At 72.3% G+C, this 53,171-nt stretch carries 60 protein-coding genes (2 of these 60 running past the window's edge); 29 read left to right on the top strand and 31 right to left on the bottom strand.

Annotated elements, in window-relative coordinates; all coding sequences use genetic code 11:
- The 3 genes from AB0N27_RS08190 to AB0N27_RS08200 all read left to right on the top strand — a co-directional run.
- Positions 1-400, top strand: the 3' portion of a protein-coding gene (locus AB0N27_RS08190) for a hypothetical protein (RefSeq protein WP_364364984.1). It extends 188 nt beyond the left edge of the window; only the last 400 of its 588 coding nucleotides appear in the window; the start codon falls outside the window, past its left edge; the stop codon is at positions 398-400.
- Between the two features lie 192 nt (positions 401-592).
- Positions 593-1,198, top strand: coding sequence for a response regulator transcription factor (locus tag AB0N27_RS08195; RefSeq protein ID WP_364364987.1), 606 nt, complete (start codon positions 593-595; stop codon positions 1,196-1,198).
- Positions 1,199-1,320: 122 nt separating this feature from the next.
- Positions 1,321-1,905 (top strand): response regulator transcription factor, encoded by a 585-nt coding sequence (locus AB0N27_RS08200; protein ID WP_364364989.1) that lies wholly within the window; start codon positions 1,321-1,323, stop codon positions 1,903-1,905.
- Positions 1,906-1,926: 21 nt separating this feature from the next.
- Here AB0N27_RS08200 and AB0N27_RS08205 read toward each other — a convergent pair whose 3' ends face one another.
- The 5 genes from AB0N27_RS08205 to AB0N27_RS08225 all read right to left on the bottom strand — a co-directional run bounded on the left by AB0N27_RS08205 (position 1,927) and on the right by AB0N27_RS08225 (position 9,128).
- Positions 1,927-3,678 carry an ABC transporter ATP-binding protein gene (locus tag AB0N27_RS08205; RefSeq protein ID WP_364364992.1) on the bottom strand — a complete coding sequence of 584 codons (1,752 nt, stop codon included), beginning with the start codon at positions 3,676-3,678 and terminating at the stop codon, positions 1,927-1,929.
- Positions 3,675-5,402 (bottom strand): ABC transporter ATP-binding protein, encoded by a 1,728-nt coding sequence (locus tag AB0N27_RS08210; protein WP_364364994.1) that lies wholly within the window; start codon positions 5,400-5,402, stop codon positions 3,675-3,677. The genes AB0N27_RS08205 and AB0N27_RS08210 overlap by 4 nt, the downstream gene beginning before the upstream one ends.
- Positions 5,403-5,475: 73 nt before the next feature.
- Positions 5,476-5,595 (bottom strand): SapB/AmfS family lanthipeptide, encoded by a 120-nt coding sequence (locus AB0N27_RS08215; RefSeq protein ID WP_013734295.1) that lies wholly within the window; start codon positions 5,593-5,595, stop codon positions 5,476-5,478.
- Positions 5,596-5,600: 5 nt separating this feature from the next.
- Positions 5,601-8,198, bottom strand: a complete 2,598-nt coding sequence (gene lanKC / locus AB0N27_RS08220; protein WP_364364998.1) for a class III lanthionine synthetase LanKC — start codon at positions 8,196-8,198, stop codon at positions 5,601-5,603.
- A gap of 150 nt (positions 8,199-8,348) precedes the next feature.
- Entirely contained in the window at positions 8,349-9,128 is a 780-nt protein-coding gene (locus AB0N27_RS08225) for an alpha/beta hydrolase (RefSeq protein ID WP_364365001.1), read from the bottom strand.
- A 124-nt stretch (positions 9,129-9,252) separates the two neighbouring features.
- On the opposite strand from AB0N27_RS08225, the gene AB0N27_RS08230 reads away from it, so the two are divergent.
- On the top strand, positions 9,253-9,702 hold the full coding sequence (locus AB0N27_RS08230; RefSeq protein ID WP_364365004.1) for a hypothetical protein: 450 nt from the start codon (positions 9,253-9,255) through the stop codon (positions 9,700-9,702).
- 48 nt (positions 9,703-9,750) lie between these two features.
- On the opposite strand, the gene AB0N27_RS08235 is transcribed toward AB0N27_RS08230, so the two are convergent.
- Entirely contained in the window at positions 9,751-11,382 is a 1,632-nt protein-coding gene (locus tag AB0N27_RS08235; RefSeq protein WP_364365007.1) for a beta-N-acetylhexosaminidase, read from the bottom strand.
- Positions 11,383-11,558: 176 nt separating this feature from the next.
- Here AB0N27_RS08235 and zwf point away from each other — a divergent pair, with 176 nt between their 5' ends.
- From zwf to AB0N27_RS08250, 3 genes are all read left to right on the top strand, one after another.
- The gene (gene zwf / locus AB0N27_RS08240) at positions 11,559-12,932 is read left to right on the top strand and encodes a glucose-6-phosphate dehydrogenase (protein ID WP_364365010.1); all 1,374 of its coding nucleotides are present in this window, start codon (positions 11,559-11,561) and stop codon (positions 12,930-12,932) included.
- A gap of 61 nt (positions 12,933-12,993) precedes the next feature.
- Positions 12,994-13,824: a hypothetical protein gene (locus AB0N27_RS08245; protein ID WP_364365013.1), complete on the top strand. Its 831-nt coding sequence runs from the start codon at positions 12,994-12,996 to the stop codon at positions 13,822-13,824.
- Between the two features lie 58 nt (positions 13,825-13,882).
- A complete protein-coding gene (locus AB0N27_RS08250; RefSeq protein ID WP_364365016.1) occupies positions 13,883-14,500 on the top strand; it encodes a hypothetical protein in 618 nt (205 codons plus the stop codon).
- 78 nt (positions 14,501-14,578) lie between these two features.
- Here AB0N27_RS08250 and AB0N27_RS08255 read toward each other — a convergent pair whose 3' ends face one another.
- Both AB0N27_RS08255 and AB0N27_RS08260 read right to left on the bottom strand, forming a co-directional pair.
- Positions 14,579-14,770, bottom strand: a complete 192-nt coding sequence (locus AB0N27_RS08255) for a DUF397 domain-containing protein (RefSeq protein WP_364366139.1) — start codon at positions 14,768-14,770, stop codon at positions 14,579-14,581.
- Positions 14,767-15,534, bottom strand: coding sequence for a DUF5753 domain-containing protein (locus tag AB0N27_RS08260; RefSeq protein ID WP_364365018.1), 768 nt, complete (start codon positions 15,532-15,534; stop codon positions 14,767-14,769). Before AB0N27_RS08260 ends, AB0N27_RS08255 begins: the two co-directional genes overlap by 4 nt.
- A 210-nt stretch (positions 15,535-15,744) precedes the next feature.
- On the opposite strand from AB0N27_RS08260, the gene AB0N27_RS08265 reads away from it, so the two are divergent.
- The 4 genes from AB0N27_RS08265 (at position 15,745) to AB0N27_RS08280 (ending at position 17,917) form a co-directional block, all read left to right on the top strand.
- Positions 15,745-16,038, top strand: coding sequence for a hypothetical protein (locus tag AB0N27_RS08265; protein ID WP_364365021.1), 294 nt, complete (start codon positions 15,745-15,747; stop codon positions 16,036-16,038).
- Entirely contained in the window at positions 16,035-16,271 is a 237-nt protein-coding gene (locus tag AB0N27_RS08270) for a flavin reductase (RefSeq protein WP_364365024.1), read from the top strand. Before AB0N27_RS08265 ends, AB0N27_RS08270 begins: the two co-directional genes overlap by 4 nt.
- Before the next feature lie 111 nt (positions 16,272-16,382).
- On the top strand, positions 16,383-17,795 hold the full coding sequence (locus AB0N27_RS08275) for an OFA family MFS transporter (protein ID WP_364365027.1): 1,413 nt from the start codon (positions 16,383-16,385) through the stop codon (positions 17,793-17,795).
- Positions 17,792-17,917: a hypothetical protein gene (locus AB0N27_RS08280; RefSeq protein ID WP_364365030.1), complete on the top strand. Its 126-nt coding sequence runs from the start codon at positions 17,792-17,794 to the stop codon at positions 17,915-17,917. The genes AB0N27_RS08275 and AB0N27_RS08280 overlap by 4 nt, the downstream gene beginning before the upstream one ends.
- 31 nt (positions 17,918-17,948) lie before the next feature.
- On the opposite strand, the gene AB0N27_RS08285 is transcribed toward AB0N27_RS08280, so the two are convergent.
- Entirely contained in the window at positions 17,949-18,677 is a 729-nt protein-coding gene (locus tag AB0N27_RS08285; protein WP_364365033.1) for an SDR family oxidoreductase, read from the bottom strand.
- A 78-nt stretch (positions 18,678-18,755) separates the two neighbouring features.
- Here AB0N27_RS08285 and AB0N27_RS08290 point away from each other — a divergent pair, with 78 nt between their 5' ends.
- From AB0N27_RS08290 to AB0N27_RS08300, 3 genes are all read left to right on the top strand, one after another.
- The gene (locus AB0N27_RS08290; protein WP_364365036.1) at positions 18,756-19,589 is read left to right on the top strand and encodes a patatin-like phospholipase family protein; all 834 of its coding nucleotides are present in this window, start codon (positions 18,756-18,758) and stop codon (positions 19,587-19,589) included.
- Positions 19,590-19,634: 45 nt separating this feature from the next.
- Positions 19,635-20,096 (top strand): peroxiredoxin, encoded by a 462-nt coding sequence (locus AB0N27_RS08295; protein WP_364365039.1) that lies wholly within the window; start codon positions 19,635-19,637, stop codon positions 20,094-20,096.
- A 73-nt stretch (positions 20,097-20,169) separates the two neighbouring features.
- Positions 20,170-20,853, top strand: a complete 684-nt coding sequence (locus AB0N27_RS08300; protein ID WP_364365042.1) for a hypothetical protein — start codon at positions 20,170-20,172, stop codon at positions 20,851-20,853.
- Positions 20,854-20,859: 6 nt separating this feature from the next.
- Here the strand turns inward: AB0N27_RS08300 and AB0N27_RS08305 are convergent, their stop codons facing one another.
- A complete protein-coding gene (locus tag AB0N27_RS08305; protein WP_364365045.1) occupies positions 20,860-21,312 on the bottom strand; it encodes a MarR family transcriptional regulator in 453 nt (150 codons plus the stop codon).
- A 96-nt stretch (positions 21,313-21,408) separates the two neighbouring features.
- Between AB0N27_RS08305 and AB0N27_RS08310 the strand changes: the two genes are divergently transcribed.
- Positions 21,409-21,837, top strand: coding sequence for a MarR family winged helix-turn-helix transcriptional regulator (locus AB0N27_RS08310; RefSeq protein WP_364365048.1), 429 nt, complete (start codon positions 21,409-21,411; stop codon positions 21,835-21,837).
- A 14-nt stretch (positions 21,838-21,851) separates the two neighbouring features.
- On the opposite strand, the gene AB0N27_RS08315 is transcribed toward AB0N27_RS08310, so the two are convergent.
- The 3 genes from AB0N27_RS08315 to AB0N27_RS08325 all read right to left on the bottom strand — a co-directional run bounded on the left by AB0N27_RS08315 (position 21,852) and on the right by AB0N27_RS08325 (position 25,538).
- A complete protein-coding gene (locus tag AB0N27_RS08315; protein ID WP_364365051.1) occupies positions 21,852-23,030 on the bottom strand; it encodes a GNAT family N-acetyltransferase in 1,179 nt (392 codons plus the stop codon).
- A 79-nt stretch (positions 23,031-23,109) separates the two neighbouring features.
- Entirely contained in the window at positions 23,110-24,108 is a 999-nt protein-coding gene (gene cydB, locus AB0N27_RS08320) for a cytochrome d ubiquinol oxidase subunit II (RefSeq protein ID WP_364365054.1), read from the bottom strand.
- 14 nt (positions 24,109-24,122) lie between these two features.
- Positions 24,123-25,538, bottom strand: a complete 1,416-nt coding sequence (locus AB0N27_RS08325) for a cytochrome ubiquinol oxidase subunit I (RefSeq protein WP_364365056.1) — start codon at positions 25,536-25,538, stop codon at positions 24,123-24,125.
- Between the two features lie 177 nt (positions 25,539-25,715).
- On the opposite strand from AB0N27_RS08325, the gene AB0N27_RS08330 reads away from it, so the two are divergent.
- The 5 genes from AB0N27_RS08330 (at position 25,716) to AB0N27_RS08350 (ending at position 30,213) form a co-directional block, all read left to right on the top strand.
- Complete coding sequence (locus AB0N27_RS08330; RefSeq protein ID WP_364365059.1) at positions 25,716-26,489, top strand: lysophospholipid acyltransferase family protein; 774 nt, start codon at positions 25,716-25,718, stop codon at positions 26,487-26,489.
- A gap of 67 nt (positions 26,490-26,556) precedes the next feature.
- A complete protein-coding gene (locus AB0N27_RS08335; RefSeq protein ID WP_364365062.1) occupies positions 26,557-27,141 on the top strand; it encodes a TetR/AcrR family transcriptional regulator in 585 nt (194 codons plus the stop codon).
- A gap of 122 nt (positions 27,142-27,263) precedes the next feature.
- On the top strand, positions 27,264-28,031 hold the full coding sequence (locus AB0N27_RS08340; protein WP_364365065.1) for a glycerophosphodiester phosphodiesterase: 768 nt from the start codon (positions 27,264-27,266) through the stop codon (positions 28,029-28,031).
- Between the two features lie 17 nt (positions 28,032-28,048).
- Positions 28,049-29,440, top strand: a complete 1,392-nt coding sequence (locus AB0N27_RS08345) for an MFS transporter (protein WP_364365068.1) — start codon at positions 28,049-28,051, stop codon at positions 29,438-29,440.
- Positions 29,441-29,604: 164 nt separating this feature from the next.
- Entirely contained in the window at positions 29,605-30,213 is a 609-nt protein-coding gene (locus AB0N27_RS08350; protein ID WP_364366142.1) for a thymidine kinase, read from the top strand.
- A 98-nt stretch (positions 30,214-30,311) separates the two neighbouring features.
- On the opposite strand, the gene AB0N27_RS08355 is transcribed toward AB0N27_RS08350, so the two are convergent.
- A complete protein-coding gene (locus AB0N27_RS08355) occupies positions 30,312-30,722 on the bottom strand; it encodes a hypothetical protein (protein WP_364365071.1) in 411 nt (136 codons plus the stop codon).
- Between the two features lie 174 nt (positions 30,723-30,896).
- On the opposite strand from AB0N27_RS08355, the gene AB0N27_RS08360 reads away from it, so the two are divergent.
- Complete coding sequence (locus tag AB0N27_RS08360; protein WP_364365074.1) at positions 30,897-32,600, top strand: acyl-CoA dehydrogenase family protein; 1,704 nt, start codon at positions 30,897-30,899, stop codon at positions 32,598-32,600.
- Positions 32,601-32,669: 69 nt separating this feature from the next.
- Complete coding sequence (locus AB0N27_RS08365) at positions 32,670-33,041, top strand: VOC family protein (RefSeq protein ID WP_364365077.1); 372 nt, start codon at positions 32,670-32,672, stop codon at positions 33,039-33,041.
- Between the two features lie 17 nt (positions 33,042-33,058).
- Here the strand turns inward: AB0N27_RS08365 and AB0N27_RS08370 are convergent, their stop codons facing one another.
- A complete protein-coding gene (locus tag AB0N27_RS08370; protein WP_364365080.1) occupies positions 33,059-33,904 on the bottom strand; it encodes an LLM class flavin-dependent oxidoreductase in 846 nt (281 codons plus the stop codon).
- Between the two features lie 29 nt (positions 33,905-33,933).
- Entirely contained in the window at positions 33,934-34,932 is a 999-nt protein-coding gene (locus tag AB0N27_RS08375) for a tyrosine-type recombinase/integrase (protein WP_364365083.1), read from the bottom strand.
- Between the two features lie 96 nt (positions 34,933-35,028).
- Between AB0N27_RS08375 and AB0N27_RS08380 the strand changes: the two genes are divergently transcribed.
- Positions 35,029-36,048 carry a WYL domain-containing protein gene (locus tag AB0N27_RS08380; protein WP_364365086.1) on the top strand — a complete coding sequence of 340 codons (1,020 nt, stop codon included), beginning with the start codon at positions 35,029-35,031 and terminating at the stop codon, positions 36,046-36,048.
- Positions 36,049-36,078: 30 nt separating this feature from the next.
- Here the strand turns inward: AB0N27_RS08380 and AB0N27_RS08385 are convergent, their stop codons facing one another.
- From AB0N27_RS08385 to AB0N27_RS08410, 6 genes are all read right to left on the bottom strand, one after another.
- Complete coding sequence (locus AB0N27_RS08385; RefSeq protein ID WP_364365089.1) at positions 36,079-36,504, bottom strand: Hsp20/alpha crystallin family protein; 426 nt, start codon at positions 36,502-36,504, stop codon at positions 36,079-36,081.
- 68 nt (positions 36,505-36,572) lie between these two features.
- Positions 36,573-36,992 (bottom strand): GNAT family N-acetyltransferase, encoded by a 420-nt coding sequence (locus AB0N27_RS08390; protein ID WP_364365092.1) that lies wholly within the window; start codon positions 36,990-36,992, stop codon positions 36,573-36,575.
- Between the two features lie 143 nt (positions 36,993-37,135).
- On the bottom strand, positions 37,136-37,546 hold the full coding sequence (locus tag AB0N27_RS08395; RefSeq protein ID WP_364365095.1) for a DUF6069 family protein: 411 nt from the start codon (positions 37,544-37,546) through the stop codon (positions 37,136-37,138).
- A gap of 78 nt (positions 37,547-37,624) precedes the next feature.
- The gene (locus AB0N27_RS08400; protein WP_364365098.1) at positions 37,625-38,101 is read right to left on the bottom strand and encodes a MarR family transcriptional regulator; all 477 of its coding nucleotides are present in this window, start codon (positions 38,099-38,101) and stop codon (positions 37,625-37,627) included.
- A gap of 52 nt (positions 38,102-38,153) precedes the next feature.
- Positions 38,154-38,669, bottom strand: coding sequence for a DUF2087 domain-containing protein (locus tag AB0N27_RS08405; RefSeq protein WP_364365101.1), 516 nt, complete (start codon positions 38,667-38,669; stop codon positions 38,154-38,156).
- A 55-nt stretch (positions 38,670-38,724) separates the two neighbouring features.
- Positions 38,725-39,240: a MarR family transcriptional regulator gene (locus tag AB0N27_RS08410; protein ID WP_364365104.1), complete on the bottom strand. Its 516-nt coding sequence runs from the start codon at positions 39,238-39,240 to the stop codon at positions 38,725-38,727.
- A gap of 68 nt (positions 39,241-39,308) precedes the next feature.
- Between AB0N27_RS08410 and AB0N27_RS08415 the strand changes: the two genes are divergently transcribed.
- Entirely contained in the window at positions 39,309-40,541 is a 1,233-nt protein-coding gene (locus AB0N27_RS08415; protein WP_364365107.1) for an MFS transporter, read from the top strand.
- Here the strand turns inward: AB0N27_RS08415 and AB0N27_RS08420 are convergent.
- The 5 genes from AB0N27_RS08420 to AB0N27_RS08440 all read right to left on the bottom strand — a co-directional run bounded on the left by AB0N27_RS08420 (position 40,538) and on the right by AB0N27_RS08440 (position 44,056).
- A complete protein-coding gene (locus AB0N27_RS08420; RefSeq protein ID WP_364365110.1) occupies positions 40,538-41,110 on the bottom strand; it encodes a GNAT family N-acetyltransferase in 573 nt (190 codons plus the stop codon). The two genes, AB0N27_RS08415 and AB0N27_RS08420, sit on opposite strands and share 4 nt — an antisense overlap.
- A 24-nt stretch (positions 41,111-41,134) precedes the next feature.
- Positions 41,135-41,641, bottom strand: coding sequence for a DUF664 domain-containing protein (locus AB0N27_RS08425; protein ID WP_364365113.1), 507 nt, complete (start codon positions 41,639-41,641; stop codon positions 41,135-41,137).
- On the bottom strand, positions 41,638-42,669 hold the full coding sequence (locus AB0N27_RS08430) for an aldo/keto reductase (protein ID WP_364365116.1): 1,032 nt from the start codon (positions 42,667-42,669) through the stop codon (positions 41,638-41,640). Before AB0N27_RS08430 ends, AB0N27_RS08425 begins: the two co-directional genes overlap by 4 nt.
- A gap of 63 nt (positions 42,670-42,732) precedes the next feature.
- Entirely contained in the window at positions 42,733-43,551 is an 819-nt protein-coding gene (locus AB0N27_RS08435; protein ID WP_364365119.1) for a DUF4232 domain-containing protein, read from the bottom strand.
- Entirely contained in the window at positions 43,544-44,056 is a 513-nt protein-coding gene (locus tag AB0N27_RS08440) for a SigE family RNA polymerase sigma factor (RefSeq protein ID WP_364366145.1), read from the bottom strand. The genes AB0N27_RS08435 and AB0N27_RS08440 overlap by 8 nt, the downstream gene beginning before the upstream one ends.
- Positions 44,057-44,216: 160 nt before the next feature.
- Here AB0N27_RS08440 and AB0N27_RS08445 point away from each other — a divergent pair, with 160 nt between their 5' ends.
- Positions 44,217-45,761: a glycosyltransferase family 39 protein gene (locus AB0N27_RS08445; protein WP_364365121.1), complete on the top strand. Its 1,545-nt coding sequence runs from the start codon at positions 44,217-44,219 to the stop codon at positions 45,759-45,761.
- Positions 45,762-45,770: 9 nt separating this feature from the next.
- Here the strand turns inward: AB0N27_RS08445 and AB0N27_RS08450 are convergent, their stop codons facing one another.
- Positions 45,771-46,256 carry an Rrf2 family transcriptional regulator gene (locus AB0N27_RS08450; protein ID WP_364365124.1) on the bottom strand — a complete coding sequence of 162 codons (486 nt, stop codon included), beginning with the start codon at positions 46,254-46,256 and terminating at the stop codon, positions 45,771-45,773.
- A 127-nt stretch (positions 46,257-46,383) separates the two neighbouring features.
- On the opposite strand from AB0N27_RS08450, the gene AB0N27_RS08455 reads away from it, so the two are divergent.
- The gene (locus AB0N27_RS08455; RefSeq protein ID WP_364365127.1) at positions 46,384-47,124 is read left to right on the top strand and encodes an NAD(P)H-binding protein; all 741 of its coding nucleotides are present in this window, start codon (positions 46,384-46,386) and stop codon (positions 47,122-47,124) included.
- A gap of 63 nt (positions 47,125-47,187) precedes the next feature.
- Here AB0N27_RS08455 and AB0N27_RS08460 read toward each other — a convergent pair whose 3' ends face one another.
- Positions 47,188-47,760: a GNAT family N-acetyltransferase gene (locus tag AB0N27_RS08460; RefSeq protein ID WP_364365130.1), complete on the bottom strand. Its 573-nt coding sequence runs from the start codon at positions 47,758-47,760 to the stop codon at positions 47,188-47,190.
- Positions 47,761-47,826: 66 nt separating this feature from the next.
- Between AB0N27_RS08460 and AB0N27_RS08465 the strand changes: the two genes are divergently transcribed.
- The 3 genes from AB0N27_RS08465 to AB0N27_RS08475 all read left to right on the top strand — a co-directional run bounded on the left by AB0N27_RS08465 (position 47,827) and on the right by AB0N27_RS08475 (position 51,304).
- Positions 47,827-48,288 (top strand): HNH endonuclease, encoded by a 462-nt coding sequence (locus tag AB0N27_RS08465; protein WP_364365133.1) that lies wholly within the window; start codon positions 47,827-47,829, stop codon positions 48,286-48,288.
- A 40-nt stretch (positions 48,289-48,328) separates the two neighbouring features.
- Positions 48,329-49,993 (top strand): DUF885 domain-containing protein, encoded by a 1,665-nt coding sequence (locus AB0N27_RS08470; protein WP_364365136.1) that lies wholly within the window; start codon positions 48,329-48,331, stop codon positions 49,991-49,993.
- Between the two features lie 456 nt (positions 49,994-50,449).
- On the top strand, positions 50,450-51,304 hold the full coding sequence (locus AB0N27_RS08475) for a hypothetical protein (RefSeq protein ID WP_364365139.1): 855 nt from the start codon (positions 50,450-50,452) through the stop codon (positions 51,302-51,304).
- On the opposite strand, the gene AB0N27_RS08480 is transcribed toward AB0N27_RS08475, so the two are convergent.
- On the bottom strand, positions 51,282-52,310 hold the full coding sequence (locus AB0N27_RS08480; protein ID WP_364365142.1) for an NADP-dependent oxidoreductase: 1,029 nt from the start codon (positions 52,308-52,310) through the stop codon (positions 51,282-51,284). The two genes, AB0N27_RS08475 and AB0N27_RS08480, sit on opposite strands and share 23 nt — an antisense overlap.
- Positions 52,307-53,171 carry the 3' portion of an MFS transporter gene (locus tag AB0N27_RS08485; protein WP_364365146.1) on the bottom strand. The gene runs 416 nt beyond the window's last position, so the window shows 865 of its 1,281 coding nt (coding positions 417-1,281); its start codon lies off the right edge, out of view; its stop codon occupies positions 52,307-52,309. The genes AB0N27_RS08480 and AB0N27_RS08485 overlap by 4 nt, the downstream gene beginning before the upstream one ends.

Raw genomic sequence — 53,171 nt, forward strand, 5'->3', positions numbered from 1 at the left:
GGGGCCCGGGCTCGGCCCTGTCCCGGTGACCGACGCGACGAGCGGGCCCTCCCCGGCCCCACCGGTCGATCCGGCGGTGGTTCCGGTACGCCCCGTCGAGGTGCTGCCGGCGGTGGCTGCGCCGTGGCCGGCGTCTGCCGTCCAGGGGCCGCGCATCACGTCTGCTACGGGGCATCACGTCGCACGGCCAGGTCCGACGGCCACCCCGGTTGGTCTTCCGGGGCTGCCCGTCGCACCCGCCGACCAGGACGCGGCCGGTGTCGACGAGGGGTCGACGCCCGCGCCCGGGCTGGTGTGGCCGGTCGTCCGGCAGGTGGTCGCCGCCGCCGCGCAGACCTACGATCTCGGGCTTTTCGTCCTCGGGACCCGATCCCCGTCGGTGATCGCCCGACCCGGCTGAGGCGGCCGGTCGGCCTGCGGCGGCTGCCCTGTGTTGGGTAGGTTCCGCCGCTGGGTCGACCGGTGCCCGGGCCCGTTCACGAGACGGTGCCTGGGCCGACGCCTGCCCGTCTGTCACGCGTGGACGGTCTGCTGGGCCCTGTGGGTGATCCGGGGTGGCCGTCCGGCGCGTACCTGAGATCGGAGAGACGTGGTGATCCACGTTGTCATCGCCGAGGACATGGGGTTGTTGCGCGGGGCGCTCTGCGCCGCGCTGTCGCGTGAGGAGGACATGGAGGTGGTCGCCGACGTCGAGGGTGTCGGCGAGTTGTTGACGGTGGTCCGGCGGTGCCGGCCGCAGGTGGTGGTGCTCGCGCTGTCGCCGGATCTCCCCGATCCGGTGGAGGTGGTCGCCGCGGTCCGGGCGGGGGCGCCGACGAGTGCCGTGCTGGCGATGAGCCCCCGGTGGAGTCCGGCGCTTGTGGAGGCGGCGCTGGCGGCCGGCGCTCGGGGTCTGGTCGGGAAGGACGGCTCGCTGGAGGAGTTGGTGCGGGCGATCCGCACGCTCGCCGACGGGGAACGTGCGATCGATCCGGTCGCGGCGGCGGCGGTGCTGTGGCCGACGGAGAGTCCGTTGACGCCTCGGGAGTTGGATGTGCTGCGGATGGCCGCCGAGGGTCTTCCGCTGAAGGAGATCGCTGTGCGGCTGCACCTGGCGCATGGGACTGTGCGCAATCATCTGTCGGCGATCCTGCGCAAGACCGGTGCCCGTAACCGGTTGGAAGCGGTGTGGCGGGCGCGGCGGGACGGCTGGTTGTAGGCGTCCCCGGGGGGCGGGTCCGGGGTGTGTTCGGGCCCGCTCCCCCGACGTGCGGTTGCGCGATTCGCGTGTTTGAATGCGTACGTTGCGTGATCGTCACCGGGTGCGGGGAAGGATTCGAGGTGATCCGTACGCTGCTCGCGTTGGACGGCACCCTGGTGCTGGGTGCGTTGTCGTTCGTCCTGGCTGCCGAGGACGACATCCGTGTGGTGGGCAGGGTGGACCGCGTCGCTGCGGTTCCCGCCGCCGTGCGCGCCCACCGGCCCGATGTGGTGGTGGCCGACCTGGACTTCGTCGAGGGCGTCGAGGCGAGTCGTCTGGGTTCGTGTCCGGTCCTGGTGCTGGCTCACCCGCGTCGGGCGGGGCGGCTGCGGGGGATGTTCTGCGCGACCCGGATGGTGGGTGTCCTGCGCTGTGATGTCGCTCCGCAGCGGGTCATCGACGGGGTTCGTCGGCTCGCCCGGCGGGAGCCGGTGCTCGACGCGGATCTCGTGGTGGCGGCGCTGCACTCGGATGGCCCGTTGACCGATCGTGAGACGCAGGTGTTGTCGCTGACCGCGGCGGGGGCGCCGGTGGCGGAGGTCGCGGTGTCGCTGGGGCTGAGCTGCGGCACCGTCCGCAACCATCTCGGTCGGATCGCCCGCAAGGTCGGGGCGCGTACCCGGGTCGAGGCGGTGCGGGTCGCGCGTGAGGCGGGCTGGATCTGAGCCCCATGCCGGTGGGGTGGTTCAGGCTCGCGGTGCGGGGGGTGCCATCGCGGGTTCGTCCCAGCAGCCGACGAGCAGTCGGTAGGTGGTCGAGCGGCTCAGCAGTTGCTCGTGGGTCCCCGTGGCGGGTTCGTCGCCGTCGAGGACCAGCAGGCGTTGGGCGCGGATCGCGGAGCTGATGCGGTGGGCGATCACGACGAGGCTGCCGGGTCGGTGGGCGAAGGCGTCCTCGACTGTTGCTTCCAGTGCCGGGTCCAGGTGGCAGGTGGCCTCGTCGAGGATCACCAGTGGGGCGGGGGCGAGCCAGGCCCGGACGGCGGCGATGAGTTGCCGTTCGCCGCTGGAGAGCTGGGTCGGGGTGATCGGGGCGGCGAGGCCGCCCAGGCGGGTGGCCAGGGGGCGGGCGCCGAGCGCGTCGAGTGCGGTTTCCAGGGTGCTGTCGTCGGCGTCGGGTCGGAGGTAGCGGAGGTTGTCGGCGAGGTGCCCGGTGAAGATGTAGGCCTCCTGGGGTACGAGGACGCGCATCCGGGCCAGGGCGGCGGGTGCGGCGTGGGCGACGGGCTCGCCGGCGAGGTGGACGGTGCCGGCCTCGGGTGGTGTGAGGCCGGCGATCAGGGCGGCCAGTGTGGATTTGCCCGCGCCGCTCGGGCCCACCACGGCGAGGTGTTCCCCGTCGGCGAGGGTGAGGGACAAGTTCTCCAAGACGGGTCGGGAGCGTGGTCCGTAGCGGAAGGTCAGTCCTCGGGCCTCGATGGCCGGTGCGGGGCCGGTCTGGTGGGTCGGTGGGCGGGGCGGGCGCGGGGCGGGCGCGGGGGCGGTGTCCGGGTAGGTGCGCAGGATGTTCTCCAGGGTCACGACGTAGCGCAGTCCCCCGCCGCCGATGCCCTGCACGAGGGTGTGCAGGGCCGGTTGCAGGCCGGTGGAGACGTAGATCAGCGCGCCGAGCACCGCGCCGGCGGTCAGGCCGCGCTCGACCAGCCAGGGTGTGGCGGCCAGCAGTACCACAAGTGGCAGCCAGCCGCCGATGCCGAGGCTGAGGCTGCGGATCGCGGCCATCCGGGCGAGGGTGCGTTCGGTGGCTGCCTGCGCGGACACCCGGCGTTGCACGTCGCCGGTGACGCGTGCCTGGGCGCCGCAGGCCAGCACGTCGCGGTGCCCTGCCAAGGCGGTCGCCGCCGCCTGGCCGAGGTGTTCGCCGGCCCGGACGTACGCGCGCTGGTGGGCGACCATCGCCGGCAGGGCGGCGATGAAGACGGCCAGGCCGACGAGCATCGGCGCGGCGGCGAGCGCCGCCACCGTCGGGGCCAGGGCGAGGAGGCCGAGCAGGGCCGCGCCGGCGGAGAAGAGGAAGCCGCGGGTCACCATCAGCAGGCCGGCGAAGGTGTCGCGAACGATCTCCACCTGGTGGGTCAGCCGGGTCACGGTGGCGCTGTCGGGGTGGCCGCCGGTGCGGGTGGCGTCGTGCAGCGCGCCCCGCACGACGCGTGTCGCCAGGTCGTCGCGGAACGGCTCGACCACGGCGCCGAGGCTCCGGTACGTCCGGCCGGTGGCCGTGGCGCCGAGCAGCACGGCTACGGCGAGGGCGCCCAGCCAGGTCAGGCCGGTGAGGGGGTGTCCGGCCAGGAATCCGTCGTCGACGGCGTGGGCGATCAGGTAGCCGGAGAGCAGCGCGGGCAGTGACTCGACGAGCGACCAGCCGCAGAGCCGGGTCAGCTCGCGGCGGCGGGCCCGCGCCGCCCGCCAGGTGACTCGGCGTACGCCGGGACGGGTCATGGTTCACCGTTGGCGGGTTGGAAGACCGCCCGGTAGTCCGGGTCGGTCCAGAGGCGTTCGTGTGGTGCGAGGGCGCGCAGTCGACCGCCGTCGAGCCAGGCGACCAGGTCGGCCGCGGCGGCGGTGGCGGCCCGGTGGGTGATCACCAGGCGGGTGCGTTCGCCGGCCCGTGCGGTCACCGCCCGGGTAATGCGGTGTTCGGTGGCGGTGTCCAGGTTGGAGGTGGCGTCGTCCAGGATGAGCAGTCGTTCGGCGGCGAAGGCGCGGGCCAGGCCGAGGCGTTGGGTTTCGCCTCCGGACAGGGGTGTGCTCGCCAGCGGGGTGCGGTAGCCGTGAGGTAGTCGTTCGACGACGTCGGCGACGGCTGCCGTGCGGGCGGCGTCGAGGACAGCCGGTGTCGCCGGTGTGGGGTGGGTCGGTGGTGCCGCCGATCCGGCCGGCATGGCCATGCCGATCGCGTCGTGGATGGTCGCGCCGATCAGCACGGGCCGGTCGAAGGCGTAGCCGACGGCCCGGCGCAGCGCCGTGCGGTCGAGGTGCCGCAGGGGTACGCCGTCGAGTCGTACGTCGCCGGCGTCGGGATCGTGCAGCCGTCCCGCCACGGCGGCCAGGGTCGACTTGCCGGAGCCGGACGTCCCGACGACGGCCACTGTGGCGCCGGCCGGTACGTCCAGGTCGATCCGGTCGAGGATGGGTCGGCCGTCGTCGGTGTGCACGCTCACCCCGCGCAGTCGCAGCGCGCCGCCGCCGGGTGGCAGGGGTCGGTGGCCGGCGGGCGCGGTGGGCTGGGCCAGCAGTTCGGCGACGCGGTTCGCGCCGGCGCGGCTGCGGACCAGGTGGTTCAGTGTGGCGAGTACGCCGCCGAGTCCGGCGCCCATCGCCGCGTAGCGGACCGCGGCGATGAGTTGTCCCGGCGTCAGCCAGCCGGTGGTCAGGGCGTACCCGCCGACGGCGACGACGCTCAGGTGCAGCAGCGGCGCCACGGCGGAGGTGCGTGCGTTGGCCCGGGCCAGCAGGTCCCAACCGCGTCGGCCGTGCGCCGCGAGTTCGGGCAGGGCGGCCAGCACCCGTTCCTGTTCGCGGTGGGTGGTGGCGGCGGCGGCGATGGTCTTCGCGCCGGTCAGTGATTCCAGCAGTCGGCCGGCGATGGTGCCCAGCGCCTGCTGGTAGCTGGCGGTGACGGTCGAGGCGTCGGAGACGAAGGCCCGCATGAGGACGGCGAGCAGGGTGAGGCCCGCGAGCAGGGTGAGGCCGAGGACCGGTTCGATGATGGTGAGGGCGACGACGCTGCCCAGTGGTGGGAGCACGGCGACCGTGGCCAGTACGACGGCGTTGCCGGCCTGTCCCGCGTCGGCCGTCTGGCTGACCAGCCGGCCCACGAGGTCACCCACCGGGTGGCGGCGGGTGGCGCGGACGTCCAGCGCGAACAGGTGGCGCAGCAGGTGCCGGCGCAGTCCGGCGGTGGCGCGTGCGGCGCCGAATCCGGTGGCCAGGTCGGTGATGGTGTCGACGCAGATGAGGACGACGACCAGGGCGCAGGCGGACACCATCCACCAGCTGGGGCCGGTGGTGAGGGCGGCGTCGACGGCGCGGCCGAGGGCTGCGGGTAGCAGGAGTTCGGCGGTCGCTCCGAGGAGCGCGACCACGGCGAGCGTCGCGGTCCAGCCGCCGCCCGCCAGGACCGTCCGCCGGAGCAGCCGGTCCCCCGCGGCGAACGTCGGCATGGGTCCTCCCGGTGCTGCGCGGGTGGCCCTGGGCGGGTACGTCTACCCGCCCAGGGCTCCACGTGCGAATGGATCAGTTGCAGGTCGTGACGGAGAGCGAGCTGTCGCCGCAGAGCAGCAGGCTCGCCCGGCTACCGCCACCCGTGCGGTCGGCCGGAGCCATCTCCAGGCCCTGGAGGTCCAGAAGCGCCATGTCGTTCACCTCCCTTCCTTTCGTTCGTGGAGTGCGTCGCCCTCGCTGTCGCGAGGGAGTCTCTGTGCGTCCGCCAGGGGCGCGAGGAACGGCAGCGTCCGTGGTTCGTCGGGCCGGGCGCAGGCCAGCGCGTACAGCACGCCGGCGGTGCCGGTGCCGAGGTCCATGGACAGGCGCAGCAGCTGCTCACCCGGGAAGGCGGTGCCGTCGCGGTAGGGCAGCGCGTGCCAGGACAGCCGTCGCAGTTGTGCGTCGAGTTCCCGGCGGTCGGCGTCGTGTGTCGAGGCGGCGAGGTAGGCGATGATGCCGGCCCGGCCGGTGAAGAGTCCGGACTGCGCGTAGAAGGGTGAGCGTGCGGCGCGGCGGATCTGCGCGCTCGTCTCGGCGAGCCGGTCGTCGGCGCGGTGGCGCAGGTACTGGTCGAGGACCAGCCCGATGCCGGCGCTGCCGTGGGCCAGGTAGGGCATCGTCCGCCAGCCCTCGTTGACCTCCAGTGCGCCGTCGGGGCGCAGCACGCAGCGGCGCAGGTCCTGGCGCAGGGCTGTGGCGGCGTGCCCCAGCAGGTCGTCGTCGCCTGTGAGTTCGTAGAGGCGGAGCAGCATCAGCGCCGGGCCGGTCCGGCCGCGCAGCAGCCCGGCGTACGGGTGGCGTCCGCCGCTGATGTCGGGGCCGGGGTCGTCGGCCAGCCGGTCGATGACCCGTTCGGCGGCGCGCCAGGCGGCGTCGCGCAGCGATTGCTCCCCGGTGCGGGCGGCCAGCTCGGCGAGGTTCAGGGCGATTCCGGACAGCCCGCTGGCCAGGCTGTGGTCGAGCCCGTCCAGCGGTTCGCGGAGGCAGATGTCGAGCACGTCCAGCGCGTCCTGTCGGCGTCCGAGGTGTTCCAGGGTGTACGCCACGCCGTGCAGTCCGTCGTAGAAGCCGCAGCGGGTGCCGGACGGTGGTGTGGTCGCCCGCCGTGCGAGCCACTGTTCGTGCTCGGGCCAGCGGCCCGCGCCGCTGGTGGCGAGGGCGTACAGCACGCCGGCGGCTCCGTGGGCGAGGTTGAGGCCGCCGCTGCGGAACTGTTCGATGTCGCCGGGGAAGAGCCGGTCGTCGCGTTCTGCTGTGGCGCTGGCGATGATCGCCCTGGTGAGGCGGTCGCGCTGGGCGGGCCAGTCGTGCGCGCCGAGGTCGGGGTGGGGGTCGGTGGCGTCTGGGGGTGCGCCGGTGATCTCCTGGACCGCCGGGTCCAGGAAGGATCGCGGGACCGGGAAGTTCGCGGCGATGATGTCGGCCAGGTCCGCCGCCTTCGTCGGGGCGAGTCGGACCAGCTGAGTCAGGGGTAGGAACAGCGCCAGCCGCAGGCACGCCAGGGCGTACCGGTCGACCGCCGGTCCGCTCCGGTCGCGGGGGGCCGCGAAGCCCTGGTTGCGCAGTCCGGGTCGGCGGTGTCCGGTGATCGGGGCGGCGACCTCGAAGTCGACGAGGGCGACCTGGTCGTCCGGGCGGATCATGATGTTGAACAGGTGCAGGTCGCCGTAGACGAGTCCGCGCTCGTGGATGGCCGCGATGAGGGACTCGACCTGCTCGTGGACGTGCCGGGCCCAGCGGGCGTACGCCGCCCGGTCGTCGGGCGTCGCGTCGGCGTCGATGAGCGGGTACCTGTCGACGAGCACCTTGTTCAGGGGCCGGCCCTGGATGAACTCGAGGGCGAGGAACCGGTGCTCGCCGAGGGTGAACTCGTCGTGCACGCGTGGCACCTGCGGCAGGTCGGCGAGTTGCCGCAGTGCGGCCGCCTCGCGGGCCAGTCGGGCGACGGCGTCGACGCCGTCGGCGTCCAGGCCGGCGTGCGGGCGCGCTTCCTTGAGGACCACCTCGGTGTCGCTTCGCAGGTCACGTCCCACGTACAGCCCGCCGCCGTTGGAGAAGTGGATCACCCGCTCGATGCGGTACGGCACCTGGTTGGTGCTGGTGTCGTTGCGGGCGGCCAGGTGCGGGTCGAGGAAGTCCGGCAGGGTGATCCAGGACGGCACGTGAAAGACCGGATCGCGGCGGTCGGGCACCAGCGCACCTGTGTCGTCCTCGATCGCGGGGACCACCTGGCCGTCCCCGGAGTGGCAGTAGCGGGCGGCGAATCCGCCGTAGCGCACGTGCACCGGGCCGGCGCCGTAGCGCAGGTCGCTGAGGATGTACGGGCCGGGCTCGCCGGCGAGCAGCTCGTCGAGCTCCTTGCAGGTCAGCTCCAGTTCGGCGTCGTCGCGGGGGTAGACGGTGATGAACTTGCCGCTGGCGGCCCGGGCGGCGTACTTGGAGTTGCGCAGCAGCAGCGTCCGGGGCCCGCGCAGGAACTTGAAGGACAGGCCTCGGGGGACGCAGTATTCCCAGACCGCGTCGAGCACCCGCTCGGCGTTCGCCAGGCCCGCCGACACGTGGATCTTCCAGCCCTGCTGCGGCAGTGAGCCGCCGTCCGGGCCGTAGATCAACCAGTCGTCGAGCGGCTCTCGCCGCCAGCCGGTCGGGACCGGACGGTCGGCGGCCGGGAAGACGGGTTGGGCGACGGCGCTGCCGAGCGAGTCGTAGAACAGTCGATCCGCGGCGCAGTAGCTGTCGTAGCGCTCGTCCACCGTCCCGCCTCCCGTCCCGAACCCGTGCCGGCTGTTGTTCCGGCGTTGTGTCGAGTCTCGTGGACAGGGCGGGGCGCGCCACAGTGCGCTTAGTCATCACCTTCGATGCGGGGCGCACGGGTACTCATGACAAAAGTCAGGGCCGCGCGGTCAGTCGCGGGTGCGGCGCAGCCAGTGGCGGGTGTGGGCGCGCAGCAGGGCGGGCTGCTCGTAGGGCAGGTAGTGGCCGGCCTCGTCGAACACGCTGAAGGTGCCGTGCGGGTAGCGGCGCATGGCGTGGAACTGGTCGGCGTAGCCGACGATGCCGTCCTGCCGGCCGGTGAGCACGCTTACCGGCCGGTCGAAGACGGTGTCGGCGTTCTCGTCGGCGAGCGCGTACCCGGTGCCGGTGCGCAGCGCCTGCTGGAAGGCCTCGTCGCCGGAACCACCGGCGGTGAGGGCGGCGAGGACGGTCGCGACGACGGCGGGGGTGCGGTGACCCAGCGCGGTGTCGAGGTGCGCGCGCAGGTCGGTGGGGGCGGCGTCGAGCCAGCCGGCGGGCCCTGCCGGTGGGCGATGCTCGGGCAGGGCGCGGCTGGCCGGTGCGATGGTGACGCCGGGGCACACGAGGAGCAGGCCGCGGACCAGGTCGGGGCGTTGGCGTGCGATGCCGGCGGCGAGGTACGCGCCGTAGGACGCGCCGGCCAGCAGGGCCGGCGCGTCGAGGTGCCGGTCGAGCCAGGCGACGACTGTGTCGAGCACGGCCTGGGAGGTGGGTCGGCAGTGCGCGGGTGAGTCGCCGTACCCGGGCAGGTCCAGGTACGTCTCGCGCAGTCCCGCGCCGGCGAGGGCGGGAGCGAAGGCGGCCGCCGTGGCGGCGCGGGTGGTGCTGATCATGGGCAGGCAGACGATCGCCGGTCCGGTGCCTGTGGTCTCGGCTGCCAGGTCCATCCGCGGATCCTAGTGGGCGGCGGAACGGGACTGCGTCATCGCCGCGTGATCTCTACAGTGGTGCGTTCCGGTTCCAGCGGGGACCGCTTGTCACAACGGGGGAAACACCATGATGGGTAAGTCCGTGCGTACCGTCCTGGCTTGTGTCGTGCTGGCGGGCCTGGTCGCGGGTTGCGACCCGGCGCCGAAGGACGACGCGGGCAGTGCCGATCCGTCGGCGGCCGTGGCGGCCAGTCCGACGGTGGATGTCGCGGCGAACAGCAAGCAGGTCTGTGAGACGACCCTTGCGGTGGTGAAGAAGCACTTCGTGGCGATGGCGGACGACGCGATCGCCGCGATCGACAAGCCGGTCAGCGCCAAGGAGCAGGGCGAGAAGGTGCGCGGCCACTACACGGCGCTGGCGCAGGACCTGCGCAAGGAGGCGCCGACGGCGGTGGATCCGCAGCTGCGTACGGCGTTGGAGAATCTCGCCACCGCTGTCGAGAAGCGGCTCACCGGCCCGAAGGCCACCGAGGTGGAGGCGCCGGATCTGGACCCGACCCTCAAGGCGCTGGACAGCACCTGCGGTCGTTGACCGCCGCCGGGGCGCCGGCCGGGTTCGACCGGCGCTCCGGGGAGCGGTTCAGATCCAGGGCACCTGGGGGGACGGGTAGAAGTTGACCTGTTGCAGGCGCCAGCGGGGCGCCTGCTCCCCCAGCCGGGTCCGGAACGACTCCCAGTCGTGGCTGGTGGTGGTCGACCAGCCGAGTTCGGCGATCGCCGGCAGGCGGGGGAAGGCCATGTACTCGATGTCGTCGAGGGTTCGCAGGGTCTCGGACCACAGGGGCGCCTCGACGCCGAGGACGGCGCTCTCGCCGACGCCTGTGACGCGGGTCGCCGGGTCCCAGCCGTACGCGTCGGACACCTCGATGAGGCCGGCCCAGCGCAGGCCCAGGGGTGTGTTGGCGTCGTACTTCATGTCCAGGTAGGACTTGTTGGCCGGGGACATGACGACTTTGGTGCCGCGGGTGACGGCGTCGACGAGGTCGGCGTTGGTGGTGCCGGTTCCCCAGAACTGGGCGACGGCGTCGGCGGGCGGGTCGGCCTGCGTGATCTCGTTCCAGCCGGAGGCGCGTTTGCCGTACTTGCTGACCAGGGGCAGCACCCGGTTCATGAAGGTGCGGTAGTCCTCGTCGGTGGTGGCGTGGGCTTCGTCGCCGCCGATGTGCAGGTACGGGCCGGGTGTGATGGCGGCGAGTTCGCGGATGACGTCCTCGACGAAGCGGTAGGTGAGCTCGTCGTTGATGCACAGGGAGCTGTAGCCGACGGCGATGTCGGTGCGTGGGGGCGGTGCGACGCCGTCGCAGTTGAGTTCGGGGTAGGTCGACTGGGCGGCGTTGGTGTGCCCGGGCATGTCGATCTCGGGGACGATGGTGACGTGCCGGGCGGCGGCGTACGCGACGACTGCCTGGTAGTCGGCTTTGGTGAGGTATCCGGGGCCGACGCCGTCGACTCCGGTGCCGGGCCCGCCGCCGACGGTGGTGAGGCGGGGCCAGGAGTCGATCTGGATACGCCAGCCCTGGTCGTCGGTCAGGTGCAGGTGCAGGTAGTTGATTTTGTACTGGCTGATGAGGTCCACGTACGCGGTGATCTCGTCGACGGTGTGGAAGTGCCGGGCGAGGTCGAGCATGGCGCCCCGGTAGGCGAAGCGCGGGTAGTCGACGATCCGTCCGCCGGGGATGGTCCAGGTGGCGTGTCGCCGGTCGGGCGCCTCGATGTCGGCGGGCAGGAGCTGGCGCAGTGTCTGGGTGCCGGCGAACAGCCCGGCGGGGGTGGTGGCCCGGATCGTGACGCCCTGGCGGGTGACGTCGAGTTGGTAGCCCTCCTGGCCGACGCGGTGGTCCGCTCCCCCGAGGACGAGGGCGATCTCGGGCAGTGGGGTGGAGCGGACCGGCAGGACGGGCAGCGGGTAGCCGGTGGCGGGGCGCAGGGTCTCGGCGAGGTGGTTGCCGACCTGGCGGGCGGCGGCGGAGCCGGGTGCGGTGCGGATGACGGTCCGTGGGGTGATCCGGAACGCGGCGCGGGCGTCGGGGCGGGTGTCGACGGGCGCGGGGATCACGTCGGTGAGGTGCCGGGCCGGGGTGTGTTGTGTGGCGGCGGCGGGGCCCGCGGGGAGGGTGAGGGGCAGCGCGAGCGCGGCGATGGCCAGCAGCCGCGTGGTGGTGTGTCGGCGACGCACGGGTACCTCCAGGCGTTCGTCGTGATCGGTAATCATCGATCCGATTCCCACGCTACCCGGGGCTCGCCCGCACTGTAAACACTCCTAATCGTTCCTGTCGGCACGGGAGCTGTTGTCGTCGTCCTCACCGCGACCGGCGAAGGGGAATTCGTGAGGTGGTCGCACGGTTCACCGACTGGAAGATCAGAGTTACATGATCGGATGGAAGTGCCATGCGCTCAGACGCGGTAGTGCTGTTCGGCGTCACGGGAGACCTCGTCTCGAAGAAGCTGTTCCCGGCGCTGTACGAGTTGAGCAGGCGCAGTCGCCTCGACGTTCCGGTGATCGGCGTGGCCCGCTCCCCCTGGGACGACCAGCAACTGGTCACCACCGCCCGCAAGTCGGTCACCGAAGCCAACGACGAGGTCGACGACGAGGCGTTCGACGCCCTGGCGCGCCAGCTGTCGATGATCTCCGGCGACTACGCCGACCTGGGCACGTACCTGCGGCTCGCGCAGCGCCTGAAGGACGCGCGGCGACCGATCTTCTACCTGGCGATCCCGCCTGCGGTGTTCGGCGCCGTCGTCGAGGGCCTGGCAGCGGCCGGCCTGGCCGACCGGGGCCGGGTCATCGTGGAGAAGCCCTTCGGACGTGACCTCGCGTCCTCCCGCGAGCTGGACCGCACGCTGCGGGCCGCGTTCGACCCGCAGCGCGTGTTCCGCATCGACCACTACCTCGGCAAGGAGGCCGTCGAGGGCCTCTACGCCTTCCGGTTCGCCAACCGGCTGTTCGAGCCGCTGTGGAACAGCGACCACATCGACAACATCCAGGTCACCCTCGCCGAGGGGTTCGGCACCCAGGGCCGCGCCGGCTTCTACGACACGGTGGGCGCCACCCGCGACGTGTTGCAGAACCACATCCTTCAGGTCGTCGCCCTCATCGCGATGGACGCCCCGAGCGCCGACGACACCGACGCCTTCCGCGAGGCGGAGGTCGCGGTCCTGCGGCAGATCGCGCCGCTGTCACCGCGGAGCACCGTACGGGGGCAGTACGTGGGGTACCGCGACGAGCCGGGTGTCGCACCGGACTCGTACACCGAGACGTTCGTGGCCACCCGGTTGACCGTCGACTCTCCCCGCTGGGCGGGTGTGCCGTTCTACCTGCGCACCGGCAAGTCCCTGCCGGGGACGGCGACCGAGGTGGTGGTCGAGTTCAAGCAGCCCCAACGCTCGCTCATCCGCGCCGAGGGCGGTGCCGGCGCGCCCGCGAACCTGCTGCGGTTCCGGCTCGGTCGCGGCGACGGCATCACCATGTCCATCCAGGCCAAGAGCCCGGGCGCCGAGGTGACCAGCCGGCCGGTGGACCTGTCGGTCGACTTCGGCGCCGCGTTCGGTCGCCGTCAGGAGGCGTACGAGCGGCTCCTCGACGACGCCATGGACGGGCAGCACCTGCGGTTCGCGCGCGAGGAGACGATCGAACAGGAGTGGCGGATCGTCGGGCCGATCCTGGACCTGGCGACCGAGGTGCAGCCGTACGACAAGGGCACCTGGGGTCCGGCGGACGCCGACGCCCTCGCCGGCGGCTGGCACACCCCGGACCTGCGGTAGTGACGCCGCTCACGGCGCCGGCAACGCCTGCGCCGGGCGGCGCGGTGGCAGGCTGTGCCGAATGACAGTTGACGACACGGTACGCGCGCTCGCCGAGCTGACCGAGGCCGAGTTCATGATCCGGTACGAGTCGGGAGCGCCGGCGCACGTCCGCGACGCGCTCGGCATCCACACCACCCGCCTGGGTGGCGGGGTGGTGCTGTCCATGCGGCACGACCCGACCGGCTACTGGAGCAAGGCGCTCGGGTTCGGCATCGCCGAACCCGTCACCGGTGCGCTGATCGCCCGGGTGTGCGACGTCTACCGCGCCGAGGGCACACCGTCCGCCGTCATCCAGATCGCCCCCGAACGGCTGCCGGCGGACTGGGACGAGATCTGCGCCCGGGAGAACATCACAGGCGCGGGCACCTGGGTGAAACTGGCGGGCGAGATCAGCACGCTGACGCCCGGCCACACGGACCTGCGGGTCGGCCCGGTCCCGGACGACCTGGTGCCTGAGTGGGCGTCGCTGGTGCTGCGCTGCTTCGGGATGCCCGAGGAACACCTGGCGCCGATGCTCACCGCGAGCGTGCGGGACCCCGGATTCCGTCCGTTCGCCGCCTGGGACGGTACGCAGATGGTGGCCGCCGCCAATCTGTTCCTGAACGGCGCGGCGGCCTCGCTCAACACCGGCGCGACAGCGCCCACGCATCGGGGTCGGGGTGCGCAGTCGGGCCTGCTGGCCGCCCGGGTGCGGGCCGCTGCGGACGCCGGCTGCCGGTGGGTCACCGGCGAGACGGGACGACCCGAGCCGGGTACGTCCAACCCGTCACTGGACAACATGCGCCGGCTGGGCCTCACCCCGCTGTACGAGCGACGCAACTGGACCTGGCGGGCGCAGACGGCCAGCTAGGACGGCAGACGCCAGTCGACAGCGCGAGGTCCACGACGTGGTGGTCTAATCTCGGGCGATGCCCCGCGTCCTGAAGCTCGTGAAGCGGAAGCTCAACGGCAATGAGGGCAGTTGGCTCACCTACCACCTCGGTGACGACGAGGTCGGGTCCTGGCTGTTCCATCCCGAACGCACCTCCTACACGGGTCGGTGGGCCGACGGCCGCGAGGCCACGTGCTTCTCCGGAGTCCCGGAGGAACCGGGCTGTCCAGCCCTCTACTTCGCACCACACCGGGGCGGGTGGGTCGCCACCTGGAAGCACTCACCCTCGACTGCGATCACCATCGACTTGTCGCGCCCCGTGACGCGAAGCGGGGACGTGTGGAGCTTCGTCGATCTCGAACTGGACCTCTGGCACCTGCCGGACGACGACATGCCTTGCGGCACCGATCCTCGCCCCCGGCTCAGCCGGCACGGCCGGACCGTCGGCTTCGCCGACGACGACGAACTCGACGACGCCGTCAGCAGCGAATGGATCACGCCAGCCGAGGCGGCCCGGACACGCGACGAAGCGCGGTACGTCGCCGACCTGATCCTCGACGGGGTCCACCCGTTCACCCAGGCCACCTGGGAACGGTTCGAGCAGGCAGTCGCCCGAAGACTGCCGGCTCCTCGACAACCGCGGAGAAGCCTCTGACTGTGAAGCCCGCTCGATGGTCCTCGGACGCGTATCGGTGCGTCGCGGACGATGCGGTTTGCGTCAGCCCCGAGGCCGTCAGGCTGTGCCGAGGGCCTTGGCGAAACGGACGAAGCCCTGCCACCCGGCGGTGTCGAACCTCAGCGTCCCGCCGTCGCGATCCTTCGTGTCACGAACGAGGACGACGCCCGGCAGGTTGTCGGCGACCTCCACGCAGTCGCCGCCGTTGTTGCCGCTCTTCGTGCTCTTACGCCACTGCGCACCCGTCACGTCCATGATGCCGCCGCTTCCTTGATCAGGCCCAGGGACTGCGTTCGGGACAACGCCTCGCCGCGAACGCACTCCCACCGCCGTTCGAGCGTACCAACGTCGATGGCCTGCTCCGTGATCAACGCAGGCGCCTGGCTGTCGATGTGTGCGATGCGGCCGCCGTCGGGCAGCTCGGCGAGGGTGAAGGGGCCGCCGAGTCCTGGGTACATACCCGCAGTCAACGGAACGACGTAGACCCGTATCGCTGGCATCGCTGCCCACTCGGCGAGGACCGCCAGTTGTTCGGCCATCATGGCCCGATCCTCGCCGGCCGTGCGACGCAGGACCATCTCGTCGAATACCGCGATGAGCAGCGGCGGGCGCTCGCGGCGCAACACGGCCTGCCGGCTGATCCGCGCCACGGCAAGGTCGTCCACCTCCGCCGGGGTCATCGCTTCGCCGGCGAGCGTGGCCCGGGCGTACGCCTCGGTCTGGAGGAGGCCGGGGATCCACGCCAGTTGGAAAGTTCGCAGCGACACCGCCTGGCGTTCGATGTCGGCCCAGGGCCGGAACCAGGCGGGTTCTCGGCGGGTCAGGACGTCCGGCCACAGTTCACCGATCTCACGACCGAGCAGGCGGGCGACGTCGGTGCGGTGTCTCGCGCGGGGAATGCGTCCCGGGTTGGCCCAGCGGGCGGCCGTTTTCGGGTCGACTCCGACCTGGCCCGCGAGGCTCTCGGCTGTCTCGCCGGCCTCGGCCATCGCGGCGATGAGTACGTGGTTCACTGCGCCGTTTCCTCCCTGACGTCCCGAACGTCCCGGAGGAATGCTTCTACGGAGTGTATGCGTCCCGCAACCCTCCGAGAGAGTGGCAGGTAGACGGCGCGGCCGGCAGGGAACCGAACCCGGCGGACGCGTTCGTAGCGGGGCCGTCCCGGTGGGCGAGCACTCCCGGGGCGGCCCCTTCCCACCCGCGCGAACCAGGGGAAAAGACCTGTGCCCGTCGAGAAGCCGAAGCCCGCCACAGTGGCCGTACGAGAGGTGTGCTGCGGTGACCTGCTGTACCTGACAAGCGCGGCCAGCCCGCAGTTCACGCGGCCGATAACGGTGCGGGTGATCCGGGCGCTGAGCGACAGGCACACGTACCACGGTTGGTTGTGGATCGACGCGTACCAGCTCGGCCCGAGGGGTGACGCCGTCGCGCGCCGCGAGTTGTACCTGATGCCGGCCGGTGCGCAGTGGTTGACGACGCCGATGGCACGTCGTACCTCGTCGGGGTTGGTTCGGTGACCCGCCGCCGGCCCGCGCACCTGCCGACCCGGCCGACCTGGCGGTGTCGGGCGTGCGGGATCGCCTGGCCGTGCTCGGCGGCGAAGCTGGTCCTGCTCGCCGCGTACCGCGAGGATCGGGCCGCCCTGCTGGCCCACCTGGCCACGCTGCGCGAGGAGGCGGCGGCGCAGCTCGGTGCCGATGTGTCGTCTGCCAGGCTGGATGAGCGGTTCGGTGGGTGGACGACTGACTGACCGCTCAGCTCACGGTTTCGACCGTCCGGCGACGGTGAGGTTTGCCGGCACGGCGCGGTGTGGGCATGTGAGGGGGACGTTCCCCCGCCCGCTTCGGAGAGGAAGCAGCGCATGCTTTCCGCACTCGACCGTCGGCACACCGTCGCGCCGCCCGGCTACAGCCGTTGGCTGATCCCTCCGGCGGCGTTGGCCATCCACCTCTGCATCGGTCAGGTCTACGCGACGAGCGTCTACAAGAATTCGCTCATCGCCCACTTCGACACCAGTCAGACCGCCATCGGGGTCATCTTCAGCATCGCGATCGTGATGCTGGGTCTGTCGGCCGCGGTCGCCGGGACCTGGGTGGAGGCGAACGGGCCGCGCAAGGCCATGTTCGTCTCGGCCTGCTTCTGGGCGGTGGGCTTCCTGGTGGGCTCGCTGGGCATCGCCACGAAGCAGTTGTGGCTGCTGTACCTGGGCTACGGGCTGCTCGGCGGCATCGGCCTGGGCATCGGCTACATCTCGCCCGTCTCGACGCTGATCAAGTGGTTCCCGGACCGGCCGGGCCTGGCCACCGGGCTGGCGATCATGGGTTTCGGCGGTGGGGCGATGGTGGCCTCTCCCCTGTCCCGGCAGCTGCTGTCGTTCTACGACCCGGCGTACGACCCGTCCAACGCGGGTTCCACGGCGTCGGGTAGCGCGCTTGTGTGGTTGTTCGTGACGCTCGGCCTCGGCTACTTCGTGATCATGATGTTTGGGGTGGCGAACGTGCGGGTGCCGGCCGAGGGCTGGCGTCCGGAGGGGTTCGATCCGGCGAGCGTGGCGGCCAAGCCCCTGGTCACGACGGCGAACGTGTCGGCGGCGAACGCGGTCAAGACCCGCTCGTTCTGGCTGCTGTGGGTGGTGCTGTTCTGCAACGTGACAGCGGGCATCGGCATTCTGGAACAGGCCAGCCCGATGATCCAGGACTTCTTCCGGGACAACGGCACGTCCGCGGTGTCGGTGGCGGCGGCCGGCGGGTTCGTGGGACTGCTGTCGCTGTTCAACATGGCCGGCCGGTTCGTGTGGTCGTCCACCTCGGACGTGATCGGACGCAAGCCGATCTACCTGGTGTACCTGGGTGTCGGCATGGTGCTGTACGCGCTGCTGGCGCTGGTCGGGCAGACCGCGACGGCGCTGTTCGTGCTGCTGGCCTGCGTGATCCTGTCGTTCTACGGTGGCGGGTTCGCGACCGTGCCGGCGTACCTGCGGGACCTGTTCGGCACGTACCAGGTGGGTGCCATCCACGGCCGGCTGCTGACCGCCTGGTCGGCGGCGGGGATCGCCGGGCCGCTGATCGTCAACGGGTTCCTCGACGCGCAGGGTAAGCCGGGCACGTTGACGGCGGCGGCGTACCGGCCGGCCCTGTTCACCATGGTCGGCGTCCTGGCCGTGGGCTTCGTGGCGAACCTGCTGGTGCGCCCCGTGCCGCAGCGTTACCACGAACCATCGGAGCAGCAGGACACGCACGAGGACGACGCGGCGGAGAGGAGTGGCACGCGATGAGCGACGACAGCCGACAGGGGCAGCAGGCCCGGTTGTGGATTTCCTGGTTGGTGGTGGCGGCGCTGCTGGGCTACGGGATCGTGCAGACGCTGATCACGGCGGCCAAGCTGTTCACCCAGTGACGCTGTGAGCCGGGGCGCGCGGCGCCCCGGCTCACAGGCCGCCGGATACGCGCAGCACCGTGCCTGTGGCGTACGAGGCGTCCGGGCCGAGCAGCCAGGCGATGGCGGCGGCGATCTCCTCGGGTTCGCCGGCGCGGCCCAGCGGGATCCGCCCGACCGCGCTGTCGGCGCGGTCCGGTACGCCGGAGTCGGCGTGGATGTCGGTACGCACGATGCCTGGCGCGACGGCGTTGACCCGGATGCCCCGCGGGGCGAGTTCCTTGGACAGCCCGACGGTGAGCGTGTCGGTGGCGGCCTTCACGGCGGCGTAGTGCACGTACTCCCCCGGGCTGCCGAGCGTCGCGGCGGCCGAGGAGACGTTGACGATGGCCCCGCCGTCGCCGAGCCGGCGGGCGGCCTGCTGGGCGCAGAGGACGTAGCCGACGAGGTTGACGTCGACGACCCGGCGCAGGTCCTCGACACGCAGTTCGGTGAAGGGCCCGATGAGGCTGGTGACGCCCGCGTTGTTGACCAGACCGGTGAGCGGGCCGAGCTGGGCGGCGGCGTCGAACAGTTCGGCGACCTGGTCGGGGTCGGTGGTGTCGGCGCGTACCGCGATGGCCTGCCGACCGGCGGCGCGCAGGTCGGCCAGGACGGCGTCGGCGGCGGCATGGTCGCGGCGGTAGCACAGGGCGATGTGGTGACCGGCGTGGGCGAGACGGCGGGCGGTGGCCGCGCCGATGCCCCGGCCCCCGCCGGTGATGACGGTGACGGGTGCCATGGTGCCTCCAGGGCTGTCGGGTGGGACGGGCCGACGCTACCGTGACCGGCGCGGACCAGTCGTCGAGAGGAGGGTCACATGCGGCGGGCGTTGGTGCTTGGCGGCGGCGGGGTGACCGGCGTGGCGTGGGAGCTGGGAGTGCTTGCGGGACTGGCCGAACGGGGTGTGCCGGTCACCGAGGCGGACCTGGTGGTGGGCACGTCGGCCGGTTCGGTGGTGGGCGCGCAGGTGCGCTCCGGAGTGCCGCTGGAGCGGTTGTACGAGGAGCAGTTGGCGCCGCCGACAGGTGAGGTGGCGGCGCGGCTGGGGTTCGTGGCGCTCGCGCGGCTGGTGTGGGCCGGTGGGCGTACCCGGGACGCGGCGCGGTCCAGGGCCCGCATCGGGGCGATGGCGGTGGCGGCGCGTACCCCGTCCGAGGCGTCCCGGCGGGCGGTGATCGAGGCCCGCCTGCCCAACCGGGAGTGGCCGGCGCGGCGGCTGCTGGTGACGGCCGTCGACGCGGCCACCGGCGAGTTCGTGGTGTTCGACGGCGCGGACGGTGTGTCGCTGGTGGACGCGGTGGGGGCGAGCTGCGCGGTGCCCGGTGTGTGGCCGCCGGTGACGATCGGGGCGCGTCGCTTCGTCGACGGTGGGATGCGCTCGACGGTGAACGCGGACCTGGCGGCGGGCGCGCAGCGGGTGCTGGTCCTCGCGCCGACGTCTGCGGCGTTCGGGCCGATGCCACGGCTGTCGGCACAGGTGGACGAGCTGCGTACGGCAGGTGCGCAGGTGGTGGTGGTGACGCCGGACGCGGCGGCGCGTACCGCGATCGGTCGTAACGTGCTGGACCCGGCCCGGCGGGCCGGCGCGGCGCGGGCCGGACGGGCGCAGGCCGAGGTGGTGGCGGACGAGGTGACGGCCCTCTGGGCGTGATCGCTTACGCTCACCGCGCGATCGGTCGGACAACGGAGGTGCGCGGTGGCGGGTGTGGGTGTCGGCGACGTGGTGGAGGACTTCGAGCTGCCGGATGAGACGGGCACGCCGCGGCGGCTGTCGGAGTTCCTGGCGACCGGGCCGGTGGTGCTGTTCTTCTATCCCGGGGCGATGACCCGTGGCTGCACGGCGGAGAGCTGCCACTTTCGGGATCTGGCCGCCGAGTTCGCGGCGCTGGGCGCGTCCCGGGTGGGCATCAGCCGCGACCCGGTGGCGAAGCAGGCGGAGTTCTCCCGGCTGCACGGCTTCGACTACCCGCTGCTGTCGGACGTGGACGGGACTGTGGCGCAGGCCTTCGGCGTCAAGCGGCGACTGCCGTTGGGGCCGCTGAGCACGAAGCGGATGACGTTCGTGATCGGTACCGACCGGCGGATCATCGGGGTGATCCACAGCGAGGTCAGCATGAACGACCACGCGGACCGGGCGCTGCGGGCACTGGGCGGCTGAGCCCCCTGCGGCGGCTGTCGCAGCGGGCTGATATCAAGGCAGCAATCAAACAGGTGTACGGAAGAGGGTTGTGATGGATGCCGGCCAGGGTTTGTCCACTAGCGAGGTGCAGAGCATCCGGGAGGCGTTGGCGGCCGGGCGCAAGCCACGGGTGGTGTTCACCGCGTCGGCGGGGCAGATCGCCGGTCAGGTCGGCCAGGTGGTCGAGCTGACCGACCCGGAGGTGTCCGACGAGTTCGTGGTGGTGCGGTTCGGCCGCGACGAGTTGCCGTTCTCCCCCGCCGACCTGGCGGTGGCGCCCAAGGGCGCGGGCCGCCGGGTGGCGGAGCCGAAACCGGAGCCCGAGCCGGAGCCGCCCGCGGCGGCCGCGCCGGAGTTCGTTTTGGACACGCCGCGGGTGCCCGCGCAGCGACAGGAGGAGCCGAAGGTGGAGCAGGCCGAGAAGCCGCCGGCGCGGCGGGCGGTCAAGGCCGCCAAGCCCAAGAGCCCCGCCGGCCTCACGGTGACCCTGGCGTACGCCGACGGTGAGTGGACCGTCGCCGCGCAGCAGGGCAGCAAGGCCCTGGCCAAGCCGTACGTGGTGAAGCCGGCCGAGGCGTTGAAGATGGTGGCGCTCGTGGACGTGCCAGGTGTGCAGGAGGCGGTGGAGCAGATCCTCGGCACCGAGCGGGCCGAGGCCGAGCAGCAGGCGGAGAAGCTGCGCGCCGAACTGGCTGAGATCGAGGCGCGATTGGCGGAGCTGCGCGAGGCCCGCTGAGGCGGGTCAGCCTCGGCTGTGGTGCTCGAGTAGCCGGGTGAGCAGGCGGGTCAACTCGTCGCGTTCGGCGCTCGACAGGGGCGCGAGCAGATCGTCCTGCACGCGGGCGACGGTGTCGGTCATGCGGCGGGCCTCGTCGGCGCCGGCGTCGGTGAGGCTGATGACGTTGCGGCGGCGGTCGGCCGGGTCGGGGGCTCGTACCACGAACCCCCGACCGGCCAGGTCGTTGACGGCGGCCACGACGTCGCTGCGGTCGATGCCGCAGCGACGTCCCAGGTCGGCCTGGCTCGCGGGGCCGCTCTCGGTCAGCGCGGCGAGCAGCCGGTAGTGGTAGCCGCGCAGGTCGTGTGCGGCGAAGCCGGCGCTGATGAGCCGGCCGGCGTGGGCGGCGGCCTGGTTGAGCAGCCAACTCGGGGTGGTACGCAGCCCGGCGGGTGACTGCGGGGCCGCGTGGTCCATGAGCGGAGCCTAACAGGAATCGTTGGCGCTACCCACAATCAGGTGTTACGTTGGCTTCGCCAACGTTGGTTAGGCCAACGTTCCGAAGGAGGCGTCATGTCCACTCTCAACGGTCAGGTCATCGGCCAGGCCCACTACGCCACCCGGGCTCTGCTCGAACGGGTCACCGGACCGCTCGGCCTCAGCTTCGGCCAGGTGATCGCCCTCAACGTCCTCGCCGCCGGCCCCGTCGAGCGCGCACAGCTCGTGCACCGGATCACCAGCACCCTCAAGGTCGACGAACCGGCCGTGCGCACGGTGATCGACGCCCTCGTCGACGCCGACCTCGCCCAGGTCGACGGCGTCGTGCCGCACGTGCGGCTCACCGACACGGGTCACGCCACGCAGGCCCGCGTCGCCGAGGCCGTCGCCGGCATCACCGCCCGGCTGTACGGGGACATCCCGCCCGCCGAGGCGGACGTCGCCGCGCGCGTCCTCACGCTCATCACCGAGCGGGCCAACGACGAACTGGCGGGCGTCGCCTGAACCGAGACGGGCCGTCAGAAGTAGTCGAGCAGGTGCGCCGGGCCTCCGACGCCGAGCAGGTCCAGGGCGTCGGGCTCGACCCCGGTGGTGTGCAGCAGGCCCGCCTGTGCGACCGACCGGGCTCGGGCGGCACCGGCGTAGAGCAGCGCGAAGCCGCGTACGTCGAGCCGCAGGTCCGCCTCGCCGCCGATCCGGGTCAGCTCGGCGGCGCCGTCGGCCACGGCCAGCCGCCAGGTGCCGGTGTTCCACTCGGCGATCGGGTCGGTGAGGCCGAAGTCGACAACACCCCGGGCGTGGTCCGGCCACCCGCGTGCGCTCACCGCCCGGGCCACGTCGACCGGACGGTGCATCCACAGGTTCCGCTCGTGCTCGCGGGCCGCCTCCAGCGGCAACTGGACGCTCACCGCGCCCCCGTCGAGCGGGCACAGCCGCAGGGTCGGCGCGACGCTCGCCCACCGGGCGAGCACCCCGACGAGTTCCCGGGCCGCCTCGGCGGTGGTGGCCAGGGCTTCGTCGACGGTGAGCACGGAGTCGGCGCCGCACCCGCTGCCCCGCTGCCAGGTGGCGTAGCCGACCAGGTGGCCGTCCTCCTCGACGAGGGTGATCCCGTCGCCGGGCAGGCCACCGTCGGCGGCGAAGAAGTCGAACAGTTTCCCCCGCCGCGTCAGCATGCCGTTGAGGTGCCGGGTGACCTGCTCGTAGAGGTCGGCGACGGCGGGCAGGTCGGCGGGGGTTCCGGCCCGGACGGTCAGGTGCGGGGCGGACCGGTGCCGGGGCAGCCTGGCGGTGGCCAGGTCGACGGTGCGCAGCACCCCGGCGGTCTCCCAGCCGAAGGCGCGGTAGGGGGCGGCCACCGTCGGGTACAGCGCGCTGACCGCCGCACCGCGGTCGTGGGCGCCGGCCAGCAGGGCGGTGAGCATGGCGCGGGCCACGCCCCGGCCCCGGGCCTCGGGGGCGACCGCCACCCCGCCCACGTCGGCCGCCGGTACGGTCCGTCGGGACCACCACTGCTCGTGGTGCCGGTCGACGGCTTTACCGACAAGGCGGCCGGCCTCGTCGAACGCGCCGTAGCGGGTCATGCCTGGCACGTCGACGCTCGTGCTGGCGGGGCGTTCCTGGCCGCCGCCGAACGCGAACCGGCCCAACTCCCAGGCGGCGTCGAGGTCGTCGGTGGTGAGTTCACGTACGAGCATCGGGACACCCTAGCGGGGCGGATCTTCCGAGGCCGCCCAATTACGCCCCGGGTAGGGCCGGCGCACCGGCCCCACCCGGTCAGTGCTGCGGGATGTTGGCCACGCCGATGCGCTTGCGGAACACCCAGTACGTCCAGCCCTGGTAGGCAAGCACCACCGGCGTGAAGATCACCGCCACCCAGGTCATGATCTTCAGGGTGTACGGGGTGGAGGCCGCGTTGGTGGTGGTCAGCGTGCCGGCCGCGTCCAGGGTGGACGGCATGACGTTCGGGAACAGCGCCGCGAACAGGGTCGCCACGGCCAGACCGATCGCCACGGCGGTCCCGGTGAACGCCCAGCCCTCCCGGCGTACCCGGGCGGCGGCCAGGCCACCGAGCAGCGCGAGGGCCGCGCCGACGGCGAGCACGACGGCGGCCGTGCTGGAGCGGATGCTCAACGTCCAGGTCAGGAACCCCACCGCCAGCACGGCGGCGCCGACACCCAGGCGCACCGCGAGGGCGCCGGCGCGCTCCCGGATGTCACCTGTGGTCTTCAGCGCGAGGAACACCGCGCCGTGGGTGAGGAACAGCGCGAGGGTCGTCGCGCCACCGAGCAGGGCGTACGGGTTGAGCAGGTCCACGAGGCCGCCGACGTACTCGTGGTCGGCGTCCAGCGGCACACCGCGCAGGATGTTGGCGAAGGCGACGCCCCACAGGATCGCCGGCAGCAGCGAACCCACCACGATGGCGGTGTCCCAGCGGCGCTTCCAGGACGCCTCGGGGCGCTTGTGCCGGTACTCGAAGGCGACGCCCCGGGCGATCAGGGCCAGCAGGATCAGCAGCAGCGGCAGGTAAAACCCGGAGAAGAGAGTGGCGTACCACTCCGGGAAGGCGGCGAACATGGCGCCACCGGCGGTGATCAGCCACACCTCGTTGCCGTCCCACACCGGGCCGATGGTGTTGATCAGGACGCGGCGTTCCCGGTCGTCGCGGCCGAGCACGGGCAGCAGCATGCCGACGCCGAAGTCGAAGCCCTCCAGGATGAAGTAGCCGGTGAACAGCACGGCGACGAGGAGAAACCAGATGGTGGTCAGGTCCACGATGGGCTCCGGGATCAGTAGGCGAAGGCGAGCGGGCGCTCGGCGTCGTCATGGGTGTCGTCGATGGGGTGCTCCTCGCTGACGTCGGGCACGCCGGCCTTGGCGTAGCGCAGCAGCAACTTGACCTCGATCACGGCGAGGGTCGCGTAGATCAGCGTGAAGGCGGTGAACGAGGTGAGCACCTCGGTCAGCGAGACGCTGCGGGACACGCCGTCGCGGGTGAGCATCTCGCCGAAGACGATCCACGGCTGGCGACCCATCTCGGTGAAGATCCAGCCGAACGAGTTGGCAAGCAGCGGCAGCACCGGCATGGCCAGGCCGGCGCGCAGCAGCCACTTGCTGCGCGGGGTACGGCCCTTGCGCTGGCTCCACAGGACCAGCAGGGCGATCGCGGCGGCGGCCATCCCGAAGGCGATCATGAAGCGGAAGCTCCAGTAGGTCACCGGGATGATCGGGGTGTAGCTGCCCGCGCCGTACTGGCTGGCGTACTGGGCCTGCAGGTCGTTGATGCCGTGCACGGTGCCGTTCGGGTCGCCGGTGCCCAGGTACGACAGCAGGTACGGGATCTTCAGGGCGAACACCTCGCGGCTGCCGTCGAGGCTGCCGATGGTGAGCACGGAGAAGGAGGCGGGGCTCTCGGTGGTGTAGAGGCCCTCGGCGGCGGCCATCTTCATCGGCTGCACCTGAGTCATGATCTTGCCCTGGATGTCGCCGGTGAACAGCACGGCGGCCGAGGAGACCAGGACCACCCAGGAGCCGAACTTGGTGGCGAAGCGGTACGCGCCGGTGTCGGCGGAGTCGCGGTTGCGGATCACGTGGTACAGGCCGACGGCCACGACAAGCGACCCGGCGACCAGGAACGAGCCGGCCAGGGTGTGCGGGAACGTGATCAGGGCGACCTTATTGGTGAGCACCGCCGGGAAGTCGGTCAGCTCGGCGCGTCCGCTGTCCGGGTTGATGCGGTAGCCGACGGGGTTCTGCATGAACGAGTTCGCCGCGAGGATGAAGTACGCGGACAGGTTCGTGCCGATGGCCGCGGCCCAGATGCTGGCCAGGTGGGCCCGCTTGGGCAGCCGGTCCCAGCCGAAGATCCACAGGCCGATGAACGTGGATTCGAGGAAGAACGCGACGAGCGCCTCGATGGCCAGGGGTGCGCCGAAGATGTCGCCGACGAAGCGGGAGTAGTCGCTCCAGTTCATGCCGAACTGGAACTCCTGCACGATGCCGGTGACCACACCCATGGCAAAGTTGATCAGGAAGAGCTTGCCGTAGAACTTGGTGAGCTTGAGGTAGCGCTCGTTGCCCGTGCGGTGCCACATCGTCTGGAGGATGGCCACCAGCACGGACAGGCCGATGGTCAGCGGAACGAAGAGAAAGTGGTAGACGGTGGTGACACCGAACTGCCAACGGGCGACGTCCAACGCGTCCACCTGATAACCCCCAGCGAGTCGTACTACGAGACGTAGTAAATACTACTTCTCGTCGTAGAGGATCGGGCAGGGCCGGGCGACCCGAACCGGCCCGGGACCAATGACCCTGATCACCCCGGGCCATCCAGCACGACCCGCCCTCGCGACCCCGCCTCCGCATGCGACGATGTCGCGCTGATGGACACCGCGTACTCCACCTGGCAGCCACCGCTGATCTGGCGTGCGGCCCTGCTGCTCACCCGGGGCCTGGTCGCCCCGCTCGCCCGCCTTGAGGTCACCGGCGACGTCCCCGCGCACCTGCGCCGTGGACCGCTGGTGCTGGCCGCCAACCACATCAGCCCGTTCGACCCGCTCGTGATGGCCGCCGCCTGCCAGACCCGCGGGATCGCCCCGAGGATCATGGCGACCGCCGGCCTGTTCCGCGCGCCGCTGCTCGGCGCCGCGATGCGCCGGGCCGGGCACATCCGCGTCGACCGCGGCACCGGCGCCGTACACCAGGCCCTGGAGACCGCCGCGAGCGCCGTCGCGGCGGGATCGGTGATCCTCATCTACCCCGAGGGGCGCATCGGCCTGGACCCCGGCATGTGGCCCGAACGCGGCAAGACCGGCGCCGCCCGCCTCGCGTTGGCCTGCAACGCGCCGGTCATCCCGGTCGCCCAGTGGGGCGCGCACGAGGTGCTGCCCTACCGGGCGCCGAAGGGAATGCTGGGCGGCATCGCCCGCGCGTTGTGGCGCCGCCCGGTGATCCGGGTGCACTTCGGGGACCCCGTCGAGCTGGGCGAGACCACGTCCGCCAGCCCTGGCGCCGCCCGCCGGGCCACCGACCGGATCATCGACGCGCTCACCGACACCCTCGCCCCACTCCGCCCCGACGAACCCGACAGGCCCCGGTACGTCGACCCCGGTCGCCCGAGCGACCCGAGTCGCGCCCACCGCCGAAGCGCGGGATGATGCTCCCTGCCGCCCTCACGGATTGACACGTTGGGCAATTTCTGCAAGATCATCTAATCTGGCCAGCGTGAGCAACGCGCAGATGGATGTCGAAGACCCGAAGCGCACCGCCGCCCTCGTGGCGGCGGTCGGGGTGTTCGGGCGCTACGGATTCCAGAAGACCTCCATGGAGGCCGTCGCCAAGGCGGCCGGCATGTCCCGACCGGGCCTGTACCTGATGTTCCCCAACAAGGAGCAGCTGTACCGCGCCACCATGCAGGGCGTCCTGGAGCGCGCCCAGCGGGCCATGGAGGTCCGCCTCGCCGACCGCTCGCTGAGCTTCGACGAGGGAATCGTGGCGGGGCTCGACGCGCTGATGGGCCCGTACATCGACACCCCGGTGGCCCGCGACCTCAACGAGCTGCTGGAGAACAGCGAACCCCGGCTGGGCTCGATGTTCCACGACTACCAGCGGCGGGCCCGGGCGACGCTGAGCGCCCACATCGCCGCCATCGCCCCACCCGGCCTCCTGCCCGCCGACCTGACCGCCCACGACGTGATGGACCTGCTCTTCTCCGCCGCCCTGACCTGGAAGTCGACCTCGACCACCAGGGACGAGTTCCGCGACCGGATCCGACGGAGCCTCCGGCTGATCCACCGCCCCGCCGACTGACCCACCGCGCGCCCGTCGACGGCGCCGCCGGGCGACGAAACGGCGCCTAACTGCTCGACCGAGCGGGCGACAGACGCCCGCCGGTCACCCACCGGCCACCGACCGCGGGCATACTGCCCAGCGTGCTGACCCGACCCGGTTACCTCGACGCGCCCGCGCCGCTGGCGTTCGCCCACCGCGGCGGCGCGGCCGAGGGCGACGAGAACACCACCGAGGCGTTCGCCCGGGCCATCGCGCTGGGCTTCCGGTACGTGGAGACCGACGTGCACGCCACAGCCGACGGCGTGGCGGTGATCTTCCACGACCCGACGCTGCTACGGGTCACCGGCGAGCCGGGGCGCATCGCCGACATGACCTGGGCCGACCTCGCGTCGGTACGCGTCGGCGGCGCCGCCGTCGTACCCCGGCTCGACGAGGTCCTGGGCGCCTGGCCGCGGGTCCGCTTCAACGTCGACGTGAAGGCCGACGGCGGCGTCGAGCCGACGGTCGCCGCCGTGACCCGGGCGGGCGCCGCCGACCGGGTGCTGCTCGCCTCGTTCAGCGACGCCCGACTGACCCGGATGCGCGCCCTCACCGAGGGACGCGTCGCCACCAGCCTCGGCATGCGCGGGGTGGCCCGGCTGCGGCTCGCCTCCCTGCATGGCCGCCCGCTTCGACTGCCCCCGTCGGTGGTCGCCGCGCAGGTGCCGCCGCGCTACGGGCGGGTGCCGGTGGTGGACCGCCGCTTCCTCGACTACTGCCACCGGCTCGGCCTGCAGGTGCACGTCTGGACGATCGACGAACCCGCCCAGATGCACGACTTACTTGATCGTGGCGTGGATGGCATCATGACCGATCACGTCGGCGTGCTGCGCGACGTCTACCGCAGCCGCGGCCACTGGGCCGCCTGAGGACCGAAGGACCCCCGATGGCCGAGACCGTGACCCCCACGGCCAACGACGCCCCGCATCCGGCGAGCACCCGCCGCGAGCGCAGCGGCTGGTACATCTACGACTGGGCCAACTCCGCCTTCCAGACCACGGTCATCACCGTGTTCCTGGGTCCGTTCCTGACCACCGTCGCCGAACTGGCCGCCGGCTGCGAACTGGGCGCGGACACCTGCGACGGCTCGGTGTACCCGTTGGGCATCAAGGTCGCCGCCGGGTCCTACTACCCGTACCTCATCTCGCTGTCGGTGTTCCTCACCGTGTTCGTGCTGCCGGTCATCGGGGCGATCGCCGACCGGTCGGCGCACAAGAAGCGCCTGCTCGGCGGCGCCGCGTTCACCGGCGCCGGAGCGACGATCGCCATGGCCTTCGTGACCGGCGACAGGTACCTGCTCGGCGGCGCGCTGTTCCTCATCGCCAACATCTCCTTCGGCGCCGCCATCGTCGTCTACAACTCGTTCCTGCCGCAGCTCGGCGGCCCCGACGAACGCGACGGCATCTCCAGCCGTGGCTGGGCGCTGGGCTACCTCGGCGGCGGCCTGCTGCTGGCGCTCAACCTGGTGGCGGTCACCCTGCTCAGCGAGGACGACAACCCGCAGCGCACCCTGGACCTGGCCCGCTGGTCGATCGTGTCGGCGGGCGTGTGGTGGGCGGCGTTCACGCTGGTGCCGCTGCGGTGGCTGCGCGAACGCCCCAGCGCCGCGGCGCTGACCGGCGGCGGGAACGTGCTCACCGACGGGTTCCGGCAGTTGGGTCGCACGCTACGGGAGATCAAGGCGTACCCGCTGACGCTGTTCTTCCTGCTCGCGTTCCTGGTCTACAACGACGGCATCCAGACCGTCATCACCCTGGCCAGCCAGTACGGCACCGAGGAGCTGCGGCTGGAGCAGAGCACCCTGATCGTCACCATCCTGCTGGTGCAGTTCCTCGCCTTCGGTGGCGCGTTGAGCCTCGGCGCGCTGGCCCGGCGCATCGGCGCCTGGAAGACGGTGCTGCTCAGCCTGGTGCTCTGGACGGGCGTGATCCTCGGCGCGTTCCGGCTGCCCGCCGAGGCGCCGGTGCCGTTCATGATCCTCGGCGCGGCGATCGGGCTGGTCCTGGGCGGCAGCCAGGCCCTGAGCCGGTCGCTGTTCAGCCAGCTCATCCCCGCCGGCAAGGAGGGCGAGTACTACGGCTTCTACGAGATCAGCGACAAGGGCACCAGCTGGTTGGGCCCGCTCGCCTTCGGCCTGGTGTTCCAGCTCACCGCCTCGTACCGGGTGGGCCTGGTCTCACTGTTGATCTTCTTCGTCGTCGGGTTCCTGCTGCTGGCCGCCGTGCCGATCCGCCGGGCCATCGTCGCGGCCGGCAACACACCGCCCCGGGTGCTCTGAGCACGCATCCCGCACCCGACAGATCAGGCACCGTCGATCGGCTAGGCTGCCCGACCGTGACTGACGACGCCGCTGCCGCCCCCACCTGCCTGGCCCACCCGTTCCCCGGCCAGCCGCACGCTCCGGCGGGGTGCGCGGCGGCGCGCGGGCTCGACGGGCGTCCGGTGCACGCGGCGGCGCTGAAGTTCTTCTGGGGGCCGATGGACTGCGGCAAGTCCACGATGGCGTTGCAGATGAACTACAACCACGCCCGGCAGGGCCGCCGCGGTCTGGTCACCACCCGCATCGACAGGTCGCTGGGTCCGCAGGTCACCACCCGCATCGGCCTGGCCCACGAGGCCATCGAGGTCACCGACGACCTGGACCTGCGGGCTCTCGTGCGCGGCCGGTGGGCCGATGGGGTACGCGTCGACTACCTCATCTGCGACGAGGCCTGCTTCTACACCGTGGAGCACGTCGAGCAGATGGCCGAACTGGTGGACAGCTACGACGTGGACGTGTTCGCGTTCGGCCTCGCCACCGACTTCCGGTCCTGCCTGTTCCCCGCCGCGCAACGCCTGTTCGAGTTGGCCGACGAGGTGGCCCGCATCCAGGTCGAGGTGCTCTGCTGGTGCGGCCGGGAAGGGCTGCTCAACGCCCGCGTCGTCGACGGGCGGGTGGTCCGCGAGGGGGCGCAGGTCGTCATCGGCGACACCGTGGACACCGCCGACGTGCGCTACCAGGTGCTCTGCCGGCGGCACTACCGCAGCGGCGACCTCGGTCCCCGGGTCTGAGGCGCCCGCCGCCGCAACAGTTCCGTCGAGGTGATCGGCTCGACGCCCCGCCGCTCGCGCAGAAGCCGGGGGTGCGCCAGGTCTGGACGACCGGCGGCTCAGAAGGGGTCACCGCACACCCGCCAGTCCCCGCCCTCGCGGACAACTGGCAGGCGGCGCTCCTCGGTGATGCCGCCGTCACGTGTCACCTTCACGGTCACCGTGCCGTGCGCCCGCCCACTCTTGGTGGCCACCGACACGTCGGTGATCTCGTAGTCGGTGACCATCGGCGGCGTACGCACCCAACTGGTGAAGCCGATCGCGCTCCACCTGCTGCGCGCGTCCTTGCACAGCCTGTCGTACGCCCCGGTGGTGTCCCCGACCGTCACCTCGTTGAGGAAGCCGTCGGCGGTCTCCCGGATCGGCCCGGCGGCCCCACGGACCGTCTGCAGGTTCCAGGCGGCCAGGCCGGCCACCCCGACGCAGCACAGCGCCACGCCGAACCCGGCGAATGCCAGCCCGGTGCGCATCGGACGGCTCCGCCGGGCCGGTCGGCTCCACGTCTGACCGGCCCCCACGACTACCGACCGTAGAGAACACCGTCGCGGTGAGGCAGGACAAGCGGGAAACTGGGCCCTGTTCGCGGTGGCCACGAATCGTCTACCGTCGGCGCACACGCCCGAGCAGTGCCAGGGAGCCGATCGATGAACCGCTTCGTGCAGCCGGTACCACCCCCCGCGGACCCGTACGCCGACGACGCACTGCTGCGGTCCTGGCTGGAGCGCCACCTCGGCCCGGCCGGGCACGCCGCCGCGAAGGGCCGGCTGGCCGACCTGGCGGCCGATGTCACAGGGCCGCTGCGCGCGGCGCACGCCGACGCCGAGGCGCACCCGCCGACCCTGGTCCGCTACGACCCGTGGGGCGCCCGGATCGACCGCATCGAGACGTCCGCCGGCTGGCAGGCGCAGCGGGCCGCCGCCGCCCGGCACGCCGTGGTCGCGCTTCCCTACCTGCCGGACGCGCGCGGCACCTGGGGCGCCGCCGCGCGGGTCGTGCAGCACGCCCTGCTGCACCTGTACGGGCCGGAGTCGGCGACGTTCTCCTGCCCGGTGGCGATGGCCGACGGCGCGGCGGCGCTGCTCAGCCTGCCCGACGTCGACGCGTCGGTCCGTGACGCGTGGCTGCCCCGGCTGGTCTCCACCGACCCGGCGACCGCGATCACCAGCGGCCAGTGGATGACCGAGTCGCAGGGCGGCTCGGACCTGGGCCGCTCCAGCACCATCGGCCGGCCCGCCGCCGACGGATCGTGGCGGCTGACCGGGCAGAAGTGGTTCTGCTCGGCGGCCGACGCGGCGATGGCGGTGGCGCTGGCCCGACCCGAGGGCGCCGGGCGGGGCAGCCGGGTGCTCGCCCCGTTCCTGGTGCCCCGCTACGCGGCCGACTCACCCCTGGCCGACGGGGCCGCCGCCGACGCGCCTGCGCCGGGCGTCACCGTGCACCGCCTGAAGGACAAGCTGGGCACCCGCGCGCTGCCCACCGCCGAGATCGGCCTGCACGACGCGTACGCCGTGCCGCTGGGCGACCCGGGCGTGCCCGGGCTGGTCCGGGCGATGACCCTTGTGGTGGTGACCCGCGTGCACAACGCCGCCGCGGCGGCCGGCGGGATGCGACGCGGCCTGGCGTACGCCCGGGCGTACGCCGACGTGCGGCACGTCGCGGGCGGCCCACTGGCGTCGTCGCCGCTGCACCGGGCCACCCTGGGCACCCTCGCGGTCGACGCGGCGGGCGCGTTCGCCCTCGCCGGGCACGCGTTCGCGCTGCTCGGGCGGGTCGAGGTCGGCGCCGATCCGGAGGCAGCCGCGGAGCTGCGCATAGTGGCGCCACTGGCCAAGCTCGCCACCGGCCGGCTCGCCGTCAGCTCCGCCAGCGAGTACGTGGAGAGCTTCGGCGGGGCCGGCTACGTGGAGGACACCGGTGTGGCCCGCCTGCTGCGCGACGCGCAGGTGCTGCCGATCTGGGAGGGCACCACGAACGTGCTGGCCCTGGACGTGCTGCGCGCGCTGACCCGCGAGGACGCCGGGGCGCCGCTGCTGAGCCGGCTCGCCGCCGCCGTGGACCTGGCCCGGCCGCTCTCGCCGGCACTGGCCGACACCCTGGCCACCACCGCCGCGCAGCTCGGCGACACCATCACCGCCGTGACGGCCGACCCGACCGCCGACGCGGTGACCGCCGGTGCGCGCGGCCTGGCGCTGCGCCTGGCGTACGCGCTCACGGCCGCCCTGCTCGTCGAGCACGCCGCGTGGGGTGACGAGCAGGCGGAGCTGGCCGCCCGGCTGTGGGCGCGGCGGTGGCTGCGGCACGAGGAGATCGCCGAGGACGCCCACCACCACCTGGACCTGCTCTGCTGAGGAGCTCGGGGCGAGAAACGCCGACGTACCTGACAGTGGATGACAGGTAGGGCGGGTGAGACTGCGGACATGACGACAACCGCCGACCTCGCGATGGTCAACCTGGACAGCTCCGACCCCGCCGCGCACGCCGCCTTCTACCACCGACTGCTGGGCTGGGAGATCACCCACAGCGAAGCCGAGTACGCGATGATCAGCGGCGGTGGGACGTCCATCGGATTCGGCCTGGTCCAGGGGTACCAGCCGCCGTCCTGGCCGGACCCGGCCGGGCAGCAGCGATACCACCTGGACCTCTACGTGGACGACCTGGCAGTGGCCGAGAAGGAGTTCGTCGCCGCCGGAGCGTCCAAGCCGGAGTTCCAGCCCGGCGGGGAGCGCTGGGTGGTGCTCGTCGACCCGATCGGCCAGCCGTTCTGCATCTGCCCCCGCCCGCAGGGCTGAACCGCCAGGCCCGAGGGTCAGCGCAGCGGCCCTCGGGCCACGGCGGCGCGCATCGTCGCCGGGTCGCCGACCGGGACGTACTCCAGCCACCAGGTGGCCCCGGCGTCGGCCACCTGGCGCAGGTACGCCCGTTCGGCGCGCTCGTCCGGGTTGCGTCGCCGCCCACCGATCGCCACGTCGAACGGTTGGCCGTCGGCGCGGGTCGGTGGCAGGGTGCGCACGAGGTCGTGGACCTCGTCGGGGGTGAAGTCGGACCATCCGTCGGTGTCGGTGAGCTTGTACGGGACGATGCCGTCGGCGCGGGCCGCGCGGCGTCGGACCGCGCCGGCCTGGGTGCTTCCCCCGACCCACACCGGAACCCGGGGCGACTGCACCGGCGGCGGTCGCAGCGCCACGCCGTCGGCGCGGTAGTGCACGCCCCGGTGGTGGACCGGCTCGCCGCTGAGCAGGCCGGTCAGCAGGTCGAGGCCCTCGTCGAGCTTCGCGGCGCGCACGGACACCTCGGTCGGCTCGCCGAACGCGGCCAGGCCCCTGTCGCCGGGGTCGCCGACGCCGACCGCGACGGTGGCCCGGCCGGCGCTGAGGTGGTCGAGGGTGAGCACCTCGCGGGCCAGCTTCGCCGGGCGGCGCCGGGGCAGGGCGGTGACCGTGGTGCCCAGGCGCACCCGGTCGGTCCGGGCGGCGATGACGGCGAGCACCAGCCACGGGTCGTAGGTGTACGGGTCGTCGCCCCGGTAGTGCACGACGTAGTCCTCCAGGAACACCCCGTCCCAGCCGGCGCGCTCGGCCAGCTCACCCAACTCGACAAGGGTGGACACCGCGACCGCCCCGCCGCCGCACGGAATTTCCAGACCGTATCTCATCACCCCAAGCTAGGGCGGGGGTGTGACGGTCAGCCGCGACGGCGGGACCGCGCCGCCCACACCGCGTACGCCGGATCGCGGTCGAGGTTGTGCCGGTCCCGGTCGTAGCGGCGGGTGGTCCGCGGGTCGGCGTGGCCCATCGCGTCCTGCACGTCCTCAAGGGGGACGCCCTCGGACCGGGCGGTGGTGGCGAAGGCGTGCCGCAGCGAGTGCGGGGACAGCCTCGCCCAGGCCGGAATGCCTGCGGCCCGGGCGAGCCGCCTGACCATCCGGAACACCGAGTGCCGGTCCAGCCGGGCACCGCTGGCGGTGACCAGCAGAGGCCCGGTCAGCTGCGTCACAGGTACGCCGGCGGCGGCGGCCCGCTGCGCCAGGTACGCGTCCACCGCGTACCCGGTGCCGGGGGTGAGGGCGCGGCGGCGTTGCTTGCCGCCCTTGCCGACGAAGCGCACGCTGCGGTGCCCGCGTTCGGTGCCGAGGTCGGTCAGGTCCAGCGAGATCAGCTCCCCGACCCGCAGGCCCAGGTCGGCAAGGAGCGCGAGGGCCGCCCGGTTGCGCGCGGCCGTCGGGCCGGTGTCCGCGTCGGCGGCGCTGAGCAGGGCGTCGACCTCCTCGGGGGTCAGGCCGACGGTGGCCGAGTGGTCCCGGTCGACGCGGGGCCGGTCCGCGCCGGAGACTGGGTTGGCCGGCACCCCGCCGAGCTTGACCAGGAAGTCGTACCAGCTGGACAGCGCGGAGAGACGACGCGCCACGGTGGCCGGGGTCAGCGGCCGGCCGCTGTGCGCGGCGACTGTGGACTCCAGCGCGCGGGCGTACTCGTTGACGTGCAGGAAGGTGGCCCGCAACGGGTCGAGGTCCTGGTCGGCGCACCAGTGCAGCCAGCCGGTGACGTCCCGCCGGTAGGCGTCGCGGGTGTGCTCGGACAGCCGGCGGTTGCGTAGCCACGCCTCGGTGACGTCGACCGGCCCGTCGGGCAGGGCCGGCCGGCCGGTGGGGCGGGCGAGCACCGGAGCGTCGGAGGACACCATGTGAAAAAGGTTCTCAGCATCGGGTGGGTTAGCCGCGCAGGCGCGCCGACACCCGCCGGGGTGGGGCCGCGCGGGCGCGGCGGTTACCGTCGGGCGGTGCGAGCCAGCCGGTTGGTGTCCCTGCTGCTGCTCCTGCAGACGCGGGGGCGGATGACCGCCGCCGAGCTGGCCGAGGCCCTCGAGGTGTCGGTGCGCACGGTGTACCGCGACGTGGAGTCGCTGGGCGCCAGCGGGGTGCCGGTGTACGCCGAGCGCGGCCCCGCCGGTGGGTACCGGCTGCTGGACGGCTACCGGACCAGGCTGACCGGGCTGACGGCAGGTGAGGCGGAGGCGTTGTTCCTGTCCGGCGTACCCGGGCCGGCCGCCGAGCTGGGGCTGGGTTCGGTGCTGGCCACGGCGGAGCTGAAGTTGCGCGCGGCGCTGCCGTCGGATCTCGCCGACCGGGGCGCGCGGATCCGGCAGCGGTTCCACCTGGACGCGCCTACCTGGTTCCGTGAGCCCGAGCCCACACCGCACCTGGCCGCGCTTGCCGCCGCCGTGTGGGAGGACCGTCGGGTCCGGGTCCGGTACCGCCGGTGGAAGACGCCCCGGGAGGTGACCCGGACCCTCGACCCGTTGGGTGTGGTGCTCAAGGCCGGCCGCTGGTATCTGGTTGCCGCCGCCGGCGGGCAGGTCCGCACCTACCGGGTGGGCGCGATCCTGGAGCTGGCCGTGCTGGACGAGCCCGCGGACCGGCCCGCCGAATTCGACCTGGCGGACTGCTGGCGGGAGCAGGCCTCGCGGTACGAGCGCGGCGTGTACCGCGCCGAGGCCCGGGTGCGGATGACCGCCTCGGCGTTGGCGCAGACGGTGTACCTGTTCCCGCCGGCGATGAGCCGCGCGGCGCACGAGCACGCCGACACGCCGGACGCGGACGGCTGGGTCACCACGACCGTCCCGATCGAGTCCGTCCGGCACGGTTGCGTCGAGATGCTCAAGCTCGGCGCGCAGGTCGAGGTGCTCGCCCCGGCCGAGCTGCGCGACCGGGTCGCCGACACCGCGCACGCGCTCGCCGCGCTCTACGCGCGGTCCGAGGGGGTACGCCCGCAGCAGCCGGCGGCCGGTGCCTGCGGGTAGGGGCACCGGCCGCCGGGGCGCTGCTGCGGATCAGGCGTTGATCTGCCGGCGCCCGTCGCCGTTGGCGCTGATGGTCACGCGGCGGGGCTTGGCGCGCTCGGCCACGGGGATGCGCAATGTCAGCACCCCGTGCTCGTAGCCGGCCTCCAGATTGTCGGTGTCCAGGGTGTCGCCCAGGAACAGCTGCCGGGTGAAGGTGCCCATCGGGCGTTCGGCGGCGACCAGTTCGACGCTCTCGCCGGAGGGCCGGCGGCGCTCGGCGCGGACGGTGAGCACGTTGCGCTCGACGGTGCAGTCGATGGTGTCCGGGTCGACGCCGGGCAGGTCGAACGCGGCGTAGAAGTAGTCGCCGTCGCGGTAGGCGTCCAGGTGCATCATCGCGGGACGAGCTGCCGTACCGAAGAACTGCTCGGCGAGCCGGTCGATCTCGCGGAACGGGTCGGTACGCATCAACATGGTCATGCCTCCTCGGTTCTCCTGGCCGAAGGTGTTGAGTTGAGTCGGGGTGACTCAACTTCCTCTTCTTATTTAGCGCCTTGCGGCGCGTTCGTCAACTGCTTCTCGTACCAGTGCTCGGCGTACGGGCCGTGCGAGTACGCCGGGATCTCGACGTAGCCGTGCCGGACGTACAGGGCGCGGGCCTCGACCAGGTCGTGGCGGGTGTCGAGGCGGATCCGGTCCACCCCGGCCGCCCGCGCGCGCTGCTCGACGGCGGCCAGCAGTGCCGCTCCCCCACCGGCGCCCCGGTGCGCGGGTCGGACGAACACCCGCGTCAACTCGGCCCAGCCGCGATGCCAGCGCAGCCCGGCACAGCCGGCCGGGTCACCCCCGTGGTGAGCGACCAGGAGCAGCCCGCCCGGCGGGGCCAGGTCGTCGCTCGGCATCTCGGTCAGCGCCGCGTCGACCTCACCGGGACGGGCCGGGCCGGGCGGCCGTGATAGCACACCACCATCTCCGTCATGTACTCGCGCAGCAGCAGCGCCGCGTCGGGATGGTCGGGTCGGACGGTCGCGGTCACCCAGGTGGGCCGAGCGGTGGTCACCCAGTGATCATCGCCGCCCGGTCAACCTCTTTCGGCCGGGCGGGCTCACCGACGTCGGGGCAGCAGGGCGACGAGCGCGACAGCCACGGCGATGTGCGTCGCGCCGAGCGCCACCTTGGCGCCGCCCTCGGCCTCGACCTGCGTCAGGGGAAGGAAGGACAGCACCGTGACCACGACGGCGAGCGAGATCCACAGCGGACGGGCGAGCCGCCTGGCGAACCGTTCCAGCAGGGCCAGCGTCGCCCAGCCGAGCAGGGAGGCGCCCAGGGCGACCGTGACGATCGCGCCGGCCCCGATGACCACGGCGGGCTGGCCCGGACTCTCGACCGTGTAGTCGACGCCGGCCAGCGCGCCGATGGACCAGATGGCCAGGCAGGACACGACGGCCACGACGACGCCCAGGGCGCGGCGGCGCAGCGGTGAGGTGGCGGTGGCCGGGACGGTGGTCGCGCTCATGGCGGGCTCCTCGTTCAGGGGGAGGTGAACGAGTAAGACCGTAACAGATAGTCCCGTACGAGACTATCTGTTATCGGATCAACATCCGGAGCGTGCGCCCGGGGCGTACGGGGAGGTGTGCGCGAGCGGTCCGTTCACCAGCGCCAGCAGGGCGCGCAGGAAGACCTCCCGGTCCTGTTCGGGCAGAGTGGCCAGCAGGTCGTCCTGGATGCGCTGGACCACCTGCCGCGCCCGCCGCAGGACCTGCTCCCCCGCCGGTGTCACCGCCACCAGGCGGGCCCGTCGGTCCGTCGGTGCGGGACGGCGTTCGGCGAGCCCGGCCCGCTCCAACTGGTCGAGCGTGACGACCATCGTGGTCTTGTCCACCCCGCACCGCTCACCGATCTCCCGTTGGGTCAGCTCACCCGTGCTGGCCTGCGCCAGCACGTAGTGCGCCCGCGGCGAGATGCCCAGCTCGGTCAGACCCGCCGCGTGTTCGGTCTGCAACGCGTGACTCGCCCAGGAGAGCAGGAACAACAGGTCGGGTGGGCCGTCCGCGGCCGTACACGAGGTCATCCACGGAGGCTAGCAACATGTTCCGCGACGAGACGGTTCGCGCGGCGGACGATCAGGGTCGCTGGTAGATGCCCCGTTCGCGGGTCAACAACCGCTCGTCGATCAGGTAGCGGCGCAGCGTGACGTGGTCCGATCCGCCCGCCGCGCACCACGGCTTGAGCGCCTCGTCGACGGCGCGCTCGGGGTAGGGTCTGCCCGCCTCGAACGACCGCTCGGCGATGTGCGCCAGCAGCACCCGCCGCCGGCCGCGCTGGGCGGGCAGACCCACGAGGGTGCCGGCGCGCAGGAACGTCCGCAGCACCGGGTCGCCGTCGGGTTCGGCGTCGCCGGCTTGGCGACGCTCGCGTGCGGACTCCCGCAACGACACCTCGTCGGCCGCGAGCGCGCCGTCCGCGCCCGTGACGAGACCCGCGTCGGTGAGCCGGCGGACCCCGGTGAGCACCACCCGCGCCGCCAGGCCGGTCCGCTGCGCGACCTGGGTCGCGCTTGTCGCGCCCAGCACGATCGCCGCGAAGATCCGCCGTCGTCCGTCGTCGGCCAGCGCCCCGGCCACCGCATCCGCAGTCACGCCGGTCACCCTCTCAAAGGGGGTACGCGGCCCGCCAGGCGATTTCCCTCGCCGCTCAGTCGGTCGTCGGGGCGTCAGCCGGTTGCGCGGCGACGAGCATTACCCGACGCAGCAGGTCGGAGAGGTGTCGTCGTTCGGTGGGTGTCAGCGCGCCGAGTAGCCGGTGCTCCTCGTCGCCCTGGACCTCCATGGCCGCCCGCCAGGCCTCCCGCCCGGCGTCGGTGAGTGCCACGTCCACCCGCCGACGGTCGGTCGTGGACGGAGTCCGGCGCACGAACTCCCGCCGGAGCAGAGTGTCGACGCGTGCGGTGATCGAGGCGGGCGCCACCGCCAGGTCCGCCGCGAGTTCCGAGGGGGCCGCGCGGCCGCCCCGCCCGGCCAGCGCGTGCAGGGTGTCGTACTCGTGGGCGGGCAGGTCGAGGTCGGCCAGGACGCGTTCCTTGACCGCCCGCAGGTGCCGGGTCACGTGGATCATCCGCACGACCGCGCCCTCGATGTCCGCGTCGAGGTCGGGCACCACGGGGAGCCAGCGTTCGATGTGCCTGTCGACGGCATCCGGAGTGGTGGTCACCACCCGACCTTACCTCAGCGCCGAAATATTCATTGCTAAAAGGTTCGGCGTCGAACTATGTTGCCGGTATGGCTCATCCCCTGCGTACGCGATCCTTCCGGCTGCTGTTCCTGGGCCGGACCGTCTCCGCGCTCGGCGACGCCGTGGTACCCGCCGCCCTGGCGCTGGCCGTTCTACGCGCCACCGGCTCGACCGGAGCGCTGGCTCTCGTCCTCGCCGCGGCGATGGTTCCCCGGCTGCTCCTGCTGCCGCTGGGAGGCGTCGTCGCCGACCGGTTCGACGCCCGTCGCGTCGCGGTCCTGGCCGACCTGGTCCGCTGCGCGACCCAACTCGCCGTCGGCGCCCAACTGCTCGGCGGCGACCCGTCGATGAGCACGGTCGTGGTGGCGTCCGCGATCGGCGGCGTCGCGTCGGCGTTCGCCATACCGACCGCGTCCCCCCTTGTCGCCGGCACCGTCGAACCGGCCCAACGGCAACAGGCAAACGCGCTGATGGGTGTGACCGCCAACTCCAGCCGGCTGCTCGGCCCGGCGTTGGCAGGCGCGCTGATCTGGGCCGCCGGACCAGGCTGGGCGTTCGTCATCGACGGCGCGTCGTTCGCGCTCAGCGCCGCCCTGCTCGTCCTGGTACGGGTACGCCACGTGCCGGTGCCCCGCCGTTCGGTCCTCGCCGACCTGCGGCACGGCTTCGGCGAGGTACGCGCCCGCGACTGGTTCTGGACCAGCCTGCTCGGGCACGGCGTCTGGAACGGCGCCGCAGCCGTCCTGACCACCCTCGGGCCGGCGGTCGCCATCAACCGGCTCGGCGGAGAGGCAACCTGGGTGCTGCTGTTGCAGGCCGGCGCGATCGGCATGCTCGCCGGGTCACTGCTGGCGGGGCGCGTCCGGCTGCGCCGGCCGGTGCTGATGGCCAACCTCGGGCTCGCCTGCTACGCCGCGCCGCTGTTCCTGCTCGCCGTGGCCGCACCCGCCGCCGCGGTGATCGTCTCCTACGCCGTGGCGCTGACCGCCCTCGGTTACCTCAACCCGGTCTGGGAGACAGTCGTGCAGCACCAGTTCCCGCCGGAGGTCCTGGCCCGGGTCACCTCGTACGACTGGCTGGTGTCACTGGCCGCGATGCCTGTGGGCTACGCCTTGGCGCCGCTGGCCGCCGACGCGTTCGGCGCGCCCGTCCCGCTGGCGGTAGCCGGCCTGCTGGTCCTCGCCTCCTGCGCCGGCACCGCGCTCGTGCCCGGCGTACGCCGGCTCACCTGGCCGGTGGCGCCGCCACCGCAACCCGCCGAGCCCGCCGGCGTGCGCTAGGCCAGCCGTGCGTGCAGGTGCATGTCGTGCCACCCGTCGGCGTGCCGAACCGACTCGCGGCGCACACCCTCCACCGGGAAACCCGCCCGCGCGGCCACCCGGCAGGACGGCGCGTTGGCGGTGGAGTGCTCCAGCGCCAGCCGGTGCAGCCCGACCCGCGTGAAGCACCACCTGGTCAGCGTCTCCAGCGCCCGGGTGGCGATCCCCCGACCACGCGCGGCGGGCACCACCCAGTACGACACGTCAGCCGTCGCCTCGGTCAGCAGCACCCCGCGCAGTCCCACCTGACCGACCGCCCGGTCGTCGGCGTCGACGATCGCCCAGCTGGCGTCGGTCTCGGCGTGCCAGCGAGCCGCCCACTGCGCCGTCCACGCCCGTGCCTCGTCGTCACTGTCCAGGCGACGGACATGCCACCGCTGGATCGCCCGACAGTCGAAGGCCGCCCGCACGGCAGGGGCGTCGTCGGTGCGCCAGGGCCGCAGCGCCAGCCCGGAGCGTACCGGAAGGTGGGGCTGCTTCCGGGCGCCGAGGCTTCCGGCGGGCAGGGCGGGTGCGACGAGCAGCGGCATCTGTCCATTGTCGCCGTCGCGGCGTCACTCGCCGGTCGGGCCTCCGGCCAGTTCGGCGACGACGTCGAGGTGACCGAGGTGGCGGGCGTACTCCTGGACCAGGTGGAACAGCACCCGCTCCAGCGACGCCGGGCCGGCGCCGTTCCACCGCGGGCCGGGCGCGCCGATCTCCGCCAGGTCGTGCGCCGTCACCACCGCAGTGGTGTGCGCGCCCTGCGCCCGCAGCGCCGCCACCAACTCCGCGCGTGTCACCTCCGGGGCGACGTACCAGCGGTCCCCGCGGCGGTCACCCCACGGTTCGGCGACGTCCCGGCCCTGAAAGCCCCACTCGATCCACCGCAGCTCGACATGGCGCAGGTGCGTGAGCAGCTCCAACGGGGTCCACCCGGACGGCAGCCGGCTGCGCCGCAGCTCGGCCTCGTCCAGCGCCGACACCTTGTCCACCACCGACTCGCGGAAGAAGTCCAGGTAGCGAAGGAAGACCTCGGTGCGGCTGCCGGCCGGGGCGGTGGGCTCGGGGAAGGGGATCACGGCGCGGCCGGCAGGTCCCGGCCACGCTGGCGCACTCCCGCGCCGCCGTACGGGTAGTCGCCCACCGGTGGGGCGCTCGCCTCGTCCAGCAGTCGCATCTGCTCGGCGTCGAGGACCAGGTCGGCGGCGGTCAGGTTGTCGTCGAGCTGCTCGGTGGTCCGTGCGCCGAGGATCACCGAGGTGACCGCCGGTCGGGCCGCCAACCAGGCCAGTGCCACCGCTGACATGGACGCGTCGTGTTCCCCGGCGACCTGACGGACCGCGTCGAGCACCCGCCAGGTGCGCTCGTCGGCGTTGCGACCGGCGTACGCCTCGACGCCACGCTGCGGGTTCTCACCGAGCCGGGTGGCGCCGGTGGGCGTGCTGTCGCGCTGGTACTTGCCGGTCAGCCAGCCGCCACCAAGCGGCGACCACGGCAGGATGCCGATGCCCTCGTTCTCGCAGACCGGCACCAGCTCGAACTCGATCTCCCGGGCCAGCAGGTTGTACTGCGGTTGCAGGGTCACGATCGGCGTGAGGTTGAGGTGCTGGGTGAGCAGGGCCGCCTTCTGCAACTGCCAACCGGTGAAGTTGCTGACCCCCGCGTAGCGGATCTTGCCGGCGCGTACGGCGTCGTCGAAGAACCGCAGCGTCTCCGGCAGCGGGGTCAGCGGATCCCAGGCGTGCGCCTGGTACAGGTCGACGGCCTCGACACCGAGCCGCCGCAGGCTGGCGTCGAGGGCACGGGTGAGGTGCACCCGGGACAGACCGGCGTCGTTCGCGCCGGAGCCCATCGGGAACCGCCCCTTCGTGGCGATGACGAGGCTGTCCCGCAGCTCCGGCCGCGACCGCAGCCACCGGCCGACGATCTCCTCGGAGACACCCGTGGAGTAGACGTCGGCGGTGTCGATGAAGGTGCCGCCGGCGTCGACGAAGCGGTCCAGCTGGGCGAAACTGCCCGCCTCGTCGGTCTCCGCGCCGAAGGTCATCGTGCCCAGACACAGGGTCGACACCACAGTGCCGGTGGCGCCCAGAGTGCGATAGCGCATGTCGTCCTTCCGGTCCGAGTGACAGAGCTGATCTTCGCACCTGGGCCGACCACCCGCACCCGCTCAGCCCGCGCGGCCCGTGGTCCCCGGGACGACTGGGTGCACCTCCAGGTCACTGCAACTGTCGGTGTCCCATCGCAGGCGTACCGACCGGACGTCGTCCGGCGGCGTGACCAGCAGGCGCGCGTACGCGGTGCACGGTTCACCGTCGGCGCGGAAGCCCTGCGCCTCCACCAGCGCCGATGCGACCCCACCCGGGCGGAGCGTCACGGTCGGAGGCCGCGACCCCCGCGCCGCACCGCCCATGTACCCGCGCGGTGTGCGCTCGGCGTGCGCAAGCGTCCTGCCGTCACCGCCCAGGGCGTCGATGCCCGGGTAGCCGGTCAGCCGGCAGGTGGTGCCGCCGCTGTTGCGGAACACCACTGCCACGCTGCGGTGCCCGCTCGCGGAGTCCGGCGTGCCGAGCGTCACCGTCAGGTTGGCCGTCGTGCACCGGCCCGGCGTCGAGTCGGACGTGCCCGGCGGTCGGGCGGCGACGGTCCCGGACGGCGACTTCGACGACGGCGGTGAGGCGGTCGCCGACGGCGATTGCACGGTGGGCGTCGGCGTGCTGCTCGGCGGGGCCACAGGCGAGGGCGTCACCGCCGGCGGTACGTCGTTGCCCGGGGCCGCGCGAAGGACCCCGCCCGCCACGACGGCACCCAGCACCGCCACCGCCAGGGCCCCGGTGCCGATCCGACGGCGCACCGTACGGCGTCCGGCCCGTAGTCGCACATCCCCCGGAGACTCCGGTCGCGCCACAGCCGCCGCCGATCGGGCCAGCTCTGCCAACCGCCTGTCGAACGCGGGCGCTCCCCGGGGCGTCCCATGCTGGTCAGACATCTTCCGAGATCCTTCCGTGAGCGGTGCCCCTGAACTCGGCGGCGTGCTGGGCCAGCGCCTGCCGGCCGCGGGCCAGCCGGGACTTCACAGTCCCCAGTGGCGATCCGGTCTCCCGGCAGATGTCGGCCAGTGGCAGACCGACCAGGTGGTGCAGCACCAGCACCCGCCGCTGCTCGTACGGCAGGCCCGCGAGGGCACCGACCAGGTCCAGGTCTCCGGTGTCGACCGACTCGACCGGCTGATGCGGACCATGCCGCCGGTGGGCGGCGAGGCGGTTCCTCGTCCGGCGCCAACTGCTCACCGCGATGCGGTAGGCGACCGTACGGACCCACGCCTCGGGATTGTCGTACTCGTTCAACTTCGACCGTCGCTGCCACGCACGGCAGTACGCCTCCTGTACCGCGTCCTCCGCCTCGCTCAGGTCTCCCAGCATCGCGTACAGCTGACCGACCAGCCGTCGATACGTGCTCGTGTAGAACTCATCGAATTCGTCGGCATGCAACATCCCCTTCGCCCCCGCCCTCCCGGCGTCCCCGTCGATGTTCACCGCACTCACGCCCCGACCGCGGCCAAAGTTCCGCCGAACCGGATTCTCGTTGTGTCCGGACGGCGACACCACCGCACAGGGGCAGCCAGGGGGCGATCCGGCGGGCGATGATGAGCGGGTGAGCGAGCCCGCCGTCCACGTCGACCGTCCCCATCGGCCGGTCGTGACGGCCGCACCGGACCGACCTGGTCCGCGCGCGCTCGGCGCGTGGCTGGCGGCCGCCGCGACCAGCGTGGCACTGCTGCTGCTCGCCGGCCGTTACGGCTACCACCGCGACGAGCTGTACTTCCTGCTCGCCGGCCGGCACCTGGCCTGGGGGTACGTCGACCAGGGTCCACTGGTGCCGGCGCTGGCTCGACTGCTCGACACGATCGCGCCCGGCAACCTGGTGGTGCTGCGCACCCCGTCGGCGGTGCTGGCCGGCGGCGCGGTCCTGGTGGTCGCCGCGATCGCCCGCGAGCTGGGCGCCGGCCGGGGCGCGCAGACGTTCGCGGCGGTGCTCGCCGCGCTGTCCGGCATCGTGCTCGCCGGCGGGCACCTGCTCAGCACCACCACAATCGACCTGCTGGTCTGGCTTGTCGCCGTGTGGTGCGCGGTACGACTGCTGCGTACCGGCGACAGCCGCTGGGCGCTCGGCATCGGGCTGGCGCTCGGCGTGGGCATGCTCAGCAAACTGCTGCCGGCGCTGCTGGCCGTGGGCCTGATCGCCGGGGTGCTCATCGCCGGGCCACGTCGGCTGCTGCGTGACAGGTGGGTGCTCGCCGCCGCCGGGATCGCCCTGCTGCTGGCCACGCCCAACCTGATCTGGCAGGCCACGCACGGCTTCCCGCAGCTCGGCGTGGCGGCCTCCATCTCCGGCGGCGACAGCTCCTACAGCGGTCGCCTCGACGCGTTCACCCTCCAGTTCGTCATCATCAGCCCGTACGCCGTACCCATCTGGATCGCCGGTCTCGTCGCGCTGCTGCGGCGGCCGCAGTGGCGGGCGTACCGGGCGATTGGCTGGTCCTGGTTGGTCGTGGTCGGCGTCGTGCTGGTCGCCGGCGGCAAGGGCTACTACGACGCGCCGCTGCTGCTGGTCCTCACCGCAGCCGGCGCGGTGGTCACCACCGCGTGGGCGGCGCGCGGGTCCGTGCGGCTGCGGCGCGGGCTGCTCGTGCTGGGTGCGGTGCCGTTCCTGCTGCCCACAGTCGTGCTGCTGTTGCCGGTGCTGCCGGCCGACCGCCTGCCCGGTTTCGTGGTCGACGTCAACTACGACGCCGGTGAGACGATCGGCTGGCCGGCGTTCGCGGACTCGCTGGCCGCGGTCCATCGCGGCCTACCGGCCGAGGAACGCTCTCGGGCGGTCATCCTCACCGGCAACTATGGCGAGGCCGGCGCGGTGGCCCGTTACGGTCCGAGCCGTGGTCTTCCACGCGCCTACTCGGGGCACAACAGCACTGTCGACTTCGGGCGACCGCCGGCCGGGGCGGACGTCGTCATCGCCGTCGGCTGGGACCGTCCCGAGCCGCTGGCCGCCTGGTTCGACGCGTGCGCGCCCGCCGGGCTGGTGGACCAGCGGGTCGAGGTGGACAACGACGAGAACGGCGGCCCGATCTTCGTGTGCCGGGGGCTGCGGCGTCCGTGGGCGCAGATCTGGGACACCGAGGTACGCCACACCGGCTGACCCGCGCGCTCAGATGTCCCGGTCGCCGGTGAGCCAGGCGCTGACGCTGACCAGCGCCTCGGGACCGGAGTCGACGTCGACGTCGCGGGCCAGGTCGGCGATCGTGACGGAGGCGAGCGCCTGACGCCACGCGTCCTCCGCCGCCCACATGGCGCGGGCGACGGGGCACGCCCCGGTGCAGGCGCTGGAGGGGGTGGCCAGCGGACCCCGCTGACGGATCTCGGTGCAGACGAAGGCCGGGCCGGGGCCGTCGACGGCCCGAACGACGTCGAGCAGGGTGATGCTCTCCGGTGCCCGGGTCAGCACGTAGCCGCCCGATTTGCCCTGCACCGAGTGGATCAGGCCGGCGCGGGCGAGGGACTGCAACTGCTTGGCGAGGTAGCTACCGGAGACGTCGTGCAGCTCGGCGAGCCTGGCCGCCGGCACGGGAGTGCTGCTGGCCGTGAGGACGACGCAGCAGTGCAGCGCCCACTCGACCCCGCCGGACATCTTCATGACCTCACCCTAGCCACACCCCCTTACTCGGACTTATATTGTCCGAGTATAGTTCCCGGACAGGAAAGGTCCGAGTATCGGCGCGTGCCGTACGACGGGCCGTAACACCGAGGAAAGGTGGCTGGACATGAAGATCGCCGCACTGGGCGGTACCGGTCTCATCGGGTCGCAGGTCGTCACGATCCTGCGGGCCGCCGGACACGAGGCGGTGCCGCTCTCGCCTTCCACCGGGGTGGACCTGCTCACCGGGCAGGGCCTGTCCGACGCGCTCACCGGCGCCGACGTCGTGGTCAACCTGACGAACTCACCAACCTTCGACGACGCCTCCCCCGCCTTCTTCCAGGCGACCATGGACAACCTGCTCGCCGCCGCCGGACGCGCGGGCGTGGGTCACGCCGTGATCCTGTCCATCGTCGGCGTCGACCAGGTGCCCGACCTGGCCTACTACCGCGCCAAGGCCCTCCAGGAGGACATCCTCAAGGCAGGGCCCATCCCGTACTCGATCGTCCGCGCCACCCAGTTCTTCGAGTTCGTGGACGCGATCCTGTCCTGGACCGCCGACGCGAACACCGTCCGCCTGCCCGCCACCCCCGTGCAGCCGATGGCCGCCGCCGACGTGGCGCAGGCCGTGGCCGACGTCGCCCTGGGCGCTCCCCTGCGGGGCGTACGCAACGTCGCCGGACCCGACGTCTTCGCCCTCGACGAGCTGGGACGAATCACCCTCGCCGCCCGTGGCGACCAGCGCACCGTCACCACCGACGACAGCGCCGGCATGTTCGCCGCCGTCCCCGGCGACGTCCTCATCTCCGCCGGGGACGCCGTCATCGCCCCCACCTCCTACCGGGACTGGCTCGACCGCCGGGCCTGACCGCCCCCCACCCGCGTCTCGCGGCGGTGATCGACCGCCGCCGCGACGCGCGGGTCGCTCCCGTCAGCCCTGCGAGGCCCGGGACCGGGCATTCCACTCGCCGGCCAGGACGGCGAAGACGAGCTGGTCGGCCCACACCCCGTCGAACAGGTAGCTCTGCACGTGACGGGCTTCCTGACGCATCCCGATCCGCGTCATCAGCCGGGCGGACGAGTCGTTGCGGGCATGGCAACGACCGAAGACCCGGTGCAGCCCGACCTCGGCGAACCCCCAGTCCACGAGCGCCACGACCGCCTCCGTGGCCAGCCCGCGACCGCCGTGGTCGGGATGGAACACGTACCCGATCTCGGCTGTGCGGTCCCGCTCACTGCGCCACACCAGCTCGACGGCACCGATCACGCGGTCGTCGCAGACCACGGCCAGCGTCAGGCAGTCACCCTCAGCCCGCCACGCGTCCTCACCCGCCATCGCGAGCACCGACGCCCGCGACTGTTCACGGGTACGCGGCTCGGCGCCGAGCATCCAGCGCACGACGTCGGGCCGGCTCTGGTACACGTACACGTCGTCGAGGTCGTCCAGAGTGACCGGACGCAGCGTCAGCCGCGCGGTCCGGATCGGGTAGGTGGGCTGGAACACCTGGGCGATCCTATCCGCCTCTCACGCCCTGGTCGGGCTCGTCGGCCGCTGGCCTAACCTGTTGAGATGCTGTCGCAGGTGAAGGGCTTGTCCCGGCATTTCACTGAGGAGAGCCTTCGTGCGTACCTCGTCGCCCGTTCGGTTCGTCGGGACGACGGCTGCCTGATCGTGCGCGGCTACGGCAGCCAACGCGGCGTCTACCAGAAGGTGGCCGGACGCGCCTGGGCGCACATCACGGCCTACGTGGTCTTCGTCGGCAATTTCGACCCCAACCTGGACGTGCACCACCTCTGTGGGGTGCCCGACTGCATCGAACCCACCCACCTGCGACAGGTGACACACGCGCAGAGCTGCCGCGCCCGCGAGCGCAACGCGCGCTGCCGCAACGGCCACGACCGGGAGGTGGACCCCGCCACCGGCACGTACCGTCGGGTCTGCCGCGCCTGCAACCGCGACGCGCAGCGGCGGTGGCGGCAGCGGCAGGCCGCCGAGGTGGCCCAGGCTCGGCAGGCGTACGGGCGCAGCTAGCATCGATGCGGCTTGCACCACCAACGCCCTAGCATTGCCCGTGATCGAGGACTTTGCGGATCGGCTCCTGCGCGACATGGCCGACCTCGATCCCTGTACGGCGGTCGTCGAGGCCGGCGAGCAGGATGTCGACGGCCTTACCGACTACGGGCCCGAGGGCCATCAGGCCCGCGCCGACCTCGCAGCGCGCGCTCTGTGTGAGCTTGAGATCCTGGATGACGCACCGCGGGCCGTGACCCCGCTGCACGCCCACCTCGCCGAGCGACTGCGCACGCGTATCGCCTTCCACGACGCCGGGGAGGGCCTGCGTGAACTGCACGCGACGGCCACCGGTCCGCTCCAGCTCATCCGCCAGGCCGTCGAGGCGGCGGTTCCCGCCCGAGGCGCCGAGACCGCGGCCTTCGAGGAGGGCTGGGCTCGTGTCGGCGCGCGCCTGGCCGCGATCCCCGCGGCGCTGGACGGGTATGCCCGCAGTCTTCTGCTCGCTGCGGAGCGCGGCAATGTGCCGGCGCGGCGCCAGGTGGAGCTCGTCACGCAACGCTGCCGCACCTGGACCGACGACGATGTCGCCCTGGTGGATCGCTACGGCGAGGGGCCTCAGCGGGCGTCGTTGCAGGCCGCAGCGACGGGCGCGCGACAGGCGTACCGGAAACTGGCCGAGATGCTCACCGCGGACCTGGTACCGCGGGCCGTCGAGGAGGATGCGTTCGGCCAGCAGCGGTACGCACTCTGGGTGCGCACCTTCCTCGCGGCCAGGCCTGACCTGCGCGAGCTGTACGAGTGGGGCTGGGACGAGTTCCGAGCGACAGAGGCGGAGCTGATCGCGGAAGCCAAGGCTCTGGGCGGGAGCGTGCCAGAGGTGCTCGCCTGGCTCGCCAGCCCCGACGCGCCCGGCACGCTGCACAGCAGGGAGGCGTTCGCCGCGTGGCTGCAGGAGCTGTTGGAGACTGCCACCGAGCTACTGGACGGCGTCCACTTCGACATCCCCGCCCCGTTACGGCGCATCGAGTCGCGGTTGACCACATCGTCCGGCATTGCCTACACCGGACCGTCGCGGGACCTCACGCGACCGGGCCGGGTCTGGTGGTCCCTCCCCGAGGACGCGGCGAGTTTCCCCACCTGGTACGCCTACAGCACCGCCTATCACGAGGGCGTTCCCGGCCACCACCTCCACCTCGGCTCCGAGGCATGCCGGGGAGGCCTCGGTCAGCGACTGAACCTGCTCGGTGGCCTCTCCGGCAGCCAGGAGGGCTGGGCACTGTACGCCGAGAGGTTCATGGACGAGCTCGGGCTCTACGAACAGCCGGGTGCTCGACTGGGGTATCTGTACATGCAGCTCCTGCGGGCGGCGCGGGTCGTGCTCGACATCGGCCTGCACCTGGGCCTACCGATGCCGTCCGGCGGCGGAGCATCGTGGACCCCGGACGCTGCGCTGAAGCTGCTGCGGGACCGCTGCCACCAGGGGCCGTACGCGTCCGCAGAGCTCACGCGTTACCTGGGCCGGCCAGGGCAGGCGCTGGCCTACAAGGCGGGTGAGCGCGTGTGGCTGGCAGGCCGCTCGTCCTTCCCCGGCGACCGGCGCGCATTCCATCGTCAGGCGCTGGAGCTGGGTTCGCTGGGCCTGGATCAGTTGACGGCCGCCCTCCAGCATGGCCACGTGCCACTCGCGGACCGCGGTGAAACAGGCCAGGGATCGCACCTGTAGTCGTACGTCCTCAACGGCCGGCTGATCTGCCGCTGGCGTTCGATAGCGATGCCAGCGCGACGTCGACATGGCCGTGAGCACACCATTCTCATTCATTACGCACAAGAACTGTCATTATGATGCACGAGCATTACGTCCCTTTTGTCCAGGCAGTTTATCGGATTACTGTTATCGGTAATCCGATAAACTGCCCAAGGCTGTGCTCGTGGGCGCGAACCATCTGTTGAGGTCCGTCGGTCTCCCTTCTCAGGAGAGGTGGCCGCTTCTCAGTTGGTGTGCCCTGGAGTCGACCGGTGTTTCAGTGGAAGCGGCCAGCCGATGCGGAACGCAGGGACCGCACTCCCGTTGCTGGTCCCGGGACCCGTCACGGCCGGCCGGGAACACCTGCATGAAATGGCGACATGACCGACCACGAGCCGAGCACTGACGCACTCGATGCGGAGCACGCCACGCGAGATGCTCGGCCTACATGAGGCATGGGACGAGACCGCCGACGCACACCCTGGCCTCGCGATCATCGGCGGTGACGGTTCCCGTGAGCGGCGAGCCGGACCGAAGCTGTACGACCCTCTGCGCAAAAATCGACGTATGACGACGACTTCTGTCGCGGCGAGGACAGCCGACTCCGCTCCCGCTTTGCACTACTACGTGGTCTACGACGGTGCTGGCGTGCCGGAAGGGTTGCTGGCCGAGGAGTTCCTGCTCGCGAAGGACTACTCGTCAGCCGGGCTGGTAAGTGGTGGCTGGAGCCGATCGGAGGGCCGCTGGTGCGACGCCTCGGTCACCAGTCGGCGCTTGCGCGTTGACGCCGTACTGCGAAAGCGAGTGATGCCGGTGGGGCGGGCAGCGGCGGCGGCACTCTATCGGGACCTTTGCGGCGCTGAACTGCCGGAAGAGGCCGTCCTGCGGGCACGCTTCGGTGCACCACCGGCTCGGCCGTCGTCCCCGTTGCGGCTGGACCAGTCCGCGCCCAGGCCGGGGTTCCGCGAGACGCGCGTTTACCGGATCCTGTTCGCGGGCGAGTTGAGCCCAGACGGCCTCGCGGCACTCAGCGAGGCATGGCAGATGCCGGTCACGGGCGACCTCACGGACCCCGAGGTGCGCGTCCTGGGCGCGGTACACCGTCAGGTCGCCGGTGACGCCTTCCGTTGGGACCTGCGCCGAGTCGCTGCGGGTGCCGCCTGGGGGCTGGACGTGACCTGCGATCTGCTGGGGGATCGTGATGAGGTGGTTGGCGTGCTTCTGCGCGGTCTGACAACGCAGATGCGGCAGCAGGGGATGATCCCGGTCACCGTCGACCGGTTCCGCTGAGGCGGTCGTGTGTGCGGTCCATCGCCGGCTCGTCGTCGATCGTGATGACGAGTTTCCCGGTCACCCGGCCGGTTTCGGCGTGGGTATGCGCGGCGGGCAGTTCGGACAGGGCGTAGGTCCGCTCCACGTGGACTGTCAACTGTCCCGCGTCAACGAGTTCGCGTACCACGTCGAGGGGCCGGACCAACCGAGTCGCGCCCAGCCAGCGGAACTGCCGGCCTCGCCGGTCCGCGTCCTCCTCGGTCACGCCCGGGTCCAGTGCCGCGCCGAGCAGGAGGCCGCTAGGGCGGAGGCAGTCGAGGGAGCGTCGTCCGTACTCGCCGCCGACCAGGTCGAGCACGACGTCGACGTCGCGGGCCACGCTCCGGAAGTCGACAGTGGTGTAGTCGATCGGTTCGTCCACCCCGAGGTTGCGCAGGAACGGGTGGTGCGCGGTCCGGGCCGTCCCGAGAACATAGGCACCCCGGTGCCGGGCTAACTGCACCGCGAGGTGGCCGACGCCGCCGGCCGCGGCGTGGATCAGGATCCGCTGACCGGCGCGCAGGGCGGCGTACTCGCAGATGGCGACGAGTGCGGTGCGCGCCGCGACCGGCAGCGCAGCCGCGCGTACGTGGTCCACGGTCATGGGTTTGGTCGCCAGGCTCGCCTCCGGCACCGAGACGTAGTCGGCGTAGGTGCCGATGAAGTGGATGCCGTAGACCTCGTCACCGACCCGGAACCGTCCGCCCGGTTCGGCCTCGACAACGGTGCCGGAGAGGTCCGAGCCGAGCACCAACGGTGGCGGCCCAAGTTCCGGTACGAGTCCTCTACGGATCTTCGTCTCACCGTAGTTCACCGAGGCCGCACGGACCCGGACCAGGGCGTGCCCGGATGCTCGTGTGGGTCGTGGCAGCCGGACCGTACACAGCACCTGGGGTTCGCCGAACCGCTCGATGATTCCCGCGCGGATCAGGCCGGGGGTGGGTTTGGCGGCGTCGGCCGCGCTCCCCGGCACGGCGGCCGTCACGACCGCGCCCCGGCGGCCTCGGCGGCGCTGCGATCCGGTGGCGCTGCGCTTGCGGGATCGTCACCGTCCGGGACAGCGTTGGCGGTGGGCGCGCCTCCGGCGGTGCGCTGGCTCCGCAGGCCGTCTACCACCAGCCCCACGGTGGCGATGGCGATGACGGTGGCCGCGACGGCGGGTAGGGCGTCGGCCCGCCAGTTGTCGAGTACCGCCCCGCCGATCGACGCCCCGGTGGCGATCCCGAGATTGAGCACGGTGATGCCGATCGCCCCGGAGGTGGCCTCCCGGCCAGGGGACGCGATCCGCAGCAGGTGCATCTGGAAGACCGGTGGCAGCAACCCGATGAGTAGACCCCAGCCGGCGATCACCACGACTGCCACGGCGAGGTGGAGATCGAGTAGTAGTAGTGAGGCGGCGCTACCGGCGAAGGCGGCACCGACCCCGCCGAGCGCTCTTCGTGGGAACCGGTCAGAGAGCGGTCCGGCCCCGACTGTGCCGACCACCCCGGCCGCCCCGAAGACGAACAGCAGGATGCCGCTCGTGGCGTTGTCGTACCCGCCGAACTGGTGGAGCAGCGGCGCGATGTAGGTGTAGAGCACGAAGTGGCCGGTGATGACGAGACCTCCGGCCAGCGCCACGCCGAGTACGGTCCACAGCGCCGGGTCGCGGCCTTCCTGCCGTACGGCCTGCGGGGGTGCGTCTGACAACGGCAGGGTACGGATGCCCAGGGCTGCCAGTGCGAGCAGCGCCGCCAATGCGGCGAAGGAGACCCGCCAGCCGAGCGCGGCGCCGGCGGTCGCGCCGAGGGGAATGCCGACGATGCTGGCCATCGCGGGGCCGGCGAGCACCACCGAGACAGCTCGG

Origin of the sequence: Micromonospora sp. NPDC093244, assembly GCF_040683695.1 — a bacterium.
Taxonomy (GTDB): Bacteria; Actinomycetota; Actinomycetes; order Mycobacteriales; family Micromonosporaceae; genus Micromonospora.

What these genes read in the sequence shown, in the direction of transcription:
- AB0N27_RS08275 (WP_364365027.1), top strand. Translation starts at nt 16,383, where the DNA reads ATGCTTTCCGCACTCGACCGTCGGCACACCGTCGCGCCGCCCGGCTAC.
- AB0N27_RS08440 (WP_364366145.1), bottom strand. Translation starts at nt 44,056, where the DNA reads ATGTTGCATGCCGACGAATTCGATGAGTTCTACACGAGCACGTATCGA.
- AB0N27_RS08430 (WP_364365116.1), bottom strand. Translation starts at nt 42,669, where the DNA reads ATGCGCTATCGCACTCTGGGCGCCACCGGCACTGTGGTGTCGACCCTG.
- AB0N27_RS08395 (WP_364365095.1), bottom strand. Translation starts at nt 37,546, where the DNA reads ATGAGCGCGACCACCGTCCCGGCCACCGCCACCTCACCGCTGCGCCGC.
- AB0N27_RS08280 (WP_364365030.1), top strand. Translation starts at nt 17,792, where the DNA reads ATGAGCGACGACAGCCGACAGGGGCAGCAGGCCCGGTTGTGGATTTCC.
- AB0N27_RS08285 (WP_364365033.1), bottom strand. Translation starts at nt 18,677, where the DNA reads ATGGCACCCGTCACCGTCATCACCGGCGGGGGCCGGGGCATCGGCGCG.
- AB0N27_RS08475 (WP_364365139.1), top strand. Translation starts at nt 50,450, where the DNA reads ATGCTCGGCCTACATGAGGCATGGGACGAGACCGCCGACGCACACCCT.
- AB0N27_RS08310 (WP_364365048.1), top strand. Translation starts at nt 21,409, where the DNA reads ATGTCCACTCTCAACGGTCAGGTCATCGGCCAGGCCCACTACGCCACC.
- AB0N27_RS08420 (WP_364365110.1), bottom strand. Translation starts at nt 41,110, where the DNA reads ATGCCGCTGCTCGTCGCACCCGCCCTGCCCGCCGGAAGCCTCGGCGCC.
- AB0N27_RS08465 (WP_364365133.1), top strand. Translation starts at nt 47,827, where the DNA reads ATGCTGTCGCAGGTGAAGGGCTTGTCCCGGCATTTCACTGAGGAGAGC.
- AB0N27_RS08210 (WP_364364994.1), bottom strand. Translation starts at nt 5,402, where the DNA reads ATGCCGACGTTCGCCGCGGGGGACCGGCTGCTCCGGCGGACGGTCCTG.
- AB0N27_RS08360 (WP_364365074.1), top strand. Translation starts at nt 30,897, where the DNA reads ATGAACCGCTTCGTGCAGCCGGTACCACCCCCCGCGGACCCGTACGCC.
- zwf (WP_364365010.1), top strand. Translation starts at nt 11,559, where the DNA reads ATGCGCTCAGACGCGGTAGTGCTGTTCGGCGTCACGGGAGACCTCGTC.
- AB0N27_RS08385 (WP_364365089.1), bottom strand. Translation starts at nt 36,504, where the DNA reads ATGTTGATGCGTACCGACCCGTTCCGCGAGATCGACCGGCTCGCCGAG.
- AB0N27_RS08330 (WP_364365059.1), top strand. Translation starts at nt 25,716, where the DNA reads ATGGACACCGCGTACTCCACCTGGCAGCCACCGCTGATCTGGCGTGCG.
- AB0N27_RS08245 (WP_364365013.1), top strand. Translation starts at nt 12,994, where the DNA reads ATGACAGTTGACGACACGGTACGCGCGCTCGCCGAGCTGACCGAGGCC.
- AB0N27_RS08415 (WP_364365107.1), top strand. Translation starts at nt 39,309, where the DNA reads ATGGCTCATCCCCTGCGTACGCGATCCTTCCGGCTGCTGTTCCTGGGC.
- AB0N27_RS08235 (WP_364365007.1), bottom strand. Translation starts at nt 11,382, where the DNA reads ATGATTACCGATCACGACGAACGCCTGGAGGTACCCGTGCGTCGCCGA.
- AB0N27_RS08455 (WP_364365127.1), top strand. Translation starts at nt 46,384, where the DNA reads ATGAAGATCGCCGCACTGGGCGGTACCGGTCTCATCGGGTCGCAGGTC.
- AB0N27_RS08370 (WP_364365080.1), bottom strand. Translation starts at nt 33,904, where the DNA reads ATGAGATACGGTCTGGAAATTCCGTGCGGCGGCGGGGCGGTCGCGGTG.
- AB0N27_RS08400 (WP_364365098.1), bottom strand. Translation starts at nt 38,101, where the DNA reads ATGACCTCGTGTACGGCCGCGGACGGCCCACCCGACCTGTTGTTCCTG.
- AB0N27_RS08355 (WP_364365071.1), bottom strand. Translation starts at nt 30,722, where the DNA reads ATGCGCACCGGGCTGGCATTCGCCGGGTTCGGCGTGGCGCTGTGCTGC.
- AB0N27_RS08305 (WP_364365045.1), bottom strand. Translation starts at nt 21,312, where the DNA reads ATGGACCACGCGGCCCCGCAGTCACCCGCCGGGCTGCGTACCACCCCG.
- AB0N27_RS08450 (WP_364365124.1), bottom strand. Translation starts at nt 46,256, where the DNA reads ATGAAGATGTCCGGCGGGGTCGAGTGGGCGCTGCACTGCTGCGTCGTC.
- AB0N27_RS08205 (WP_364364992.1), bottom strand. Translation starts at nt 3,678, where the DNA reads ATGACCCGTCCCGGCGTACGCCGAGTCACCTGGCGGGCGGCGCGGGCC.
- AB0N27_RS08250 (WP_364365016.1), top strand. Translation starts at nt 13,883, where the DNA reads ATGCCCCGCGTCCTGAAGCTCGTGAAGCGGAAGCTCAACGGCAATGAG.
- AB0N27_RS08225 (WP_364365001.1), bottom strand. Translation starts at nt 9,128, where the DNA reads ATGGACCTGGCAGCCGAGACCACAGGCACCGGACCGGCGATCGTCTGC.
- AB0N27_RS08365 (WP_364365077.1), top strand. Translation starts at nt 32,670, where the DNA reads ATGACGACAACCGCCGACCTCGCGATGGTCAACCTGGACAGCTCCGAC.
- AB0N27_RS08315 (WP_364365051.1), bottom strand. Translation starts at nt 23,030, where the DNA reads ATGCTCGTACGTGAACTCACCACCGACGACCTCGACGCCGCCTGGGAG.
- AB0N27_RS08345 (WP_364365068.1), top strand. Translation starts at nt 28,049, where the DNA reads ATGGCCGAGACCGTGACCCCCACGGCCAACGACGCCCCGCATCCGGCG.
- AB0N27_RS08435 (WP_364365119.1), bottom strand. Translation starts at nt 43,551, where the DNA reads ATGTCTGACCAGCATGGGACGCCCCGGGGAGCGCCCGCGTTCGACAGG.
- AB0N27_RS08215 (WP_013734295.1), bottom strand. Translation starts at nt 5,595, where the DNA reads ATGGCGCTTCTGGACCTCCAGGGCCTGGAGATGGCTCCGGCCGACCGC.
- AB0N27_RS08300 (WP_364365042.1), top strand. Translation starts at nt 20,170, where the DNA reads ATGGATGCCGGCCAGGGTTTGTCCACTAGCGAGGTGCAGAGCATCCGG.
- AB0N27_RS08290 (WP_364365036.1), top strand. Translation starts at nt 18,756, where the DNA reads ATGCGGCGGGCGTTGGTGCTTGGCGGCGGCGGGGTGACCGGCGTGGCG.
- AB0N27_RS08375 (WP_364365083.1), bottom strand. Translation starts at nt 34,932, where the DNA reads ATGGTGTCCTCCGACGCTCCGGTGCTCGCCCGCCCCACCGGCCGGCCG.